Genomic DNA, 55,730 nt, shown 5'->3' with positions numbered 1-55,730 from the left:
GCATCGTGATGAAAAGTCGAGAAGTGGCTAAAAGGACAAGGCTTACCTTTGTGGCTGACAGAATTGTCGCCCTCTTCTATTTGAACCAACTCAAAACCGTTAAGCGTACATAGCGTCGCCCACACGCCCATGCTGTTACCATGAGCATTGATAACAGGCATCAGCGTCACTAGCACCCAACTGAGAGCACTAGCAAATAACATCGAGCGGTAAAAAGGAATTAATCTACGCATAACGGTGACTTAACAAATTTCACACAGCGTAACTAATTCTGAGTGGTAGCTCAAAAACAGGATCAATAAGTGGCTGCTACCTCACAGGTTTTCTTGAATACCTCGATTGACAGGCACAAAAAAGCCCGCCGAAGTGGCAGGCTGATGGACATTTCTTCAAGTTGGATAAACGGTTAGCTAAACAGTTTGCTCCAGATACTTGGGTTGCGTTTGTCGTGGTACTCTTCACGAAGGCTATCGATTTCACGCAGTTGGTCTTTCGCTTCTTCTAGCTTGCCTGCATCAAGATCCGCTTCAATCTTATCTAGCGTTACCGTCAGCTTGTTAAAGCCTTCTAGGTAGATATTGAACTTCTCTGGTGGGTAATTACCACGCTTAGATTGTTCAACGAGCGCTTGCAAGCTATCAATCGCAGATTTCATGGTTTCAACATCAGACGCTTCTGCCGCCTGTTTGAATTCCATCTTCATCTGCTTCATGTTTTGTTTTAAGTCGACGGCTTCTGCCATTGCGTACGTTGAGCCTAACGCAATTACACACCCCAACACTAAAGGACGTAACATCTTCACTTCTCCATTGAATGCCGAATTCTGAGTCGGCTTTTTAATGCGAGCAGTGTAAAGCAATCCCTTAACACTTGCATAACCAAAAATGTAATCAAGTTTATGCGTTGCGAATCTCGTCATACTCTGCAATTGGCATACGGCCACGCAGCTCTAAGAAGGCCAAGAATTGTTGTGCTGAGTGAGTAATAACCTTGCAGCTATCGATACCGACTCTATCCATTAACTCACCCACCAAGCTCAGGTTACCCACATCGTGACAGAAGTGCGCATCACTGCCTGTAGTGAAGAAGACACCGAGCTCTTTACCGATTTGTGCAATTTCATGGCAACGGTCTACGCTACCGACACGGCTGTTGCCTTTCAATGTGGTGTTATTGATTTCAATCGCGACATTGTGCTCTTTAGCGCACTTCAATACGGCTTCAAAATCGAAGTCAAAGTTGGGGTTACCCAAATGGCCTAGCGCGTCAACACGACCATTCTTGATGATGTTCAACAGCGCTTCAGTGTGCGTAGCACTATCTGCTGGGCGGAACACAGGCTCATGAAAGCTAGCAATCACCCAATCCAAGTTGCGATCAACGCTATCTGGAATATCGATCTCACCCTTGGTGTTCATGATGTTAGATTCAACGCCACGAATAATCGCAACGCCTTCAAGAAAGCGCGGAAGAATTTTCTGGTTAGAGAAGAACCAGTAATGAGGCGCACCCGGCATTGATTCAGCGTGATCGGTCGTGCAGAACATATCCAGCCCGTTCTCTTTTGCCGATTTCGCGTTTTCAATCAACGTACTATAAGCGTGGCCGCTGGCGTACGTATGCGTGTGGGTATCAACCTTAAATTCCATCATCAACTCTCTTGGTGCGCAAATTGGCGGCTATTGTATACCTTCAGGCAACGCATCGTCAGCCCAAGATAAGCAAGAACCCTAAGCTTGCTCTTCACTAATGGCTTTTATCAAGGGTAAGGCTTTTTCCCATCCGTGATTAAACATAGAAACAAAGTCGTTGTGAGTATGAATGGTAACATTGAGTAGTAAACGATCGTTGTTGGTATCGATCTGGTAGATCTCTCGCGATCCGATCCACCTAGATGCTAGGTCAGCATCGAGTTGTTGACGATTATCCGGATTAAAAATGGCAACATGATGAAATTCAAGTTTTTGAAGCGGTAGCACCGTATCTATGATCGCCCTTGTCCCGCCCATATCTGGATCAAAAAAAGTGATGCCACCTCCTTCTTCCCAAGCTCCTTCAAATTGAGACTGCGGTGAAAAGGCTTGTGCCCAACGTTTATACAACTCAACATCGGTTAGCACTTCCCACACTCGTTGCGGTGTCGCCGAAATTTCGACGTAATAATTTAGCGTAAGCATGATTTCTCTCCCTGAACCTTTCTTGACGCTAGCCCATACTCAGGAAAAATCAAAGCACACGACCAATTTATCTACCTGCCCCCTTCATTTTCCGACAGACTAAGAAGTTCTCGCTTGTAAACCGCCACTGCGATGCGCCGTAAAACGAACCCAACATGTGTTCAGTATGATTGCGAGCACTATTAAACTCATCCCAACAATTTGACTTTGACTCATTCGGTCTTCAAAAAACAGGCTCTGCCAAACCGCAGTGAACAATAAGTTAGTAAAAATGAGTGGCGAAAGTTGAGAGCCACTGCTTGCCAGTTTATATGCTTTGGAGCGAAAAACTTGGGTGTTAATGATCATCAGAGACATCATACCGATCCACAGCGTATTTGAAGAAATCTCAGGCGCCATAACACTCATATTAAGTAACGCGTCGAAGTCATTAAACAAAGTTAGCGGCAACAGAAATACGGCAGCAAAACCAAACGCCCAAAAGTTGATTTCTAGCGGCGACATATTTGTTTTACTCACTTTATATAACGTAAGCTGAGAACCAGAATTGAAGAGTCCACCAGCCAAGCCGAGCAATAAATCCGCTCGCCATGTAATCTCACTTCCACCGCCCGCCAACATAACCACACCAGTGAACGCCATTGCTAAAGCCGCCAATGTTGAAACACGAATGCGCCCCCTCATGAACAGCTTTTCAACCAAGGGAATAAATAATGGGCCAGTAGCAAACAAAACGACCCCTTCAACGAGCGTTAACGTTTGTAATGACGCGATAAAGCAAAGTTGTGACAAACCGATACAAAAAGCTCGCAATAAAATAGGCTTTAGCGTGCCCGCTTTAGGAAAGGTAAGGTTTTTCACACGAAGTAAGATAAGCAAGATAAGCGCAGGCACCAAAAAACGTAAGAAGCTAAATAGTGTGACGGAAAGTTCGCCTGACAACTGCTTTGCTAACAGTCCAGTAACAGATAAGCTTAACGTAGACATCAACATGAAAAGGATAGATTTATTTACAGCATTCATTCAATACTCCTTAATATATGGAGCATTTTAAAAGGCATCACTCATCGCAAATAGCGAGTAATATTAACCATTGATGTAAGAAAAACTTACAGTTTAACTTATCTATCACCAGCTACGGTTTTTAAATTATGCGGAAACTAGTCCCCTTAAAGTCCATCTACGCATTTGTTGCAGTAGCTGAGTCTGGCAGCATGACAGAAGCAGCACAGATATTAAGTGTGAGCCACTCAGCCGTAAGTCAGGCGATTAAATCGCTGGAGAGTCAAGTCAACAAGCCTCTGTTTGATCGCATAGGCAGACAAGTTCAACTCAATGCGGACGGTAAAAAGTATTACAGAAAGGTGGCACCCGCTTTAGAGCAAATTGTCGATGCAACGGAAGCACTCATCCAAGATCAGAACTTGCAACGTGTTACGCTCAATATGGTGAACTCATTGGCTCTTCACTGGTGGATTCCTCGAATGTCAGATTTACAAGGGTTTGCTCCTCAATTAGACGTTCGTTTATCAAACCTGTCTGGCAGATTCAATTTAGAACAAGAAGGTATCGACGCGGCCTTGGTGCATGGAAATCCCGAAGAATGGCAGGATTACTACTGCGAAAAGCTCAGTGAAGATGAACTGGTTTTGGTGTGCAGTCCTGAATTGATAGCGAAGACAAAGGACTCAAACATCACTCAACTCTTAAAGCAGTATCCCATCATTGAAGTTACTAACGAACGAAGAAAAAATGACTGGAACGTGTGGCTGGACGCGACGAGTATCCAGCGACCTAAAAATAAAAAACCAATCACTTTTAACATGTCGATACAAGCCGTCCAGGCCACAACTCGTCGTTTGGGGTTATTGGTCACTCATCGCTTGTTTGTGAAGGATGACATCAAATATGGTCAGCTAATCGAGCTGGGTGAACCCGTCATTAATCCTCATCAACAGCTTTACTTTGTATGCCCGCCACACAAGCTAAAGCTTGAATCGTTTCATCTGTTGCGATCTTGGCTACAACAATCATTCAACTATTAGAAACTTTTGTTAAGCACATTCACTGAAAAACTAGTATAAAGTTAGAGGAGCACTTTTCATCCAAGGATGGTTTATGAAGCAGTATCAAATATGGCTAAGCGCACTCTGTTTTGCAGTATCTTTGAGTGCGACCGCAGAAGCAGAAAATGATAACCGCCTTTCAGAACAAGGGATCTCCACGGCAATTATTGGAGGGCAGCAGGCGACCCAAAACCAACTTCCTTTTTTTGCACGTCTTATTCTACATAAAACTGGCGCTAATCAGTTTGCCAATATTTGTGGGGGAACCATTGTAAACGACCGTTTCATTTTAACTGCGGCTCACTGCGTAGAACCAAGCGTTTTCACTGACGGGTGGACAATCAACGATCTACGAGTGCTAGTCAAAAACCCTACGATGAATGACGTGTTTGTTGAAGAATTCAAAGATGTTCGCTCTATCACGATTCATCCTGATTATGTGCCTAGCGATTTATGGATTAATGACATCGCTGTCCTTGAATTGACTCGCCCTATTACCGATAACGTTCAATCCATCACTTTACCGCAAGACTTTGGAGACTACAGCAGCAAGACGGTTTATCAGATATTCGGTTTAGGTCAGACCTCGACTAGTGATGAAAACGGGCCAAACTATTTACGCTGGGCAGAAGTAAAACCCCTTACCGACACCCAATGCGCTTCGCTGGTAACAGGGTTTAATGCTCAGGAAAGTTTATGTGCGAATGGATTTCCTGAGCGAAGCTACACTGGTATCTGCCGCGGTGACTCAGGCGGTCCTCTCACTTATCAAGACAATAATGGCATGTATCAGCAAATCGGTATTGTTAGCTATGGTTCTTCTGTTTGTGAATCTGCTGCGATTCCGAGTGTGTTTACTGAGGTTCTAAATTATACAACGTGGATTGAAGCCCAAACCAGTTCGGGAGTGAAAACTCGTTATAACGCCCTCTTAGCAAGTACAGAAGATTATCATAGTGAAGGCGATTCCGGCTTTGAACCAGAAGATACTAACACGTCGGGCTTTGACGATAACGGCAGCGGCGGCGGCGGTGCTCTCGGATCAGGGTTGATCATGCTTGGAGGCTGGTTTGGTTGGCTAAGACACCGCAGAAATGATTCGCGCTCCTAGTTGCGTCAACAAGACATCATAATATCTTGCGCTTAACGCGAGAGTTAATGATGTCTTCAATCATCTTTTGCTCTTTTTTCGCTTTTTCATAGTTCTGCTTAGTACGCCAACGTTCAAGCACTTTTTCTAACCCTTGAACGCGTGCGTGCTTGTGTTCTAGTGTTTTCTGTACAGATGCACATTCCGCTTGCATAACGGCTTGCTCTTGCTCGTGGTGACGAAGCATTCTTTGTAGCATTTGGTCAACACGATTAAAGTTCATCAAAGCCGCGCTCGTCAGCGTCGGGCCGGTTCGGGTTGATTGTCCAGCGTGGCCTTTCAACGCCGATAACTGTTCCAATTGCATTGAAAGATGGGAGTGACGCTGACGCATGGCATCAAGTTGTTGACCCACACGATCACGCTGTTTTTCTTCCATTTGCTGTAACTTGCCTACGGCTTTTAACTTGGATTTCATTTCAGCCTTGTCACTCCCATTTGATTAAGCACTTTGAAAAAGCTGCGCGAGCTCGGTCAAACTGGTTGGGTAATCTACAGACTCATTGGCAGCTTGTTGTAGATATGCACGCAAGTTTGGATACATAGCAACAGATTGATCTAACTCAGGATCTTGTCCTGGTTGATACCCCCCTAATGGCAGTAACTCTTTAACCTGAAGGTAGTTGGAGTACATTTGACGGAAGTTATTCGCAATCGTGCTGTGTGCGTCCTGCGTACAAGTATTCATACAACGGCTAATAGACGCGTTGATATCTATCGCGGGATAATGCCCTTGCTCAGCCAGTTGACGCGATAAAACGACATGCCCATCTAAGATGGCGCGCGCGGAATCCACAACAGGATCTTGTTGGTCGTCTCCTTCTGCCAATACGGTGTAAATTGCCGTTAAGCTACCATGTTGATTTTCACTGTTACCCGCTCGCTCTAGGAGTTGAGGTAACACGCTGAAGACTGAGGGCGGATAACCACGAGAAGCTGGAGGCTCTCCGAGCGAAAGAGCGATTTCGCGCTGTGCCATGGCGTATCGGGTTAGAGAGTCCATCAGAAGTAGAACGTCTTTGCCTTGGTCTCGGAAATACTCTGAAACGCGATGACAAAGTAGTGTCGCTCTTAACCTCATTAGCGGGGATTCATCAGCAGGAGCCGCGATAATGATCGCTTTCTTGCGCGCTTCTGGGGTTAAGTTTCTCTCGATGAACTCACGTACTTCTCTGCCTCGCTCACCAATAAGCCCGACCACAATTACATCGGCCTCCGTGTTTTTGGTGATCATCCCCATTAACACACTTTTACCGACGCCACTGCCAGCCATCAAACCAATACGTTGGCCTTTGCCTACCGTCAATAGTCCATTAATCGCTCGCACGCCTACGTTGAGTGGTGTATCAACTGGGCGTCGCTTCAGTGGGTTAATCGGTTTTGGTTCAAGTGAAACTCGATCTCCCCCCTTAAGCGGTGCCCCGTCATCTAACGGCTCACCTAAACCATTCAGTACGCGTCCTAACCACTGAGAGCTTAGCTGCACGGTACTGTCACCATCAAGAGGGATGACTTTTGCACCTGCAAACAGACCGCCTAAACGGCGGATAGGCATGAGGTAAGCAATAGTGTGTTCAAAGCCCACAACTTGCGCTTCGATCATATCGCCTTCCGCGGTTTCTACGAGACAACGCTGCTCAAGCTTAAACCGACACCCTACGGCTTGTAACATTAAGCCGTTTACTTTTATCAATCGCCCTGTTACGCGAGCAACAGGGATTGAATCGAGCGAAGCCAAGGCTTCGCTCAAACGCTCACTTAATAGTTCATTGCTTAGGGTATTACTCATGCTCAGACTCTACCTGTGGAATACTGACTTCATCCAAAAGGTGTTGCTTTACATTGTCCATACAGGCTTCCAAACGAGAGTCGCAGCTCGCATCCGCTTCTGCGTCATCAGTCACTAACTGACAGCCACCAATAGGAAGCTCCGTATTAGGGACCAGTTTCCAAGATTGCGGCAAATCAGCATTGATGTGAGTAATGCGCTCTAAATCTTGCGGATTTAAATGCACAGTTACTGTTTCCGCTTTACCAGGCATGGCAGACAATGTCTCGTCCACCAAAGCTAGGATCTGCTGAGGCATTAAAGTGAGCTCGGCACGAATCACTTGCTGAGCTACCTTTTGTACCAGTTCACAAATCATATGGCGTTGTTGCTGTTCTTTTTCATCTTGCCAACGAGAAAGGGCGTGAAAAAGTTCATTGACAGGCTTCGCCGCCTCCAAAAAGCCTTGCTTTCCAGACTGTTCACCGGAAACAAAGCCTTTTTGGAAACCTTCTTTTTGGCCTTCCAACAGACCTTGTTGCTTGCCCTGTTCGATACCTTGGCGTAAGCCTTCCTCATGTCCTTGTTGCAAACCTTGTTGAAAACCTTCTTCAAGTTGCTGTTGGATATCTATTTGAGGTTCTTGCCAGCCTTGGTTATCTAGCCCGAATTCGTCTTCGATAGTCTTAGGTTGCGCTAAAGGCGGAAAACGGTGTAAACGATACCCGCTCGGAGGCAATCGCATAGTACTTGATTTTGTCTCTAGCATGACCTTACTCCACCGTTGGCTCTTCATAGAGAAGCAGCTGAACTTCACCAGATTCATCCAGCTCACGTACCATTTGCATGATGTCTTGACGTGCTTTTTGAACTCGACTTAACGCAACAGCGCCGCGTGCGTCCATGTCATCTTCTAGCGCTTTCACCATACGTTGCGGCATTGAACGCTTAATAGCTTGTTGTAAGGTAATATCGGAACCTTTTAGCGCGACTGCCCACAACTCTAGCGGAATCTGCTGCACCAACATGTCCATGGTTTCTTCGCGTTGTCGGCCAAGAACCATAAAGTCGAACATGTTTTCTTCAATTGCATTAACAACATCTTCATCATGCAACTTCAGCATTTCCATCAATGAACCACGGTCACCTTCAAAGCGGTTAATGATATCTGCTGCTTGCTTAACACCTGATAACGGCGTGCTTTGACTTGCGGATACTTTTTCGATGCAACGCTCAACGAGTTCATGCAAATCAACGGCAACTTGATGATCGATATCTTGCAATTGAGCAATACGGAACAAGATTTCGTCATGGTAATCTTGTGGCAAGTGCTTCAATACCGCTGAAGAGCTGTCTGCTGGCAAATACGCTAGAAAAATTGCTTGCATTTGTGGGTGCTCGTTCACAATGAAACGAGCGAGAGTTTCTGCTTCCACCCACTGTAAGCGCTGCATATTGTTGCGAATTTCATCGCCATATAAGGTATTTAATAACCCTTTTGCCAAATCGTTACCCAATGCTTTACGCAATGTATTAGATAGGTATTCCTTAGAGGCTCCTCGAATACCGCTGTGCTCACGGAAATCTTCAAAAAAAGTTTGAATAACACCACGAGCAGAATCGCTCTTAATGCCATTTAACTTCGCCATTGCACGAGTCACACGCTGGGTTTCATCACGGCTAAAGTGTTGCAAAACCTTCGCTGCGGCATCCTCGCCCATGCCTAATAGCACGAGCGCGGTTTGTTCAACATAACTAAGCGTCTGCTTTGATAGAACTGTGTTCATTGATGTTTACCCATTGTTTCAGTATTTCGGCTACGCGCTCTGGCTCTTCATTAGCAATAAGCTGTAGGTGTTTCAATTGAATTTCTAATGGCGAACCTGCTGGTGGTAGCATGTCGCTGTTTACATCTAAACCTGAAGAGGCTGAGATGCCTTTTTCAGATAGGCGGCGATCAAGTACTTCTTCATGCTCGCGCTCTTCACGCGTTTGCAAGTTTTCGTAGTCAGGTTCTTCCTGAGGCTCAGCAAAATTTAGCTCAGGCACAGGTTTATCAACGCCAGTTAGGTGCATGATTAATGGACGCAGTACGAAGAAGATCATCGCCAAGCCTAACAAGCCACCAATAACGTAGCGTATTGGCTGCTGTACTGTAGGGTCTTGCCACCACGGCAGTGCAGGAGGAGCATCAATTTCAATTGGGGTGAAGTTGAAACTCATTAAACTTAAGCTGTCACCACGTGTGGCAGAGATACCAACAGCATCCATGATCATGTTTGAGATTTGCTCTTTATCGGCTTCACTCCACGCCACACCATCTGGCGAAGCTTTGGAGTTCAACAGAACCGATACACTAAGCTTTTCTATTTGGCCTTGTTGGTATTGAGTACGACGAACACTGCTCCCTACAGCGTATTGACGATTCACTTCAGATCGCGCATTCGTGTTTTGGCTATCGTTCGTTTCCACTTCACCAGATCCTGTCACTGGCGGTTGGTTACTTAGAGAACCAGGAACACCCAACGCAATTTGATCAACCGAGTTGTTATGAATGGTGTGCTCATTACGCACAACCGGTGCGTTATCCAAAATTTCTTGTGTTTCTTCAACTTGGCTAAAGTCCAGATCGGCAGCGACTTGTACGCGGAAGTTACTCGGCCCCACAATCGGCGTAAGCATGTCTGCTGCGCGTTGGATGATCTGTTTTTCAACACTCTTCTGGTATTCAAGATATTTCGCGTTTACTTTACCGGCTTCCGCAGAAGCGACATCCGCACTAAGAAGACGGCCATACTGGTCAATGACAGAAACAAATTCTGGCTTCATTGCCGTGACACTGCCGACCACTAGGTTAATGATCGCTTCAACTTGTTCAGGCTTTAAGTCTTCACCAGGTTTGAGCTCAAGCATGACAGATGCTGAAGGATTCTCACTGTTTTGGCGGACGAATAGAGTTTGACGAGGTATTGCTAAATGAACACGCGCGTTCGCTACTGAGTTCAAAGACATGATAGTACGTACTAACTCACCTTCTAAACCATGACGATAACGCGCCGTTTCCATAAATTGGCTCGTACCAAGAGAGCTATCTTCCTTGAGCGAATCCAAACCTGTCGGCAGCTTAGCTTTAACACCTTTTGATGCAAGCAACATGCGTACCTTCGCAACCTCACCTTCTGGTACAAGAACTTGTCCATTTTGCTCTTGCATGCGGTAGCTTACGCCTTCGCTTTCTAATACCGACACAATTTCGCCGATATCAAAACGCTCTTGCTGGCTATATAGCGGACGAAAGCTCTGCGAGGAACTCCATAGTGCAACCACAATAATCGCTGCAACAATCGCAGCTAACACCGCAGATAGCACTAAGTTTCTCTGACTGCTAGACCAGATTTGCTTCAGCTTCGTTGTCACATCGTCCATGCCGTTGGCAGTAGAAAATGTCTGTGCTGTGCCGGTAGCCATAGCTGTGTTTCCGGCGACTTGGGGGGTTAGTTCTGACATGAATTACACCGGCATCTTCATAATATCTTCAAATGAGGTCACGACTTTGTTGCGCACTTGCATCAAAGCATTAAAGGACAAGCTGGCTTTTTGGCTCGCGACCATTGCACCAACTAGGTCATCACTTTTTCCTGTTTCTACGGCCGTCATTTTTTGACTAGCCACTGATTGATGTTGATTCACTGTATCCAACACATTTGTCATCGCTTGTGAGAACGATAAAGGTGCGTTTAGTGATTGTTGATCTAAAGGATTTGCACTCACGATAAACTCTGGCGGCTGCACTTGTGCCTGCATCGCCTGCATTTTTGACAACATAAGTTGCTCTGCCGAGACCGCATGAGTAGGTTGACTTGCCATCTATTTTTTCTCCTATTAGGCAGCCGAGCCTAGTGCCGACTGTAAATCAATACCATGTTCTCGCATTGCTGCGAGCTTGTAGCGTAGCGCTCGAGTAGAGACTCCAAGCGCGTTTGCGGTTTTCGTTCGGTTTCCACCAAACTGACGTAACTTTTCCAAAATAAACTGATATTCAGCTTGCTTCTTCGCTTCTACATGACCAAAACTTGAAGTTGGCTCTGCTGTAGGAACTGACGCGACAAGCTCAATAGGCAGCATCAGGTCATGGGCTGTAATGTAATCACCATGACGCATGACCAAAGCGCGTTGAATGACATTTTCCAACTCACGAATATTGCCCGGCCAGTGATACTGACTCAGCGCACTAATCGCATCTTGGGATAGGTGACAGCGGCTGCTATCTTGATACTTTTCAATAAAGAATTGGCTAATCGGTAGAATGTCCTCTTTTCTTTCACGCAAAGGCGGCCAGTGCAGAGGCAGCACATCTAATCGATAATAAAGATCTTCACGGAACGTGCCTTTTTGAACTTCCTCACGTAAGTCTTTGTTGGTTGCCGCAATAACACGAATATCGAGCTGAACGGCTTTATGGCTACCAACACGTTCTACTTCACGCTCTTGAAGGACGCGTAACAATTTCGCTTGAACCGCAGGTGACATTTCACCAATCTCGTCAAGCAGAATCGTCCCGCCATTTGCTTCTTCAAACTTACCGCTTTGAGAATTTGTCGCTCCGGTGAACGCGCCTTTTACATGACCGAATAGCACAGCCTCTAACATTGACTCTGGAATGGCGGCACAGTTAACCGCCACAAATGGACCATTGATACGCGGAGAGTGCTCATGCACATATCGCGCCAGCACTTCTTTACCCGTTCCCGATTCACCTGTAATAAGCACACTCGCGTTAGTACATGCTGCACGATGCGCCAATTGCAGAACTTGTTTGCTTCTCCAAGACTCCGCAACAATGTTGGCCATTGGCTTACCTAACGCTTCAACACGTTTAAGCAGATTAACCAACTGATTAGATTCAAATGGGCGTAATAGATAATCAGTAGCGCCCGCTTTCATCGTCTCAGCAGCCAAGATGCCTTGTTCTTGGTCGACAATCGCAATAACAACACCCGAATTTCGCTGCTTTTGGTGACACGCGACAAACTCACGAACACACATATCCGGCAGCGTAGAGCTCACTAAAGTGATTTCTGCTCGCTCTTCAAGCAAAGCGCCTCGACCAGTACGAGTGTGTTTCGCGGTGTAACCTGCATTTTGCAACACATCCAATACTGGTTGAGCAAGAGCTTCATTTGGCTCAACCAACAAAATTTTCGTTTTCGTCATCATTGAACCTTAACTTTCGTTTGTTGATTTTGTGATTGTAGATCTGGGTGGTGTTTCGTAGCCGTATACTCGTTGTCCCTCACTAAACGCAGGGTGACACGTCGGTTTTTTGCTTGGCCATTAACCGAGTTATTGCTGGCAATTGGGTAACGTGAACCATGAGCTCGTGTTTCGATCATCGACTCGTCGACCCCAAGCTCAATCAAAGCATTGGTGACTTGCTCTGCTCGAGTACGTGACACAGAAAGGTTCGTTAAACTTGAACCAACGTTATCGGTGTGACCGTCGATGAGGATTTTGGTCACTCGATCATCCACAGATACATAGCTATACAGCGCTTCTAGTGTTGCTTTCTGTCCACGACTTAACGTCTTCTGACCAAACTCAAATGAGAGCGCCATATCCCTTGCCTCTGAAAAAGACAATTTAGGCAATCGCGCGCGACACGCATTAAATGATTTCAATGCGTTTTGAATTTGAAGAGTAGGAATCACAATCTCTGAAACAGAGGAAGCATTACTTCCTTTAAGTGACAGCGTCACCCAACTACCCGAAGCAATTGAATCCATGAATTCTTCAGCGCCTTTATTAAAGATGAAACGCTGAGACGGCTTAGTAAATTCAAGGGAACCAAATTCTTTTCTATAAAGCTCATCACCCCAAGGAGCATTTTGAGTTGTTAAAGCAATCGTTTTCCATTTATTGTTTTCATATTCTATATCGGAAATAAAATAGAATTTATTATTAGGTTCCGCTAGGAAATAAAACTTCCCATAGTCTTTATTTGATTGCAACAAGTTGCATTTGAATTTATTTCCCTCATATGTCCATTTAGAGAGGTCCATAGGGATTGTTAAGACTTCTTCTGAATATGACACTTTTGAAAAAATAAAACTGATAACAATAATTGTGTTACAAATTATCAAACGGACATGATTCATGTATATCTTACATTCCCATGACTTAAACCGTTTAATTAAATATGCCACCAAGCCGAGAGAACTGGCATAGCTAATCATTTTAATTACCTATTCTGAATATTAAAATTGGTTACAAAACGCTCAAGAGAGCACGCTTAGCCTCCAACGGAAGCTTTAAGCATAAAAAACAGTATCTTATAATTTATTTATTTGAAGTTGTTGTTACGCCATAAAGGCAATTTAAAAAATCCATAACAACTAAAACGCTCAACATTGTTATTTTATTTATTAAGCGATTTATAAAGAAAACTAACTCTTTTTAAATTTCATTAAAAGATTATGACTATATGAACAAAGCAACATGTGAACTAAAGTCACAATCTTAGAGTTTGGAGCTAAAAGATCATTAAAATTTCTGTGTAGACTACACGCCATTAAGTTAAAACACTTTCGATTGTTAACGCACGGTAAAATATAAATGGAAAATAGAGTTAGCGAGCCTATTTCTGATAGTCAACTACTTGATGTAGAATTATTAGGCAAACCTATTCATATCATTCGTGAGAAGCTCGATAATTTAATTTCAGAATCTTGCTCAAACCTTACGACTGAATTACAAAATTGGCTCAGCACAGGAAAAGTGGAAGCTAGCTTAACCTCAGTAGACTTGCACCGCTTTACATCGGTTGAGATGGACAAAGAGCAAACGTCGACCTATCAACATCAGGAAGGCGGCATGGTATTCATCCATGGTAACCCCCACACGCTAATAAAGTTGGCTGATAGATTTTATGGTGCAAGTGCAGAGCGCTCAGCCGCTACTCTGACGGCCAGTGACTTACGTTTACAAGAGCGCATCAGTCGAATCATCATCGGTTGGCTTGCTCCTGGTGAAATGTGGGACACGGGTGAGTATGAGACCCCTAGAGGTATTGGCATTAACGTTCAATTAAACATTGCGTTTGACGATCATCAAGGCTCAATTCATCTCAAGCTAGATGGTCATCTTATTCAAACGCTAATCGAGCAGCTTGAACTGCAGCCTGATACCGATTTGTTTCAACCTTTCTGTCGTTCTTTAGAGACGACCCCCGTTCGACTGAACGTTGTTCTAAGTAAAAAGAAGATGCCTTTAAGTGATGTGGTTGGCTTACAACCCAACGATATTTTACCTATTGAGCTTCTTAACACGGTTCCAGTAAGCATTGGCAACCAATCTCTATTTACAGGTCGTATTGCCGAGCAAGACGGCCAACTTGTTTTGATCTTTAACCCTGATAAGGAACCGCAGCGATGAGCGAAGCGCTAGAAACTAATGCATTCGACGCAGAAGAACTGAACTTTGATGATTTTCAATTAGAGGACTTTGAAGCCGAAGATACGCTCCAACAAGAACCAGCCACTGCGGAACGTGACCTTAGCTTTTTCAAAAGCATTCCTGTCACAGTCACGCTGGAAGTTGCGAGTAAGGAGATCCCACTTGGGGACTTAATGAAAGCGGGTGAAGGCACGGTTATCGAGTTGGAAAAGCTCAATGGCGAGCCTTTAGACGTGAAAGTAAACGGTTCTCTTATGGGCCACGCTGAAGTTGTCGTTGTCAATGATAAGTATGGACTTCGTCTGATCGATGTACATGACTCTGCATTGAGTGGCGTTGGTCAATAATCTTAGGTAGGCATCACAATGAAAAATCTGAGCGCTTGGCACCGTTGGTTACCTCTTTTGGTATTGGTGTCACTTTTGTTTGCTTTCCCAACAATGGCGGCTGACAACGGCTTAACTATCTTGTCCGTTTCTGATGGCGACACACAACAAGAATACAGCGTTAAACTGCAAATTCTGTTGTTGATGACGGCGCTCAGTTTTCTTCCAGCATTTATTTTGATGGCGACGAGCTTTACTCGAATTGTCGTTGTCCTTGCGATTTTGCGCCAAGCTCTTGGTCTTCAACAAAGCCCACCTAACAGAGTGTTGGTCGGGATCGCTCTCGCATTGACGTTACTGATTATGCGCCCTGTCTGGAGCGATATTTATGAAAATGCGTTTCAGCCATACGACAACGGCGAAATCACGCTAATACAGGCTTTTTCTGTTGCAGAGAAACCAGTGAGAGAGTTCATGTTGGCACAGACGCACCAAAGCTCTCTTGAACAAATGTTACGTATTGCCAATGAGCCTCTCGACCAAAACGTTGAGGATATTTCATTTGCCGTTGTCTTGCCTGCATTTGTCATTAGTGAACTAAAAACCGCCTTCCAAATTGGTTTTATGCTTTTCATCCCGTTTTTGGTCATCGACTTGGTTGTCGCCAGTGTCCTGATGGCAATGGGTATGATGATGCTATCACCTTTAATTGTCTCACTTCCCTTTAAGTTGGTGGTATTTGTACTCGTGGATGGTTGGGCAATGACAGTTGGCACCTTATCTGCCAGCTTCGGTTAACGAGGAGCAGTTATGACCCCAGAACTAACCGTAACGTTATTTTCCGATGCAGTATGGCTGATCATTTTGATGGTTGCCGTATTGGTTGTTCCAGGCTTAATTGTCGGTTTGTGTATCGCCGTATTTCAGGCTGCCACACAAATCAACGAGCAAACACTCAGCTTTTTGCCACGTTTGCTCGTTACCTTATTAATGGTGATTTTTGCAGGTCACTGGATGCTCCGTAAGATCATGGAACTGTTTGATTTCTTGTTCCACAACATACCAGGGATGATTGGCTAATGGCCATCACATTTGCAGAGCTCTCGGCGATACTCGGTCAACTCTGGTGGCCGTTTTTTCGTGTGGGAGCCGTATTTATTTCAATGCCTTTCTTTGGTGATGCGATTATTCCTGTTTGGGTTCGTACTTTACTGGCCCTCTCGATCGTTGTCATTACTGGACCGTTAATGCCACCCATGCCACAAGTCGAGTTATTCTCTATGACTTCCCTGTTCCTTGCTTTTGAGCAAGCTATTTGGGGAGTAATGTTTGGGTTAATTTTGCACATGCTCTTTAACGTTTTCACCATGCTTGGCCAGGTGATTTCTCTGCAAATGGGCTTAGGTATGGCGATGATGAATGATCCTATTAACGGGCTTTCTGTCGCCATTTTGGGACGCATATTTCTGATTTTCTCAACCTTGTTGTTCCTCGCGCTAGAAGGACACTTACTCGTCATAGATATCGTGATTCAAAGCTTTGTTGTTTGGCCGGTCGGATCTGGTATCACATCGCTTTCTCTGCAAGGTGTTGTCAATATTTTCGGTTGGATGTTTGCCTCTTCACTCGCTTTGGCTTTGCCCGCTATTGTTTCCATGCTTCTAGCCAACATCAGTTTTGGTGTAATGAACCGAGCCGCACCATCACTTAATGTCTATGCGTTAGGTTTTCCTATGACGATGCTGCTGGGTCTATTCAGCGTATTAATCTCAGTTTCTGGTGTTCCTGGTCGCTACACGGCGCTCGTTCACGACACCATTAGACACTTGAGTAACTTTATGTTGGGGGGAGCATGAGCGATCAATCTTCTCAAGACAAAACTGAAAAAGCCTCACCGCAGAAGGTAAAGAAAGCCCGCCAGGAAGGACAAATTCCTCGCGCGAAAGAGTTTACTACTGCGGTAATATTTCTAGCGGTGGCGCTCTACTTTTACTCTCAGCTTAATAGTATTTGGGAAAGCATGTCGGGGATCTTTCGCTACAACATGATGCTGACGCGAGCCGACCTAGAAAATCCTAAACAACTTGTCGAGCAATTGGGACAAAGTTTAGCGGTCATCATCGACATGCTATTACCATTGTTTACCGTCATTATTATCGTGACCTGTGGTAGTAGCCTTGTGCTAGGCGGTTGGATGTTCCGTCCCGCGAACGTGATGCCAAAGCTGAGCAAAATTAATCCTTTGAGCGGGATAAAGCGCATTTTTTCGACCCGCTCAGTGGTTGAGCTCTTAAAGTCGACGTTCAAAGTAGCCGTGATCTTCGGCATCTTATATGGCTATTTAGACAACCACTTACAGCCATTACTTGGCATGCAAAATCTCCCGCTCAGCCAAGGTTTTTCTCTAGTAATGTCAATTCTGTTTGAAGGCTTACTCTTGATGGGCTTCGCCTTGTTGTTATTTGGGGTTATCGACATTCCTTATCAGCGTTGGGAACACCTAAAAGAACTCCGCATGACGAAACAAGAATTGAAAGAGGAATTTAAAAATAATGAAGGTCGTCCGGAAGTAAAACAACGTATTCGTCAAATACAGCAACAGTTTGCGCGCCGTAAGATCGATAAAATGGTGCCGACGGCTGACGTGATCATCACAAACCCAACGCACTACGCAGTCGCACTGAAATACGAGCCTTCGCTTTCTGACGCGCCCTTTGTCGTCGCAAAAGGCGTAGACGAAACCGCTATGCACATTCAACGTATCGCCCGAGAAAACAAAGTGGAAATCATTAACTCCCCGCCACTTACCCGTTCGATTTATCACACGACGGCGATTGAACAAGCAATCCCAAGCCAACTGTACATCGCAGTGGCACATATTCTTACTTACGTTTTGCAATTGAAAGCCTTTCGTAAAGGTGAGGGAAAAGAGCCAATTCCTTTACCTCATTTTTCGATTCCAAAACATTTGCAGCACTGATTAACCCGCGTTTATCCAAGGACACGAAAGTATGCTTAACCGGTTAAAACAACTTCAAACATCAACCAAAGGCTACGTTGGCATTCCAATCGTCTTGCTAATGATATTAGCAATGGTGATTCTTCCTTTGCCTCCTCTGCTACTGGATGCGCTGTTTACCTTTAATATCGTCTTAGCAATCCTAGTATTGCTGGTCAGCACAACCGCAAAGCGACCATTAGATTTCTCTGTTTTTCCAACTATTTTGCTGGTCGCAACATTATTACGTCTCACATTGAACGTGGCTTCTACGCGAATTGTACTCCTAGAAGGACATAATGGTGGTGACGCAGCGGGTAAGGTCATTCAAGCATTCGGTGAAGTCGTCATTGGCGGTAACTACGTCGTTGGTATGGTGGTTTTCGTCATCTTGATGATCATCAACTTCGTCGTAATCACCAAAGGTGGTGAACGTATTTCTGAGGTTTCAGCCCGCTTTACGTTGGATGCTTTACCAGGCAAACAAATGGCAATTGATGCCGACTTAAACGCTGGCCTTATCGATCAGGAAACGGCTCGCTTACGCCGTAAAGAAGTCGCCAACGAAGCCGATTTTCATGGTTCGATGGATGGTGCATCAAAGTTTGTGCGTGGCGATGCCATCGCAGGTTTGTTGATTCTGTTTATCAATATCATTGGTGGTATCAGTATTGGTGTCTTCGAGCATGGACTCGCTGCGTCTGACGCCTTTAAAACTTATGCCCTACTCACAATCGGTGATGGTCTAGTTGCTCAAATTCCTTCACTACTATTGGCAACGGCTGCCGCGATTATCGTTACGCGAATTAATGATAGCGATAATGGCATGTCGGAAACCATGCAAAAGCAATTACTGGCAACTCCTGCAACGCTATTTACTGTCGCAGGTATTATGGCGGTAATCGGTATGGTACCGGGTATGCCACACCTAGCCTTTTTTGCGTTTGCTGGCGCATTAGCGTTCGCAGGGTGGCGTCAAACCAAGAAGCCAGTGCAAGACTCCCAGATTGAAGAGGTCGAAGCACTTTCACAAGCAATGCAAGACGATGATACACCGCTGACATGGGATGATATTCCTCACGTCCAAACATTATCACTTGCGCTTGGTTACCGACTCGTCCATCTAGTCAACAAAGAACAAGGGGCTCCTTTATCACAACGTATCCGCGGTGTGCGTCGAAACCTTTCTGAACAAGTTGGCTTTTTATTACCTGAAGTTCGTATTCGTGACAATCTGAGCCTCAAGCCAAACCAATACACAATTTCTCTAAATGGCGAAGTCATTGAGCAAGGTTTTATTGAACCAGAGCGTTTAATGGCGATAGCGGTTGGCGAAACTTACGGTGAGGTAGATGGCATTTTGGGTAGCGATCCTGCTTATCAGTTGCCAGCTGTGTGGATTGAGCATCAAGATAAAGCAAAAGCACTTAATATGGGTTACCAAGTTGTCGATGATGGCACTGTTATTGCCACTCATATTAGTAAAATCATGAAGACAAACCTTGCAGAATTGTTTACGCACGACGATGTGGAAGCAATAACCCAGCGTTTGACACAACAAGCCCCGAAACTAGCAGAAGCATTAGCAGCAGCACTTAATCCAGCGCAGCAGCTGAAAGTATATCGTCAGCTTTTATTGGACCAAGTGCCACTAAAAGATATTCGCACGATTGCCAACACAATGTTGGAATCCGCGGAAAATACAAAGGACCCGATCCTACTTGCATCTGATGTACGCTGTGCACTAAAGCGTACGCTTGTTAACTTAATTGCAGGACAAAAGAACGAATTAAATGTCTACGCACTGTCTGATGAGTTAGAACAAATGCTACTAACTTCACTGCAACAAGCACAATCTTCTGGTACGGTAACACTAGATAGCTTCCCAATTGAGCCAAACATTCTTGGTCAGTTCCAACAAAACTTGCCATTGATCAGACAACAGCTTAAACAACAGGGGCTACCTCCGATCCTTCTCGTTATGCCACAGCTGCGCCCTCTTCTAGCGCGTTACGCTCGCACATTTACACAAGGGCTGGCAGTATTGTCTTACAACGAAATCCCAGAAAACAAACAAATCAATGTGGTAGGAAACCTTGGTTAATCTTATTTCAACACATGCGATGTACGAACATTTGGTTGGTCTCGCAGTACAACACATCGTCACGGATGACGATCAATTAGTCTTTGATGCTTTAAAACACAATGATGTCCAACACGCATGCCAAGCAATTAGGGAAGCTCAATCAGGGGAAGTAGAATTCCAACACCTGACGTTGAGATTTGGTATGCGTGGAGAACAAAGTGTCTATCAATTCAAACTCTCTGAACAAATGCAGTACTGCCTGGATTTGTTCAGTCTTTACCTTGCACTAAGACAAACACAATTTCAGTTAGAAGCCTTTCATCACGACTTGATTAGTAATGTTGTCGTGCCGATTCGCGTGGATGCATTACTTTGGGAGCCTGGGGTTTATTTTCTCGAACAGACGATTCAATTCCACTCTTCTGCTTTTCAACATGTGATTCCTTCTCTTCAAGCTGATGAAACGTTATGTGATAGTGATAAAGTCGCCACACTCACCAAAAAGTTAAAAGAGAATGCATATTCACTTTGGTTTGAAGTCGCGACATCGCAAGTGAACTTCGAGCGCGTCGCAGACTTTAGTCCCGATATGATCAAATTGTCAGTCACACTAGAGGATAAAGAAGAAAGACACGCTTTCCTACCTATTGCTAAGTTCTTAAGAAAGCATAAATATACTTGGGTTGCCGGACGTGTAGCGAGTCAAACGGAACTTAACCGCTATCGTTTATTGGGTGCCAGTTATTATTTTGGTTATTTCAGCGATATCCCAACCTCTCTCTCCTTTCAGTCTTTTGATGAGGAATAGTTGAAACTCAACCATTTATATTTAAAACAGCACGATTTATTCGTGCTGTTTTTTTATTTATAACGGATAACCACAAGATCATTGGGCAATAGTTTCTTTAACTTAACTAAAAAATTTAGGCTTATATGATGATTTTCCCGGTTTTCATGGAATACAAATCACTAAAAATCATCAATTTTTATCTTTTTTAGAAATTTTTTAATTTTCAAATTAATCATTAAAGCCGACCGACCGCCTCTAGTTAGTGACAAGGGAATATCCCGAGGCCTGAAAGATATAGTGACTAACTAAGGAGACTAAGATGGCTTTATCAATGCACACTAACTACGCTTCGCTTGTAACTCAAAACACAATGAACACAACAAGCGGACTTCTAAACACAGCAATGGAACGTCTAAGCACAGGCTACCGTGTGAACTCAGCTGCTGATGACGCTGCTGGTCTTCAAATTGCTAACCGTCTAGAAGCGCAAACACGCGGCATGTCAGTAGCAATGCGTAACGCACAAGACGGCATCTCTATGATGCAAACTGCTGAAGGTGCGATGGATGAAATGACAAACATCGTTTACCGTATGAACGACCTTGCTACACAATCGTTGAACGGTTCAAACAGTGCAACAGACCGTGCGTCTCTTAACAAAGAGTTCACACAGCTTACTGCAGAACTAAACAACATCGTAGACAACACTAAGTTCGGTGGTCAAAACCTTCTTAAAGGCGGCGGCTTCGGTGCAGGTGACGTAACATTCCAAATCGGTGCATCTTCTGCTGAAACATTGACTGTAAGCGCAAGCGCAGGTATCGGTGAAATCACTACTATCCTTGCTGATGCAGCAATTACAGATGGTATCGATGACGCGACTAAAGCAAAAGCAGCACTAGACAAAATCAGCGGCGCTGACGGTCTAGTAGAAAAAATTGGTAGCTCTCGTGCAGACTTCGGTGCGAACATCAACCGTCTTGAGCACACTATGGCTAACCTTGGTAACATGGTAGAAAACGTTACAGCATCTAAAGGTCGTATCATGGATACAGACTTTGCAGTAGAGTCTTCAAACATGACTAAGAACCAAATGTTGATGCAAGCAGGTACCACTGTTCTGTCTCAAACTAACCAGCTTCCAAGCATGGCAATGTCACTACTACGCTAATTACTTAGTTAATAGTGCGCTTAATTTAAATCGTCTTAATTATAAAGCCTTCCTATGGAAGGCTTTATTTTTATCTACGAATATAAATAGAGCTCGTATTATCTTTGTGAGATTCAGACACTCTGAATCCGAATTTCAACATAATATTAAATAAAACCTTATTAAACAGTTCTAATTCTATCGTCTCTAATTTGCTTCCTATTTTACTATCTCTAAGTTCAGGAAAATTGAACTTAGCTTCCTTTAAGATACTAGCTATCTCATCAGAATTGATGCTCTGTTTACTTAATAGTTTTTTGTTAATGAACTCTTCATATGCACGAGCACATTTCATCAATCGCAACGCAAATTCATTCATAACTGACATTCTTTGAAACGTAAAAAATTTAATTTTTAGTGAGAACACTTGCACTTCGCACTATCAAAAATAATATCAGAACGCAATTAATGCACTCTGTAAGAATTATCTGAATCAAGCTGAAGTAAAGGCTGAATATAACGTCTAATTAAAACATCTCTCCTAATTAGAACCGTCAATACAATTAAATATTTTCTTTGTTTAGGTCGCCTTTTCTTATAAGGAAATTACTTTTTCCATGGAGGAAGGCGGAACAAACAAGGTGGAAACACCACTTCCTCCCAAGAAAACAAAATAGCTTTAAACCTTTGTTTTAATTGAATTTAATATACGGCACGTATCTTGCCACTGATAATTAAACTAAGGCGTAGCATTCAAAGTATTCAAGCCAATAAGAGATGAGAGGAGCACACCTCATGAGTTCTTTAGACCCAGTAAAAATGGCAACCCAATTCGCACAATTGGACACAAACCCATTCAAAAACCGTTACCAAGCGCAAGCTAATGTGTACCAGTCACAACTGTCAGCTTTTAATAAAGTTGAAAGCGCACTACGTGATTTTCGTACTGCAATGAAAGAGATGAATAACAGCACAAACAGCATCATCAAAAACAGTGCGACACTCTCTCAAGAAGGTAACTTTACTGCAAACGCGGATGCTAAAGCGCTAACGGGTAACTATCAGATTTTTGTAGAAAAAGTGGCAACGGCGCATCAAGTATCTACAGGAATGCCGGCAGACCTTGAGGCAACGACAGAAGTACCAACAACTGGATCTTTAGAATTCACCATCAACGGTGAAACAATGACTCTAGACTTGTCCTCCGTTGATGTTAATGGTGACGGCACTGCAACGATCAGTGATTTAGCAAGCGCGATTAACAATCACACGGATAACCCTGGCGTTAACGCCACTCTAGTTCGCTCGAATGGTCAAACACACTTTATGCTATCGAGCACTGAGACTGGTGTCGAGAATAAGATCAACGTATCTGCATCGGGTACTGGCCAAGCGTGGTTTGAAGACGCCTTCACCAACCTCAAGCAAATTAACGCTCCGCAAGATGCGGTTATGTGGCTAGGTGCAAAAGACTCAGGCCTGAAACTAACCAACGCAAGTAATACTTTTGAAGGTGTCATCGACGGTGTTGACATTACCGTATCTAAACCGCAAGCCGCGGGAGATTCGCCAATCGGTTTAAAAATTGGAGCTGATAGCGAAGGCACTAAAGAACAACTAGATAAGTTTGTGGAAACCTACAATGCCCTTGTTTCGACTATCGATCAGTACACCCAAATTGGCGGTGAAGATCAGAAACGCGGCGTGCTCGCTAGCGACTCGACATTGCGTTCTATTGAGAGTCAGTTAACGGGGTTAATCCGAGGTGAACACAATGGTATGCGCCTAAGCGAAATCGGCGTGAGCCTAGACCGCAACAGTAAAATGAAAGTTGATCAAGAAAAGTTCAAAGAAGCTCAACAAACAAACAGCGCAGGCTTAGAGGCGTTGTTTAATGGGGATGACGCTTTGCTAGATTCTCTTGACGCAATGGTAGAGCCTTTCTTGAAGTTCTCATCAGGTACCTTCAGCACGCGTAAAGACGCAATACAGTCAAGCTTAGACCGAATCAAAGATAAACAAACCAATTTAGAGCGTAAGTACGAAATGTCGTACAACCGCTACCTCAAACAATTCACTCAAATGAATTCAATTATGACCCAAATGAACCAAACCATGTCCATGTTTAAAGCTCAAAAATAAGACATTTGGTTCCAAATTTAGGAGAAATATTCATGCTTATGGATTCTGGTTACGATTCGTACCAACAAGTCGATCTCGACGCTCAAGCGGCAGCAGCAAATCCACACCAATTGGTCATCATGTTAATCGATGGCCTACTCGATGAAGTTGAACGTATTCGCGGCCACCTAGCCGCAAATCGTTTGGCCGAGAAAGGGAATGGAATCAACAAATGCATGAACATCTTGATTGGACTAACAAGTGCTCTAGATGATGAAAACGGCGGTGAAATTGCGGAAAACCTACGCCAGCTGTATGACTTCTGCCAAGTCGAACTTTATTACGCTAGCGTGCAAAACGATGCAAATCGCTTGGTTAACGTTGAGCGTGTAATGGGTAACATTCGTGAAGGTTGGATGAATTTTGGACAACAAGCATAAAGTATCGCCAGAGCGATTCCGTCATTTATCTCAGCTCATCCAGTTCGCCGCAAAAACGGCCGATTGGCATGCGCTCAAGCGGTACGACTTGCAGTTGCGAGAGCTTTTGATCAGTCACAAGCCTTTTTTGAAAGATCCTAAGCTTGCACCTGAAATCCAGCGAGCGAAAACAGTGCACGCTAATGCCTTCGCAGTATTAGAGAAGTCGACCAACGAGTTGAAAAAAGAGATGAACATGGTCAATGACCATCAAGAACGCGCTATGGCCTATCAATTAGCAATGACCATGGAGCTAACTCAATGATCATACCTTCTTCAACTCAGCACTCAGTTAATTCGCCAGCTAACAATGAGGGTCACATCAAGCAAGCGAACTCGGTACACGGCTTTTCTCATGGTTTTAAATCAGGGAACAAGCAGAATGGTGAGCAAGACTTTAACTCTGCGTCAGCGGTACCGAGTTTTCACCTTACGGCCTCTACTTTGAACAACGCAAACAAAGTACAAAGTCATGGTTTTGATACTGATGACCGCTCAGCTTCAGATCCGGATGCCAACTTGACCAGTACACCAGGGTTAACAGAATCGACTGATCTTGCAGCGCAAGCTCAAGCTTTAACCCAGGGTATGATTACCATGGCAGAGAAGCAGGCTGAGAAACTAGGAAAAGCGTCATCTTTAATGACTGCGAGCGAAGTTAAGTCTGTTACCCAAGATTCGTCTAACGCTATGTTAAACACATCATCAAAACAAGATGTGAAGCAAAGTCTGCCGACTTCATCGAGTTCGCGTTTGCCTATATCCGGTGCTGAGTTTCAAACTCTTTTGAATCAACCTGTTCAAGGGCAACCAACCGCCTCACTACTTCAAGCACAAGCTCCTACAACACAACCTGCACATTCACCGGTTGCGACGAGTCATGTTCAAGCTCAAGGCTCTGAGTGGGCAGCGGTGCGTGTTGATACCACTGCCGGAAAGTGGGGGGAGCAAATGATGCAAGTATTACATGATCGCGTGACGCTCCAAGCTCAACAAAATGTACAAGAAGCAAAAATCCGCCTAGACCCACCAGACTTAGGGAAATTGGATTTACTTGTACGTGTTGAAGGTGACCGATTGAGTGTCCACATCAACGCCAATGCCGCAGCAACACGAGAAGCTTTAATGCAAGTTTCGGAACGATTGCGTACTGAGTTACAAGAGCAAAACTTCGTTCATGTCGATGTCAATGTTGGCTCTGATCAAAACCAAGGTCGAAATGACCCACATGCAAACGAAGAAGACGCCAATATTTTCGCCGCACGAGAATCTGGTGCATTCCAAACCACGACAACAACTAACTATTCAGAACACTGGCTAAGCACTCAAGCTTAGTGAATCTTCGAGGAAAAAGGTTATGACCAAACAACAAATGATCGCCCTGTTTATCGCCATGATCATCACCAGTGCCCTCGTTTCGGCCGTCACAATTATGGGCGGAATCTGGTACTTAAACAAACACGCTCAAGAGTCACCTGACTCTGGTTCACTGATCGAAGACTCTCCACTGTCTTTTTTGGTCACAGAACAACCGACAAGTAAAGGTCCTAGCTTCCATCCTTTGGACAAAGTCGTTTTGACCGTTAAAGGCAAGAAACAGACTCACTTTGTGATGCTAGAACTGGCAATTGAGACACGCCGTCCAGAGCGTATCAAAGAGATCGATGAATACATGCCTATGGTACAAAACTCTCTATTAAAACTGTTTAGCGACAAAACGTTTGATCAGTTACAGCAAGCGGGTGCCATCGATATTCTGCAAGACGAAGTAAAGCAAACGCTTCTACTCGCTTTTGCTAAAACAGACATCGTCCGAGAAATCGACGATGTTTTGTTGACTAAATATGTTGTGCAATAACGGAGCACAACCATGTTAGACATGAATGTACAAGACACTTACACCACAGAAGAGGAAGTGACAACACCGTCACGACCAATTGATGAAAACGCATTGCTACAACGTCATCAGGTCATGGTAAAACGCGTAGTTAACCAGCTGCGCGTTCATGCCACTTCTCACTGTAGTATTGAAGATATGCAGCAGATAGGCCTTATCGCTCTAGTCGAGGCTGGACGCCGATATGGCGATGTTGACGATCCTCACTTTCCTGCTTTCGCCGTTTGTCGAGTTCGGGGAGCTATTTTAGACGAATTACGCCGACTAGATTGGCGTTCACGTAAGACTCGTCAACAAGCCCACGAGCTCAACGACGTGACTCGAGATCTCACTCGAACGTTAGGTCGAATGCCAACGGATGCCGAAATCATCCAGGCTTTAGGGACGAATGAGCAAGATTATTACAACCGCCAAAATGCCGCTCTCGCAGGCGAGATGCAAAGCCTTGACCAACTGATGGAGAGCAGCGGTGATAGCTACATTGGCGGGCAATACGATGGCATGGAACATGAACATATTCGTCGTAGTTTAGACAGTGCTTTGGGTAAATTACCTAAGCGCGATCAACTGCTCCTGACTCTGTTCTATCAACATGAACTCAACTTACACGAAATAGCTCTGGTATTGGATCTGACACCACCTCGTATATGTCAGCTTCACAAACAAGCGCTGAAACAACTCAACCAATTAATGTCCTCTTAGGAGTCACAAGATGCAAAAGTTTTTTGGAGTGCTCACTATCCTGGTGTGCGTCTTCGGTGGATATATGTGGGCCGGTGGTAGCTTAGGTGCTATCTGGCAGCCAGCCGAATTCCTTATCATTATTGGCGCCGCTGCTGGTTCTTTGATCATCGGTAATCCGCCTCATGTACTGAAAGAAATGCGTCGCCAAGTGCCAGCGACCATTAAAGGTCCAACAGAAGAGCATGAGTACTACATGGAATTAATGGCACTACTCAACAACTTGCTAGAGACAGCGAGAAATCGCGGATACAAGTTTCTGGATTCTCATATTGAGGCTCCGGAGCAAAGCTCTATGTTCCTCGCTTACCCGACGATCGCAGAAGATCATCGCCTAATTTCTTTCATTACTGACAATTTACGTTTAATGGCAATGGGACAGATGTCGCCTCATGAATTAGAGGGACTGCTAGAGCAAGAAATCGAAGCAATACAGAACGAAATGCTTTTACCTTCACGCTCACTACAGCGTACAGCAGAAGCACTACCTGGCTTCGGTATTCTTGCAGCAGTTGGTGGCATCATTATCACCATGCAAGCTATTGATGGCTCAATCGCTATGATTGGTTATCACGTTGCGGCAGCTCTCGTTGGTACATTCATTGGTATTTTCGGTTGTTACTGTGGCTTAGATCCACTAAGTAACGCCATGGCTCAGCGAGTAAAACGTAACATGACTGCTTTTGAGTGCGTTCGTGCAACCTTGGTTGCCTACGTAGCGAAAAAGCCGACATTGCTCGCCATTGACGCTGGTCGTAAACATATTCAGCTAGACATCAAACCAACATTCAACCAAATGGAGAAGTGGTTAGCTGAACAGGAGGGATAATGCAAAAACAAGAGCATGTAGTGTTCAAACGTGCCAAAGTATACAGCCATGATGAGTCATCTCATGGCGGCGCGTGGAAAGTCGCGTTTGCTGACTTCATGATCGCCCTAATGGCGCTGTTTCTTGTACTTTGGGTTATGCAGGTGGTAGACAAAGAAGAGCGTAAAGCGATTGTTGCCCACTTGCATAGTTCAAGCGTATTCGACAAGAGTTACGGCAACCCATTTGATACGTCACAAAGTATTTCTCCTATCGACTTGGCACAGGATTCTTCTGTGCCAAGTAAACACAACTCCAACCATGTGGTAAGCTCTTACTTCAAAGGTGATGGGGATGGACCAGAAATTGATTCTTTGATTCCTGGTAACTTCGATACTCAAGAGCAACTTGCCGCACTAGCGAAAGTAATTGAGCAAATGACTGCCCAAATTAATGCGCAGGGAAATGTAAACGTCACGGTGACACCACAAGGTTTGCGTATCGTCCTTCAAGATGATTACAAACAGCATATGTTCAGCCGTGGTGGTGCAGAACTTACTCCTTTTTTTGAAGATTTACTGCTCGCACTAGCACCTGTATTTCATCGTGTTAACAACCCTCTGATCATCAGCGGACACACAGATGCAATTCCATTTAAAAAGCGTTTTGGTCGTCAATCTAACTGGGCGTTATCAGCCTCTCGAGCAGACGTAGCAAGAAATACGTTAGTAGAAGGCGGTATGCCGGATGATAGAGTAATGCAGGTAACGGGTATGTCAGATAGAGCGCTGCTTAATCCTGATGAGCCAGATTCTAGCGAAAACCGTCGTATTGAGCTGTTTGTTTTAACGACTCCTGCCGCTAAAGTGCTTGAGACCCTTTTTGGCAACCACCAAGAAAGCGAACTGCAAAAAGCAAAAGAGAAGGCTGAATTCAACCAACCAGTCATTCGTCAAGAAGTCATCAATTACTCCGGCGATACCGCCACCAGCGAAGTAAAAATTCAAGAATTATAATCTTAAAAGGTCACCACTCTGATGGTGACCTCTCTAACCAAAGCCTCTGTTACTGTGACTTTTTAGTTGAGTTCTATATGCACATAACATCATCCGAAAAAAGAAAAAGCGACTTACTAAAGAAAGCCTTTTTATGGCTCATTGTCTTCGATTACCTTTTATTGGCGTTTTTCTTAACTCAGCTATCAAGTATGACACTAAACAGCGGAACCATGATCAGCTTGTTACTTGTTGTTTATAACGTCTTACTTGTTTCGCTATGTTTTCAACGAACCAACAAGCAGGACTCTTACATTATCTACCCTGTTTTGTCCGCAACGTTATTAGCATTTGTCTGCTTTCTTTACTTCTTTTTTTTAATTTAGCTCCCCGACTCGACCATTGATTTTACTTTTACTGCTTTTTCGAAGTGGTCGAGCTGATGAGTCTGAATCCACCACGTAGCCGCTTCCATCAACAGCTCTGGGTCGTCATTTTTATTAGCGAAAAACGCATAAAATGAGAGACCAACCAATTCACCTTTACTCGCGATCTTTTTGTCACAGACCTCTATAATTTTGTCTCTCAGCGAAGCTCTCATTTCTAATCCCTTAACCTAGTACATACTCACTAACCATACGGTTGAAAGAAATCAAATCAAACGAGCCTTTAATTTCAAAACGCACTCTTCCCACCTCACTCATGAAGAACTCGATTTCACAATCCAAATCAAAAGTACCAGAGGTCTCGATAGAAAATGCATTGATCTTACTGTAAGGCAAAGAAGTGTAATCCACTTTTGAGCCGGTAATCCCTTGCACATTTGCCGCTATAACTCGCTTGTTCGTAAACACCACTTGGTCACGAACTGTTTTAAAAGCAGCGAAAATAGTCTCACCATCAATCAAGAACTTAAGGAAGTCTTCTCTGGCATTAGAAACGTCAATCGGCTTAAGCTTAAATACAGAGGAATTGTCGAAATCAATCATAATTAATCCTTTGAGTGGGCGTTAGAACGAATTATCAACGTATCAGATAGCACCACTTTTGCCTACTCGCAACGCACGTTTCTGCTTGATTCGCCCAACAACGAAGCGTCACTCACTTCCACCCTTGCATCCATTGCTCAGAGTCTTTTAGGTCTTGCCAGTTCATCTCTCGGTCGCGTTTACTCATGACTGCCTCGATGACACATCTCACAACGTTACCATCTTCATCTAGTTCCATTTCTGTCACGACAAAATGCTTCTCTTTGTTTTTAGGTGAAATTGCCGTCCATTTACTGTGCAATAGTTTCTTAGGGTGGATTCTGTTCATCGCATTGTACCAATTTAACTACCATGTTGATGTATACGACTGAATACCAAGAGAGAATCAGATTTTGTTTTTGCAAACCGACAAAAGATAAAACCGCAAAAGAGATCACTCCCTTTCGCGGCTCTAACTACAATCCGACTAGGTCTTCTGACCATTCAATCGAGGGTTTAAGTACTGACTTTGGAGCAACTGTAGCCCTTTACCGACCAGAACAATCACTACCGCGCCAATCAGGACAGGCGTGAAGAGAAAACTCCATCCCTGCCCAGACGCCATGATCAAAATTGGATTTGCCCCCGCAGGTGGATGAGTGGTCTTCGTAATCAGCATCGCAGACACACCTAGCCCCGTCGCAATCGCGAGCGTGACCGGCGTGACGTCAACATACTGGCTAAACGCAATACCGATAGATGCCGTGATGAAGTGACCAATGATCACGTTTTTTGGTTGAGCGAGAGGGCTGCTAGGCACCCCAAACACCAGTACTGCGGTAGCACCAAATGGTGCCATCAGGAGTACAACCTCCGTCAGTGATACCTCAGCGTAGGACAATACGCCAATAGCCAACGTAGCGCCAAGCCCGGCAACCAACGATAAAATTAAATTATTCATAAACACCTCAAAGTAGACCGAATTGTCTACAAAATAAAATAGACAAATCTGTCTACCTTTGTCAATATGTGTTTATGGAACTTTTTGAGGACATAGTTATGAACAAAAAGAAACAGTTATTGATCGACACAGCTTTGTCACTGTTTTATAAACAAGGCATCAACTCTATTGGCATCAATGAAGTCCTCAATGTTTCCGGCGTGGCTAAACGCACGCTATATAACCATTTTGAGAGCAAAGAAGCGCTTATCATCGCCGCATTAGAACAACGCCACCAAGTATTTATGGAATGGTTGGAGGAAAAGCTTTCTTCAGCACAAACGTGCGCGGAGGTGATCGATCAGTTATTTACAGCACTCAACGGCTGGTTTCATGGCTCTGAAGAAAAGCTGGGTGAGTTTCGCGGTTGCTTTTTCATCAATACGTCCGCGGAATTCAGTGACGACAGTGGCGAGATCGCAACGTATTGCCGCTACCATAAGCAGCAAGTCAGAGAGCTAATTCAACGCTATCTCAAATCAGACAACGCTTCATTACTCGATGCCATTTGCATCATGAAAGAGGGCGCGATCACTACCGCTTACATGACGAAAGAATACGACAACGTCACGAAGAAATGCGTGACCATTTTGCACAAGCTGTAATGCGGTCAGGTATAGTCATTCGCGAATTAAGTATTCAAACCAAAGGCACCAATCGGTGCCTTTTGTTTTACTTAGTGAGTGTACTTACAGCTCGTGCTCAGTACGTGCGATGATGTCATCTTGCGCATCTGGTGATAGCGCGGTGAAGAAGGCCGAGTAGCCTGCAACTCGCACAACAAGATCACGATATTGTTCAGGGTTCTTCTTCGCAGCTAGCAAGGTCTCACGAGAGACAATGTTATACTGCACGTGCCAACCTTTGTGGTGGTTGAAGAAGGTACGAATCAACATAGAAAGCTTGAGCTTATCCCCTTCAGACTCAACCGCTGCCGGGCTTAACTTCTGATTAAGCAGTACGCCACCAAGGATCTTATTTGCTTGGATCTTACCGACCGAATTGTACACAGCCGTTGGACCTAAACGGTCTGAGCCAGATGACGGGCTTGCACCTTCTGCCAATGGCGTTTTCGCTTTACGACCGTCTGGCGTTGCCATGGTTGAAGCACCGAATGGGACATTTGCCGAGATACTTGATGTACCTGCGTAGTAACCGCCGCCAATTGGACCACGCCCATGACGCGTATTAACGAACTGCTCTAGCTCATCAATGTACACTTGGTACGCGTCTGCGAGCAGTTGGTCTACCGCGTCATCATCGTTACCGTATTTTGGTGCAAAGTTGATAAGACGTTGGCGAAGCTGCTCGTTCTCCATGCCGTCGAAATCTTCTGCCAATGCTTTTGCTAGCTGTTGTTGTGAGATAAGGGGCTGAGTGATTTGCGCATCATCGAAAACAAGGTGCTTGATAGCTGCTAGGCTATTACCTAAGTTTGCGATACCGACTTGTAAGCCAGATACCCAATCGTATTTCGCGCCACCTTCTTTCACGGTTTTACCGCGAGCCAAACAGTCATCCACCAGCGTTGAACAGAAGATGTCTTGAGCTTGCTGTTCAAGTACGCTGTCGACTACTGTATCAATCTCAATCGATTTACGGGTGTAGTAGCGGATTTGCTCTGCCCAAGAAGCCGTCACTTGCTCAAAGTTCTCAAAGTTGCCTTTTGCTAATGACTTATCGTGCGGCAAGAAGGCTTTACCCGTTGTTGCATCCACACCTTCGTTCAATGAAGCGAGCAGGATACGAGCGAAGTTAATGAAGCTCATGCCCGTACAACGGTACCCCCATTTGCCCGGAACCGCCGTCTCGATACAGCCGATAGATGCGTAGTTGTAAGCGTCTTCTTTCTCTACGCCAAGCTTGATGAATTCAGGAATGACAATCTCATCGTTGTTGAACGCAGGCATACCGAAGCCGCACTTAATCACCTCGATACAGCCCATTAAGAACTCTTGGTTCAAACCTTCGTGGTAACGAACACTCAAGTTAGGTTGCGTCGAACGCAGCTGACCACAAGATTCCAGAATCGCCCAAGAAAGTGGATTCACTGCGTCTTCTGGATCACCCTTTTCATTCAACTTCTGACCGCCGATACACACGTTTTGATACAGCGGAGAACCTGCGGATGCTTTTGAGTGCGCACCAGAGCGAATCTTGTTTACTTCAAGTAACTTCAACCAGCAGCTTTGCAGCAGCTCTAATGCAAAGTCTTTTTCAATCGCGCCGTTTTCGATATCGCGAACATAAAATTCGTTTAGGAATTGGTCCATACGACCGAAAGAAACCGAGTGACCATTCGATTCGATTTGTAGCATCAACTGAACGAAATAGCTCAACTGCAGTGCTTGCCAGAAGTTTTCTGGTGCGTGGCTCGCGACATGACGACAGTTTGCCGCAATGCTTTCTAACTCAGCTTTGCGCAGCGGGCGTGTCTCTTCTAGCGCCATTTTTGACGCCAATTCAGCGTAGCTCACTATGTGATCTTGAATCGCAAGCAGTACGATTTCGACCGATTTGTAGAACTGCTCTTTCTTCATGCCTTCAAAGGTCGAAACATCATTGTTAGCACGGTGCTGACGAACATCCTCTAACAAACCGTTCATGCCTAGCTTCAAGATTTTCTCGTTGTCCACCGCAAGGTGCGCGTCACCCGAAGTCATGTTGCCTTCGGCTTTAATGATGGTGCTGGCTAAGATTTCTTGCTGCTCATCAGTGAACAAGCCATAACAACGGTCTTGAACGGTTTTACCGCGCCAGTACGGCGTGATACTGTGGATGCTTTGTTTATCTTCTTCGGTGACAGCAAAGCCAGCACCTGGTCGGTCGGCTAGCTCATCAATTTCCGCTTCAATCCAACGTACAGTGTATTCTGGGAACATAGGCGCAGCGCGCACTTTGCTCGCTTGGTTACCGACGATCAATTCATCGTGTTTAATCCAAATCGTACGAGTGCGTAAGTGCTCTTGCAGTGCTAGCGCACGTTGGACAATCACAGGTTTGTCTTCGTTTGCTTGATAAGCACGAGTGTATGCCTCTGCACGCTCGGTACAGACAGGTGGCGTTACGATATTTACCAGTGCCGATTTGTGCGCTTTGATACGCTCAGGAAGGTAATTCAGGTCCATAGTTAACCTCTTACAATCACGTTAAGTTGGGTGTTTTCGCTTGCGTATTGCATGGCGCTTTCTAGCAGTTCTGGTTTGTTTAATGGCTTGTCAGAACACTCGTAAGGCATATCGAGCAAGCGGTATTTATTGATGCCGAGCGTGTGGTACGGCAGCAAGTGAAGTTCTTGGCAGCTTTCTAGTGAAGCCGCAAAATCGATGATGTCTTTCAACTCTTCGATGGTGTCATTGAACCCCGGCACCACTGGAACGCGAATCACAATGCGTTTCGCGATAGGTGCCAGTTTTCGGAAATTGTCTTTGATGCGTTTTAGTGAACCTTTCGCCCAGCTAAGAAACTTTTCTTCATCGGTGTGTTTTAAATCCGCCAACCAACAATCGATATGCGGCGCGGCTTTTTCGACGTTCTTCCACGGCACATGCATGCACGATTCAATCGCAGTCGAGACTTGGTTGTCATGCAGACGCTGTGCGAGTTCTGCCACCAAATCCGCTTGCATGAGTGGCTCACCACCGGAGAATGTCACGCCACCTTGGCTTTGGTCATAGAAAGGTTTGTCTTTCATTAAGGTGTCGAACAACATGTCTGATTTCGCCTCTTCACCGCAGACAGTCAGTGCTTGCGTAGGACAGACGTCTCGCAGCGCGATCAGTTGGTCTTCTTTGATGGCTTTGCGATTGATGATGATCTGGTTGTCGATACGTTGAATACCATCACCCATCATTTCACTACCCGCTGTAGATTGAGTTGTGGCTTGATAAGCAGAAACGCACAGCTGGCAACCTTCCATACAACTTCGCTGATCAAATAAGAGTGAATGCTTTTCGCTGCGGCTTTCTGGGTTTTGACACCAAGGGCAAGACAAGCTGCATCCTTTAAGAAAAAGAATGGAACGAATGCCATCGCCATCATGGGTAGAGAATCGTTGGATATTGAAATACATCTCTGCTTGCCTCTTGGTTTGTGCTACTGCTGTGTACCTAATTCGTTTCTTTTGCTCGTTGAGTCTTATGAACAGCTTTTGTGTTTTCTAACTGAAAGCTTCATTTGAGCGTTTACAAGTTTCACTTGACTTTCATTTAATGAAATTATTATGGTTTCAAATGAAATTTCAATTGATCAAAATCAAGATCTCGTTCGATTGTCAGATCTATAGTGATCCCATCATCAAAACGAAGATTTTGTTTAAGGTAGAAACCATGATTGAACTTTATTTAGATACTGCTGATGTGGCAGAAGTAAAACGCTTTAACCAGTGCCTACCGCTAAAAGGCGTGACGACAAACCCAAGCATTTTGGCGAAGTCAAAGCAGGGACTGAATGAAACCCTCGCAGGTATGCAAGAAGCACTTGACGGGACACCTCGCTTTCATGCTCAAGTCGTGAGTTCAACCGTCGAAGGTATGCTGGCAGAAGCGCGCCAACTGAATGAATTGCCTTACGACATGGTGGTAAAAGTGCCAGCAACAGAAACCGGCTTAGCGGCAATTAAGCTAATGAAAAAAGAGGGAATTCAGGTTCTTGCCACCGCTATCTATTCAGCTCAACAAGGGTTCCTTGCAGCACTGTGCGGTGCAGACTACCTAGCACCTTACGTAAACCGCATTGATGCGATGAACGGCAACGGTGTTGAGGTGGTCGCGGATCTTCAATTGTTGCTCGATCAAAACCAACTACCAGCGAAGATTTTGGCAGCCAGCTTCAAGAACACTCAACAAGCGATGGAGGTGATGAAACTGGGCATCGAAGCCATTACATTGCCAACCGATGTGGCGGCACAAATGTTCACTCACCCAGCAGTAAAACCGGCGGTTGAGCAGTTCGATAAAGACTGGAAAGAGACGTTCGGCGAGAAACTTTCATTTGAAAGTTAACTAAAAGTAAGAACTCAATATCTTAGTCAATAATAAGGGAATCTTAACTCACCCTGTGCGCCGGTGAGTTAAGATTCCCTTTTTGTATTTCATATAAAGAGGCGAGGTTTACAGCAGTTCTCTATTGGTCAGTGACCAAAGGTACACGCGCTTGAGTAAACTGATTTTGAGCCTCTTACGAATACCTCGTTTGGAATGTCGAAGTCGGTCTGGCAGCACAATGGCTTTCATTTCGGTTTTCATTTCTTTTCCATCCACCAACACAGTAGACCTCCGATGCAGTAAGCCAGCAGATCTTTCCAATCAAATGTGGCGCCCAAAATTACAGCCAGAGGCGATGAAGATTCGATACCAAGCCAAACCGTAACCTGTAACAATTGCCCTAACTCAACAGCAAACGCAATCAACACCACCAGTGAAACCAGCCAGTTAACGGGCATGGAGAACAAGCTTGCAAGAAAGTAGTAGAGCCAAACCACAACGAGAACATCACCAAATGTCGGACGAATAAAGCTGTCTCGAACATAGAGCGCAATAACGACCAATGCGATAAAACACACCAAGCTTTTGAGTCCATTTTTTGCAGATAATCGCAGGTGGATAGCGGACGTCTCTTCCACCATATCGCTTGGCTGACCAGTGAGAGTTGCTCGCTTAAACGTCTTCATGATTCGCCTTTGCACTTTCTTCTGCTTTCTTATTTCGGGCGTACCAGTCGACGTTGCGTGTAATGACCATAGTGAAGCTCAAAATCGCAAAACACAGTAATGTCCCCATCACCAATGCGTAGCTTTCTGCTTGTAGCAAGCCAAACAGTAATCCGTAGAGAGTAAGTAAACACGCTCCGAATATCGCGCCGTGTTTGGTGTTGCTCAACATACCGCTCACGTACACACTTAAAAGCCCCGTCGATGCGACTGCTGACACTACATACGCCCAGTTAAAGCCGAGGTGTTCACTCATCGAAATCAGCAACAGATAGAAAAGCGCTAAAGCCAGACCAATAAAACCGTATTGTACTGGGTGAACCGGACGCGCCAGGAACAGCTCCAGCAAGAAGAAACTCGCGAATACTAATGTGATAACCAACAGTGAATAGTTCACAGCTCGGTGGGATTTCAAATAATGGTCCACGGGATCAATCAAATCTACGCCCATTTGTCGCTGTTCAAGCTCGTGACAAGCGTGATTCGATGACAAACAGCTTTGGAACAGCTGCGCGATATTGGTTGAGAAGTTGTTGCTCGCCCATTGCGCGTTAAATCCATCTTCAGATACCTCTGACGACACCGGTAAGTAATCACCAATAAAGCTTGGATGCGCCCATGCTGAAGAGAGCTCCACTGTTGTTTGACTGCCAATTGGTGTGACTTGAAGCTGTCCCATCCCTTGTAGCAAGAAGTTAAGATCGAATGCCAAAGGTTGTTTTGCGTTTAGGTCTGCGGGTGTTAGAACACTGTGGAAGCCTTGTGGTAACTGATCTAACCCTGTTCCCGGTGCGACTTCGATGTCAGCACTCGCCATAATCATGTCATCCAAACGAATCAATCCACGGCTGTCTTCAATGCCAACCACTAGGCTCATGTTTTCAATATCAAGCCCCTGCAACGCCGCGAGATCGTCTGCATCAAAAGTGCCTTTCAGTGCCACTTGTGCTTTGTATAAACGCGCACGGTAAATACCTCGGTACTTTTCAAAACTGTCCAGATTTGCGCTCATATCAAAAGTGCTAGGTAGGAGGAATTTACGACGCTCTTTAATCTGTACTTTGTCATCTCGGTAACTGGTTTCGGTGTAGTTAACCATGATGAATGGGCCAATGATGCGCTGTTCGCCGCTGCTGCTGCGTGCGATGTCGTTTCTGACTTCATCTTGGCGATATGAGCGTTCTGAGATCAGCCCTGTGACCATTGAAAGCGGGATTTGCAGTAAGACAAACAAAAACAGCACGAAGGCGAACTTCGTGCCGAGTTGGTTATTGAGGATCTTTTTCATGTTTCATTCTCCATTTGCTGATGGAAGTAATCTAAATCAGCAATTTGGAGAACGAATGGAGCTAATGTGGAGTTTCTATGGAGTTGGTAAAATCAGGGTCACTTTCACGCCAGAATCGACGTTTTCGACTTGTAACTGACCTTTGTGCAGCTTGATCACTTGCTCAACAAAATTCAGCCCGAGCCCAGTGCTCTTAACGCCATTTTCCCGAGCGAGGGAGTAGAAGCGTTCCGTCAAACGCGACATCGCGTAGTCTGGAATGTGAGGACCTGAATTGAAAATCGACAGGCACATTTTCTCTTTCGCGACCTCAGCTTTCCATTCAATGCATCCCTCCGAATCAACAAAATCCAGCGCATTGTCCATCAAGTTAAAAACGGCTTGTTTCAGTAAGAAGGCATCACCAAGCACGGCGAGATGGTCATCAATTTGGATGTTGGCAATCACCGACTTTGCACTCAAGCGCGCATCCGCCGATTCAACCACTTCATTGACCATTTGTTTTAGCGAGATAGCTTCGACTTGCTCTAGCTCGGGGCGCTTTTCAAGACGAGCCAGTTCGAGCAACTTATCAATCAATGACTGCATGCGGTCGCTTTCTCGCTCAATGTTGCCAGCAAAGCGCGTGACCTTTTCTGCAGGCAACGGCATTTGCAATATTTCACTCGCGCCTTTAATCGCTGATAACGGGCTTTTCAGCTCATGAGTCAGCGTCTGTACGTACTCTTCCACATATTGTTTACCATCGAGTTGATTGCGCATCTTCTCTAATGCGTCGCTTAGCGTGCCGTACTCATAAAAGATACGAAATGTCGGCTTAGAGACCTTTTCACCTTCACCCATTTTGGTCGCGTAGTCTTCTAGCTTGTTCAGTGCTGAGTGAATTCGCCAAGCAAACAATGCCCCTGCCAATAGCACTAAACCACTCATCCACACCATCCAAAACAGCACATTGCGTTTAGAAAGATCGATGAAGGGTTGTACTGAGCGATTGGATTTTGCCACCGTCACGCTGCCAATGATTTCACCTTTGTGGTAAATGGGCGCAGCCACGTGCATAACGGTTGAGAGCGGATCTTTCGGGTCTTCGATGGTACTGCGCGCGCCGTATTGACCACGCAACGTGAGATATACATCGTTCCATTGCGAGTAGTCTTTGCCTACGTCTTGCTGCCAAGAATCCGCAATCACAATGCCTTGTTTATCGGTAATGTAAATTCGATGGTTAATCGCTTTTTTGCCAATTTCCCAAATGCGCGCTTGAGGCTCTCGCTGCCCATAAGCCGCTAGTAGTTTGGAGAAGCGACTTTCAGACAACTTTCCGTTCGCAACATCTTCTTCTGCCAATACTGCAAGCAAGTTCGCCATATCCACCAGCGTCTCTTCGGTGGTTTGACGCACGGTTGGCTTAAGTTCTTGGACGACCGTTTTGCTCACCATGTAAGCCGTCATTCCGACTAAGATGAAGTAGAGAAAAAACAGTCTGAGTCCAAGAGGGATCTTCGGCCAGCGATTCATCATTCACCTTTAATGCAGTAAAAGTAACCAAAGCCACGCTTGGTACAGATGCGTTCAGACATCTCAAACGGCTTCAACTTATGGCGAATGGCTTTGATGTGGGTATCAATATTGCGCTCGTACGCAGCTTCCGGCGCCATGTCAGCAGCGACCATAATTTGCTCTCGGCTCAATACATTGGAAGAGACAGAAATCAGTTTATCGAGAATCTTAAATTCGACCGCAGTTAACCCAAGCATTTGCCCGCCAACACCGTAGTCGAAGTTCTGCGCAACTAAATCATGGTTCAAATGAGGTTGTTCTGGAACAGCTACAGGCTCTGGTTTGTCCTCCATCATTGGCGCTTTAGCTTTGATTCGAAGTTTAATGCGAGCCAACATTTCGCGCGGGCTAAATGGCTTAGTCACGTAATCATCCGCGCCAATTTCCAAACCGACTACGCGATCAATTTCATCGCTTCTTGCGGTGAGAAAGATTATGGGAATATCAGAAAACTCACGGATGGTTTTGCATAATTCAAAACCATTGCCATCCGGTAAGCCTACGTCTAAGACAAGTAACGCTGCGGAGTTGTGCTGCAAAAAAGCTAAGCCCTCTCCTGCTGTTGTAAACCACTCTGCGTGGTAGCCATCCATCTCTAATACATGAATCAGGTTCTCTGCGATAGCAGATTCATCCTCGATAATAAGGACGGTGGGTTGTTCGCTCAATGTCTTAGCCTCATTGACGGTGTTTATCTTTATGTTGGTATTATCACTTAATTTGGGGCCAAGGCTAGTGGATTGATGCAGCAAAGGCGCAGTTCGTGGATAATACTAATCAAACACACTTCTATTCAGCATAATAAATTTATCACTTAGATTAATGAGTCACCACAATTGTGAATACAATGATTTCAACCATTGATATGAACAGTGTTCATTTTAAACTCAAGTTATCAATTCGATTTTATTTAAAGGACAGTCACTGATGAAAAGAGCGCTAATCCCCCTGGCTTTACTGACTTTGCTCTCAGGTTGCGCCAGCATGTCTCCGGATGAGTGCAAAACGGCAAACTGGTACAACGTAGGTTATCAAGATGGCCGAGACGGCAACGATCCAAACATTATCAATAGCTATACCGAAGACTGTGGTGAAGCGGGTGTGACACCCGACCGAGCTAAATGGAAAGAAGGCTTTGATAAAGGCACTATCCAATATTGCTCACCAGACAATGGGTACACTGTCGGTATCGAAGGCAAAGAATATTACGGTGTATGCAGCAGCAAAGAGTTTATTGAGAACTACCAGTTAGGTCATCAAGAATATCAACGCCAGCAACGCATCCAACAAATCGATACTGAAATCTCGGTCATCGATAATCAGCTTGATGGCAATCCAGACAAAGATAATGCCAAGAGACTGAAAGAGAAGAGAAAGCGATTGGCTGACGAGCGTTCAAGCCTCTTGTCGCCAACCATCAACTTGAATCTGAATTTCTAAATCGATTGGATTTAGCTTCTAAAAATTCATGGCCCTAGCTCAGTTCTAGGGTCATGAATTGACTGTTCGGATCGAGTTCGTAATCCCCGAACGGCTCGCAGTACACAAAGCCATGCTTTTCATACAACAGGCGCGCTGGTTTAAAAAACTCCATCGAGCCCGTTTCTAAACTCAAGCGCTGCAAACCTTTTTGCTTCGCTTGCTCAATCACATGAATCAATAATTGAGATGCCACACCTTGGTTTCTTGCCGTAGGCGTGGTGCGCATGGATTTCAGCTCCGCGTGTTGGTCATCCAACTCTTTAATCGCCGCACACCCAAGCAGTTGCTCACCTTTCCATCCGGTCCAAAATGTCACTTCTGGCGCTTTGAGCTTATCTAAATCTAACGCATGCACGCTTTCTGGTGGTGACGTGGCGTACATGTCCTGTAAATGTCCTTCCAACAGCGCTATCACTTGCGACCGTTCTAAATTGTCGATTTCAATCCTCATCTTTCCATCCTTGGTTTTTCATAGCTAAAGCGGCTGTCTCATAATGTGCTGCGGTCCAACAGGGCCGCCGTGGTAAAGCTCATTGGTATCTTCAAACCCTGATTTTAAATAGCACTGATAAGCAGGTATGTTGCGGCAATTCACAGTGAGATAAAGCGCATCAAATTCGGGATAATGGCGTTTGGCGAAATTGGCAAACTGTTGAATTGCTCGCTTGGCGATGCCTTTGCCTTGATGACGGTGATCCACCAGCAAAGCACGCACGCCTAAACTGTTTTTCGGGCAAAAATCGTATTTCTCGCTGTAAGCTGCATCAAATAGAAAAAAGCCAACCACGTCATCGTCCGCCAGAATCAGATGCGGAAGCTCTGTGGGTTCAAGACGTGTAAGCATTTCACCCACATCCGCGACCGTAAACTGCGATTGCTCTTCTAGCACGCTAAGTTCGCAAGTTTGTTCATGTCGCTCAGGCGAATACTTTTCAATGGTAATCATAATCTTCCTTGTTGTTTTTATGCTCAATTCATACAGGGTATGTCGTAAATAGAAATACCTGGTGTCGTATTTCCCACTCGCAGGCAAACGTTTAGCACTCTATTATCCTCGCCATTCGATAGAGAGGTTTCCATGTCCCGTTTTTTACTTTGTAGTTTTGCACTCGTTTTACTCTACCCTACTGCCATTGATTTGTATCTTGTTGGTTTGCCTCAAATTGCGTCAGATCTCAACGCCAGTGAATCTCAGTTGCATGTTGCGTTTTCGATCTATTTAGCTGGCATGGCTACCACCATGTTATTCGCGGGGAAAATTGCAGACTCTGTGGGACGAAAGCCTGTTGCCGTCGTCGGCGCGATGATCTTCGTGCTCGCGTCTTTTCTCGGCGGGATGGCTAAGCAACCAAACACTTTCTTGATTGCTCGCTTTTGCCAAGGCATCGGGGCTGGATCTTGCTATGTCGTCGCATTCGCGATTTTACGCGACACGTTAGACGATGAACGCCGCGCGAAAGTATTGTCGATGCTCAATGGCATCACCTGTATCATTCCAGTGATCGCACCCGTGATTGGTCACTTGATTATGCTGAAATTTCCTTGGCCGAGTTTGTTTACCACGATGGCAGGAATGGGCATTCTCGTCAGTGTATTGGCCATTTTTGTTCTCAAGGAATCACTACCCAGCCAACAAGGTGAAGAACAGACAACGCCAGAGAGCCATCAAGAGACTTTCTTCGAGCGATTTTTTATCAGTAGGCTGATCATTACTGCGCTTGGAGTGACCACCATTCTGACTTTTGTGAACGCTTCACCAATTGTTGTGATGAGTATGCTTGGTTTTGATCGCGGTGGCTATTCTTCCATCATGGCGGGGACTGCGACGATCAGTATGTTGATTTCGTTCTCGGCGCCATTGGCATTGGGGATTTTCAAGCAGCGAACCTTAATGATGAGCTCCCAAGTATTGCTCGTTTGTTCAGCCATCGTGCTCAGTGCAGCCCATTTCCATGATGGACAACCTTTTTACTATGTGTTCGGACTTGGGCTGATTTGCGCAGGCTTCGCTTGTGGCTTTGGCGTGGCCATGAGCCAAGCGCTCAGCCCATTCTCTCAACAAGCTGGCATGGCAAGCTCGTTACTGGGCATTGCTCAAGTTTGTAGTTCCGCGTTCTATATTTGGTTTATGGGTTTCATCGGCGTTACTGCACTGAATATGTTGGTGTTTATCTTAGTGCTAGGTAGCGTAATCAGCCTTGCTCTAATACTATTGATTCCAAAGCCTGTTCACGATACCCATTATGAAGAAATCCCTAGCGCGACTTGATTTAAACTTACTGTTCACTCTGCAATTATTGTTGCAAGAGCAAAGCGTCTCGAAAACCTCGAAAAAGCTGAACGTTACGCCCTCTACCGTAAGTAAGTCGCTCAACAAACTTCGTCATTGGTTCGATGATCCTTTGTTTGTCAAAACACCTAAAGGTCTTGCGCCAACGCCTTTGGCGCAAAGCATGGAGCAAGATCTTGCAGAATGGCTGCAAATTGGCAGCCAGATTGCAGAAAAACGCAGCGATATTACGCCCAAAGGAGTGCGTTTTGATATCACGATTGAGTCGCCATTAGTGCTCACAGTGCTGGACAGACTCATCGTCGCTATCCACCAGCGATACCCTGAAGCGAAAGTAAAAACCAGTAACTGGGATTACGATTCACTCGACGCCATCATTCGAGGCGAGGCGGATATCGGTTTTACCGGCCGAGAAAGTCACCCTAGATCGAAAGAGTCGTTGGATCTTCTGCCTTATTTCTTGGATTTTGAGATTCTATTTTATGACCTGCCGATGGTGTATTTACATAAAGATCATCCGGCATTACAGCAAGAGTGGAATCTCGAGACCTTTCTGAGCTACCAACACATCAATATTGTTTGGGAAAAAAGTGAAACTTGGGCGTTGGATGAAGTATTAACGGAACTAGGGCTACAGCGCTCTATCGGGCTGACGATGTCCAACTTTGAGCAATCCCTTTTTATGGCAGCGCAGCCGACGCATGACATGATCACCACCGCGCCGCACTATTGCAAAAGTTACACAGAAAAGCTGCATCTCGATTTGGTGTGCTTGCCAATTCCGTTAGACCAAACTCAACAAGACAAGTTACTGATTCCATTTACCATGATTTGGCATAAACGAAATGCGTACAATCCAAAATTGCTATGGTTGAAAAACACCATTAAGTCATTGCACAAACAACCTTCCCAACCACAGTAACACTTGGGCTAAGGTCAGGTTTTCTCTGGTTATTTTTAATGACTTTCTTGCTCTGATAGCTATAACTAATCACTTTATCAACTAATAAAAATGTTCTTTTGGATCTACACTAGCTGTTCATTTACACGCTAAGGGCTAAGGATGTCGACCTTTTTACTCACTGCTATTGCAATGCTGGCGTTCGCCGCCAATTCATTATTGTGCCGACTTGCCTTGGCCGAAGGGTTAATTGATGCAGGAAGCTTCACTCTCGTTCGATTGATATCTGGCGCTGTTATCTTAATCGCATTGCTTGTCGTGAGAGGTCAGTGGAAAACCGATCGGCCAACTTCTCGCTTTCGCTTTTTTGCTGGCGTGGCGTTATTTGGTTACGCTGCCCTTTTCTCTTTCGCGTACTTACAACTGGCGACAGGAACCGGTGCTTTGCTTTTGTTTGGTGCCGTGCAACTGACGTTACTGGCAATCTATTGGTGGCAAGGTGAGCGCTTTCAGTTTCTCGAAATCATCGGTATCGGCCTTTCGATTGTTGGCTTTGTTTGGTTAATGTTGCCATCTGCCACGCGCCCCGATATTAGCTCTGCACTTCTCATGTTGATTTCTGGCGTTTGTTGGGCTGCGTTTACTGCGCTCGGTAAACAAGCGCCTTCTCCAAGTAGTGGAATCACGTGGGGATTCATCGCAGCATCAATAATTGGCGTGCTCCTTTCGCCATTAATCTTGTCCTCAATCCACCTTTCTTTGAGCGGAGTGTTGCTCGCTATCGCATCTGGTGCCATTGCCTCTGGCCTTGGTTATACACTTTGGTACCAAGTCGTACGTAAGCTCTCTTTGCTCCAAGCCGCCGTCAGCCAACTTTCCGTGCCAGCCATTGCTTTGCTACTCGGCAGCATCGTACTCCACGAGCCTCTTTCACTGCATACTCTTTCAACCAGCGGCATCATTCTTGGTGGGATCGCTTTAGTTTTTTTATCTCGATCCAAAAAAACAAACGAACAATCGGCAAGCCGATAAAAAGTAATAACTTTCCCTCTCAAGTACCCATTCATCATCTATGCTTTTTAAAGCAGTAAAGCTCATTGCAGATGGTACAAGTGGTCTGCTTTGGTACCAGGCGAAGAATATAAGGTGAGAATTGGCTCACACAATGCAGCGATTTTGTTTCAAAAGTGAGAATCGTCACAGATCGCGAATTTGCTCGTTTTAGGCGTTTCGCCAATAACGCCAAGGGCTAGCACGAGATCAAGCCAAATACGCACTTTTTGTTTTGACAAAGGGTTTACAAAGCACACTTTTTCACCCGCTATATTCCGCCCCCCGAATTTATTCAGAACAAGATTCTGATTATTCATATAAGAAATTCATCAACTTATAACGATAAGCCTGAGCAAACTTTGACACTATGAACGACAAAATAAAATTCGCTATTAAAGTATCGCTTAGCCTGACTCTGGCTTATCTGATCCCGTTTGCCATGGGTTGGCCGCAAGCATCGACGGCCGCAACTACTGTAATGCTGATTGCATCGACAGGCAGTCGTCGTGAATCACTCGCCAAAGGTACCTTACGCGTGTTAGGTACATTGGTTGGTGCCGTGGTTGGCTTGTTACTGGTGGGGTTGTTTGCTCAAGACCGCTTGCTGTACATGCTGAGCGTGTCGGTTGTGGTCTCATTCATTTTTTACTTCCGTAATGCCTATCAAAAAGATCCAACGCTACTCATGCTGACCGGCGTGATGACACTGATGATGTCCAATGGCGGTGACGCAGAAGGTGCGTTTCTTTATGGCGTTGACCGCGCCTACATGACGGTGTTTGGGGTGGTGGTTTACACACTCGTGGGGACTTTCTTATTCCCGACCAAAACAGAACAAAACCTAAGACAGCTCATCGAACAACTCAACCAAGCACAACGCGCGTTGTTCACCTCTATCTTGCAAAATTTCGAGCAAAAATCGGCAGGGCAAATCTCTCCTCAAGAAGGCGGAGAAGAAAATCCAGAAGCGGAAGAGCCACAACCTCCTAGCGTGGACACTCTCATCGAAGAGATGTTTGCCGCTCAAAATGCGCTCGAACAGCGTTTTGCCACGGTCAGTGTGGAATGCAGTGACGTGTCGGCCTACATGAAAGAGTGGCGCTTGGCAGTTCATTTGAACAAGCAGGTAACGCAACAATTGACCGTCGCGGCGCACAGCTACTTTAGCCACCAGCAAGACCGTGAAAGCATCAGCAACTTTGCTCAAGCCGTGGCGGAAATTGACGCGCTATTTGATACCTGCCAACAAGTCTGGGACGAAAAAGAGCCCGCTTTTCGTGCTCAAGAGTTCAAAGTCGAATACAACCAGGCGTTGCTTGAAGACGCGGCGCACCTAGAGAAAGGCTCTGCGCTTATGCTGGGGCACCTCTTGGGGCTCATGCATCAAAACTTGTCGCGTTTAGCGGAGAGCATTAGCTGCATTGACTCTGTGACGAACAATGTCTCCTTTGACGTGCCGCTGCCGAAACCGAAAGGCAAGTTTCTATGGTGGGACGCAGAAAACTTTAAAACCGCGGTCAAAACCTTTGTCACTTATTGGGTTGCAGGACTGATTTGGATTTATTTCAATCCACCAGGCGGCTACTCGTTCGTGGTCTTCTCGACCATGTTTATGTCTTTGCTGTCGTTCGTGCCTGTGCACCCGATTTTGTTGCTTGTGCTGTTCACTTTCGGCTTTTTGTTCGCGGTGCCTTCTTACGTCTTCATTCTTCCGCAATTGGATCTCGGGTTAGAACTTGGCCTATTCATCTTTATCTACACCTTTATCGGCTTTTATCTGTTTAACGGACCAGTGACGATTTTCTACATGGTGGGCTTGTTTGTTCTCGGTTTAGATAACAACATGTTCTATCACTTCGGGATCCTCATGACGATCATGCTGTTGTTTTACATGGTGGTGTTCATGATTATTTTCGCGCACTACTTCCCGTTTAGCTCACGACCAGAACACCTCTTTTTGACCATAAAAGAACGCTACTTCCGACATACCCGAGAGCTCTTCACTACCTATCAACAGCAGTCCAGCTCGGTTATTACGCCGCTCAAACGGGCCTTGCACTTGGTGACGCTCAATGTCTCATCGAAAAAGCTCAAAGTCTGGGGTTCGAAAATCAACCACAAACACTTTGATAAAACCACGCCAGAAGCGATTGGCGCGTTTAGCAAAGCGTGTGATGTACTCAGTAATCACATCAACATCTTAATGGCCGCCGAGAAAAAGTTGATGGCCAATCCGCTGATTACTCAGCTTCGTCAACAACACCGCGATTCCATCATTCCTTTGATGGCAGGCGCTTTAGCCAGCCATCAAGCAACACAAGAACTCGACTCCGTATTCGACCAATACAGTCAGGATTACCAAACATTCGAAGATAAACTGGAAGATTTTTTTAGTGAGTTGGATTTATCTGACTACGCTTATTCAGAGATAGCCGGTTTTTATATCTTGCTGAATTTAAAACGGAACGTGTTCGAAGCAATCAAGCATTGCAAGCAAACCTACGAGGATATCGATTGGGTGAACTTACAACAGAAGCGTTTTTAAAGGTGGGGATATGATGCTTCCAAAACTAACCAAACCAAGCCTCGCCATACTTTCTTTGCTCGGACTCAGTGCGTGTACCACGGTAGGACCAGATTATGTTCATCCAAAGCAGGCGCCACTGCCAAGTGACTGGTCGGTGCAAAAAGCAGCCAAAGATACGCAGCAATCAGAGCAACAGCTACAACAATGGTGGCAGCAATTTAATGACTCAACTCTTAATCAGCTGGTTGAGTTGGCGAGCAAACAAAACCTCGATTTAGAAGCCGCAGGGCTACGAATTGTCCAAGCACGTTCATTGCTTGGTATTTCGACTGGCTTGCAATACCCACAAGTTCAAACCGTGTCAGGAAACCTAGCGCGTGCCTACGTAAATGATCAGGGCGTGAATAACGCCACTTTGTCGTTTGATGCTGCTTGGGAAATGGATGTTTGGGGCAAGTATGCTCGCGGTATTGAGTCGGCAGAAGCGGGTTACTACGCATCCATCGCATCGTATCACGACATCATGGTCACCATAACCGCCGAAGTGGCGCGCAATTACATCAACTATCGCACATTCCAAGAACGTATTTTGCTGTCTCGCCGCAACATAGAGATTCAAGAGCGTGTCGTACGTATTACTCAGGTGCAGTTCGACTCTGGCAACGTTACAGAATTGGACGTTCAACAAGCTAAAAACCAACTCTACACCACCAAAGCAGCGTTACCGAGCCTCGAAGTGGCAATGAAGCAATCACGTACTGTGTTGGCTTTGCTACTGGGTCTGTTACCAGAAGAAGTAGATCGACTGCTACAGTCGGATGGGATGCACAAGCAAATCGCTGAGTACGAAGCCCAGTTCAAATCGACGGGCAGAAAATCGGCGCTATCGGGCACCGACGAGCGTTCCATTGTGCCACGTCCACCGCTTTTGGATACGCAAGTGGATGCTAACTTAGTGATGCGACGTCCGGATTTGCAAGTCTCTGAGATGCAAGCTCGCGCGCAAAGTGCGCAGATTGGCGTGGCAGAAACCGCTCTGTACCCAAGCTTTTCGTTGTTCGGTTCCATCGGTATCGACAGTACGGTTCCCGATGGCAGCAGTTTCAGTTTTAGCGATTCGCTCACCATGGTGGTTGGCCCAACGTTCAGTTGGAACATTTTCCAATACGGACGCGTGAAAAATAACATTCGTTTCGAAGATGCTCGCTTCCAAGAAACGCTGACGAACTACAACAAAAAGGTACTGCAAGCCGTTAATGAAGTCACCAATGCAATCGAAGCGTATGACCTGTATTTGCAACAAAAAGATTTACGCTTGCAATCGGTCAACTCTTCCATTCGTGCGTTCAACATATCCATGACACAGTACGAAAACGGACAAATTTCATTCGAACGTCTGCTTAACTCGGTTGAAAAAATGACCCGTGCGGAAGACAGCTACGCAACGATCAAAGGGAACGTGGCGAACCAAGTTGTCGCACTCTATAAAGCCCTCGGTGGAGGCTGGCAAACCCAAACAGGCAAACCCTTCCTCAGTGAATCTATTGCCAAGCAAATGACAGAACGAACTGACTGGGATGGTTATTTAAATGAAGAAAACCGCGTATTGCCGCCTTTGCGCCTCGAAACTCCGGCTGAGACCAGTGATGAAAACAAAACGGAGGATCTCTAATGCCTCATGAACTTTCTTGGGGAGACGTTTACTTTTCTCCCACGTTACTGGTGCTCTTTCTCGCCGTCACGGCCACGTGGATAACGGTGATGATATTGAACAAGACACGTTTGTCTCGCTTCATCGCTTTTCCGTCTCTGACGTTTATTGCCATCATGGTCGGTTATGTGGTGGCCATCGACAGCTTTTATATTCAATTTTAGGTGCCAAACAAGATGAAAAAACTATTCGTAATCGCACTCAATCTTGTCATTCTTGGTGGCGCAGCTTGGCTCGGCTATCAAAAGTTTGAGGAATACTTTAATAACCCATGGACACGAGATGGACAAGTGCGTGCCAACGTCATCAAAGTGGCTCCTCGCGTTTCAGGCCCAATTGTAAATGTCGCGGTGCAAGACAACCAAGAAGTAAAAACGGGGGATTTACTGTTTGAAATCGACCCTGCTACTTACCAGGTTGCGTTATCTCAAGCCGAAGTAGCACTGGAGCGCTCCATTGTTAGCTCTCGCGGTAAAAAAATCGAATATGACCGCCTAAAAGACATTCGTGCCAAAGACCGTGGCGCGGTTTCTCACAAGGATCTGATTCGTCGTGAAATCGCTTACGAAGAATCGCTACTGCAAATCAAATCTGCAGAAGAACAACTAAAATCAGCACGCCTAAACCTCAGCTTTACCAAAGTTTATGCGACCGTCGATGGTTTTGTATCTAACCTCGATATTAGAAACGGTACGCAAGCGGTCGCAAACCAACCACTGCTCGCACTGATCGACAAAAACAGCTTTTGGGTATTTGGTTTCTTCCGTGAAAACCAACTTGCGCAAATCGAACCTGGCAGCCAAGCGCGTGTCACTTTGATGTCTCACCCAGACACGCCAATTGACGCGACGGTTGACTCGATTGGTTGGGGTATTGCGCCCAAAGACGGCACGGTCGGCTACAACCTTCTTCCAAACGTAAACCCTGTTTTTCAGTGGATTCGCTTAGCACAACGTATTCCGGTGCGAATCTCCCTACAAGAACTTCCTGAAGATGTTGATCTTCGATTCGGGCTTTCTGCGTCCATCATGGTGATGAAAGAGTCATCCGCAGACAGTGAACAATAACTAAGTGAGAAGAGCCATGGTCATTGGTAAAAACCTCAAAAACATTAATGAAGAAAACAACTTCTTCTATCTAACCTTAGCGCTAGTGATTTTGTTGCTAGGGAGTGCGATGGCACAAGTCGTAGGTGAAGGGACGATTGAACACATACTTCAGGCTTTCACGGTTCTGACGTTTATCGTCTGTTTTGCGAGCCTTCGCTTTGACAAAACTTGGTCTCGTTTCCTCTACAGCCTGTTTGGTGTTTGGGTTCTTGTGATTGTGATCAAGACCGTTTTCGACATCAGAGAGATGAATGTGGTGATGCTTGCCCTCACCTTTACGTTCTTTTTCGGCACTTTTAAATCCATCGCAAGACAGATTCTTTTCACCGGCCATGTCAACAGCAACAAAGTCATTGGCTCGGTCGCGCTTTTCTTGCTGCTTGGTCTGATGTGGGCGATTGCCTACCTCATTCTGCTTGAGTTTTCGCCTGAAGCCTTTACCGGTATGGAAGCGATTTCTTGGGGGCAGAACTTCTCCAATGCAGCGTATTTCAGTTTCGTTACCTTAACCACGCTCGGTTATGGCGACATTAGTCCTCTAACACCACTGGCTCAAGTCGTGGTGTATTTAGAGGCCATCACAGGTGTTTTTTATATGGCGATTGTTGTTTCAAGTCTCGTCAGTTCTAACATTGATCATCAGGTAAACAAAAATGGATAAACAATCGGTAAAAATCGACAGTAAGCTTTTCATCAGTAATATGGTGGAATCGGCAATACGCATTGGCTTGATCTTTGTCTTGCTGATGTTTACGTACGACATCATCAAACCCTTCATCCTTCCGGTTATTTGGGGCGCTATTATAGCCGTCGCTTTAATGCCGCTTACCCAAAAATTGCAGCGTGTATATGGTGGTCGCAGAGGTCTGGCAGCCACAACCATTGCTTTACTTGGTATTGCCCTCCTTGTCACGCCACTTGTTATGGTATCAGGCTCCATTGTGGATGGTGCAACGCACGCGCTTGAAGTACTACAAAATGGACAAGTGAAAATACCAGGGCCAAAACCTTCCGTAGCGGATTGGCCTATCGTGGGTGATAAGCTCTACGAAGTGTGGACCCTATTCGCTACTAATCTTGAGCAAGCGATTCAAACCTTTATGCCACAAATAAAGGCAGGACTCACATCTTTACTGGGTACACTGGGGGGCGTATTGGGAAGTTTACTGCTTTCAATCTTGTCACTTGCGATTGCAGCAGGTTTCATGACGTACTCTGAATCTGCAGCATCAGGCTTAAGAACCATCGCGATTCGAACCGCTGGTGAAAACGCAAAAAGCTGGACCACGCTTATCGCTGCGACAATTAAAAGCGTACTGCTTGGCGTAGTCGGTGTAGCGGCGATTCAAGCACTGTTGATCGGTGCTGGTTTCTTCGTATTTGGCGTTCCGGCAGCAGGTTTACTCACACTGCTTCTAATGATTTTATGTATCGCTCAGCTCCCGGCGTTGCTCGCAGTGCTACCTGTGATTGGCTTCATGTACATGACCCAAGACACCTCAACAGCAACCATGTTTACTGTTTGGGTCGTAGTTGCGGCTCTTTCTGAAAACCTGTTCAAACCAATGTTAATGGGACGTGGCGTCGACGTGCCAATGCCTGTGATTCTGCTCGGTGCCATCGGTGGTATGCTTTTCTACGGCATCGTTGGTCTGTTCTTAGGTGCCGTTATCCTAGCAATTTGGTATGAGTTATTTGTTTGGTGGTTGAGCATTGAGAAAGCACAACAGCAAGAAGAAATGGCAGAACAACAAGACGCTTCTGATGACCAATCAGAACCTGGACACGGTGCTGGAATTTAATAAATCAATAAGTTAGAAAGAAATTTAATCTATAACTTATGATATCAAACCGCTGCATTTCAGCGGTTTGATTCTATTTGGATCACAGTTTCGTCGTAATAAATGCGATAAAAATGACGTTCTTGTTAAATTTTCATACTTATTACACTTGGGAGTTGCAATCGGGCAATGAACGATGCACTCTCGATGACCACTAATTTGCTTAGGATAAAAACAATGAAATTGATCAAGCCTTTAACTTGTGCGCTTGCTCTCGCAATGAGTGGCATGGCATTCGCAGATGTAACCGTGAGTGTTCCTGACAACGTTTCAGTATTAGCGGCTAACGGTGAAAAAGCAGATCTTTCGGGTGGTTTTTTCGCCTCTGAAAGAACACTGACGTTACCTGATGGCCTTAACCAAGTCGTATTTCGTTTCGCCCCTTACTTCAACCAAGGTAATGACCGTTTAAGTGTTGAAAGCGATGTTATCGTTACACGATTTGACGCGACCAATGCCGAACTCACTCTACAAATGCCAGAATACCGCAACCTACGTGATGCGGAAGAGAAGATCAAAGACTTAGATTGGAAACTGGTTGATGATTCTGGCAACGCAATCGCGGTTGACCAGGACAAGTTGCTCAAACCGGGTATGCAAATCGGTCGTGATTACGTACGTGAAATCGAAGATTATAACCAAGCTGGCGGTGCAGCAGCCGTGGCTTTTGCTGGCGCAGCAACCATGCAGCCAGTCACGCTTCCTGCAAAGGTTCCTGCGGATATGAAGCAAGTGAGAGCAACTGCGGTTAAAGCGGATTCGACAGCTGAAGAGATGCTGCACTTCTGGTACCAAAAAGCAGACGCAGAAACCAAAGCTCGCTTTAAGAAATATGTTAATCAACAGTAAATCTGGTTAACTTTATCGATATTAAAAAAGCCACTTCACGTGGCTTTTTTGATCAAAAATTAGGAAGCTTGGACAACTTTAGTATTGGCGATCAAGTCATGCAACAATCGTCGCTCCGGATGAAAGAACAACAATGCCAAATTTACCAACGGGATCCCCGGAATGAGCATCTCCAGCAAGTAGCTAATAACAAGCCTTAACCCTGCTGTAACTTTCGTTGCCTTACTATCATTTTTCATTACAACTTTAATACCAATCATGCGCATACCAATGGTTTGCCCATGACTCAATGCATTCCAGTTGATCATTAAAACCGTTGGTAAAGAAAGCAAGTAAAACGCCTGAGTTTCACGAACAAGCGTGAGGTTATCTGCTAAAGAGAGCTGAAAGTCGTTAAGAAAAGAGTTAATACTCAATGCGATGATTAACACGACCACCATCGCAAAGAGCAGGTCGATAAAACCAGCAATGATTCTCTGTTGCTTGCTCGCGATAAAAGCATACATGGACTTCAGTCACCTCAATGTAATTGGTTAAGCGAGAATGACTGAGTGTACAGACGCGCAATGGTGAGCGCAGTTTAGGTATTGCCAACATAATATTCAACTAAGAACATACTAAATCGCGATCGTATCTCAAAAGTAATCATTACATCTTGAGCATAACCGTATCAATTTAACAAAACGCTACCAGTAACGTTCGTAAATGATATTTCCCCCTGTTTGATGGCGATACTTTTCCAAGCCTAGCTCTTGTAAGACGGGCACGGTATCTTTGATCATTTGTGGATTCCCACACATCATGACAAAGCTACGCTGAGCTGAGAATGGCGCATCAGCGGCGTTGGACAGTAAACCCGATTCGATGAGTTCAGGAATTCGGCCTTGTAATTTACCATCAACCACTTCCCTGCTGACTATCGGTATATACTTTAATCTGCCTTCATATCGTTGCTGAAGCTGTTCAATTAGGTATTTATAAACCAGATCTTTTTCGAAACGAACGGCATGAACCAGAACAATGCGCTCATTGTGAGGCGGTAAGTTTATATCATCCAGCAGCGATAAAAACGGTCCAATCCCCGTACCTGTAGATAGCAGCCACAGGTCATGAGCCTGTTTAGGAATAGAATCATGGATTAAATCGCCATGTGCGGTGGCACCGACATAAATGCTATCACCAGATTTAAGCTTTTGGAGCCGTGGAGAAAGTTGTCCTTGAGGGTCGGCTACTATTAGAAACTCCAACCAATCGAATTGCTCGCTTGGCGCATTAACCACAGAGTAAGCGCGGCTGATCGGCTTACCTTCATCATCAAGCAAAGCAAGCTTGGTGAATTGGCCAGCTTTAAAGGAAAGAGGCGCGCCAGATATTCTCAAACTGAACAGCTCACCTGTCCAATCGATGCGTTTCTCAACTCTTGCGAGGTTGAAACCTTTGAGTTCAATCATGAGACACCTCCTATCTGGTTACTCTTAGTTAAACTTACGCCTTCAACTCAATTATGTAAAGTTTCTAGTTTACATAATCAAACCACTATTTCATTTCACATTTTAAAAACAATTTTATTACATATTAAATGATTACATCTAGAATAAATGCTCAAAGTGATAAGTCGCGTCGCAATTTGTGGCAAAGCAGATGAAAAAGGAGCAATAAAAATGGACACACTGTTAAAGGACTTTCCCGTTATCACAGAGATAAAAGTCGCATGGGGTGAAATGGATGCTCTGCAACACGTTAATAACGTGGTCTATTTTCGCTACTTCGAGACCGCACGTTTAGATTACTTCAACAAAATTAACCTGCTGGTCGACCTGCAGACCTCGCAAATTGGACCAGTACTGAGCGAGACTCAATGCCGCTACAAATTGCCTGTTACTTACCCAGACACGCTATTAGTCGGTTCTCGCGTAATCGACATGCAAGAAGATCGCATCACGATGGAGTACCAAGTGCTGAGTAAGAAGTGGGGTAAAATTGCGACCATCGCGACCGCCACTGGTGTGATGTTTGATTTTAAGAACAACGTTAAAGCTGCGATTCCAGATCACGTTCGCCAGTCGATTTTAGACTTGGAAGGAACCGTGGGTAGTACGCATCATTTGGAGTAGCAATAAACGAGAGATTAAAGGCGAGGTTCCCGACAGCGCTTCTTCATCGCTATCGGGAATGATGCTGAGGTACCATTCCAACTTACGCAATAAGAAAACTAGCGTCATTCTAATGAGCCTAAGTGAATCATTCGAAACCTCGCTAAACGTAACAGCAGCGCGACTCTTCCAGCCTACGCGATAAGAAAAGCTGCGTCATTCTAGCGAGACTAAGAATCTACTTGCCGCTTGCTGCAGACCATAGAACCATGAATAAACTCAATACAATCTGAGGGTAAATTCTGAATCACGCTCGTTCCTCTCGGTTCAGAATAACAGTTCGA

Annotated in this window: 63 protein-coding genes (1 of these 63 only partly in view); 34 read left to right on the top strand and 29 right to left on the bottom strand. The window is 45.1% G+C overall.

Translation table 11 applies throughout. The features are described 5' to 3' along the window. The 5 genes from R7Q47_RS01670 to R7Q47_RS01650 all read right to left on the bottom strand — a co-directional run. Positions 1–233, bottom strand: the 5' portion of a protein-coding gene (locus R7Q47_RS01670; RefSeq protein WP_318088565.1) for a hypothetical protein. The gene continues 127 nt to the left of window position 1, outside the view; 233 of the gene's 360 nt are visible here — the first part of the coding sequence; it begins with the start codon at positions 231–233; the stop codon falls past the left edge of the window. A 173-nt stretch (positions 234–406) separates the two neighbouring features. Further along, positions 407–796: a cytochrome b562 gene (locus tag R7Q47_RS01665; protein ID WP_248486149.1), complete on the bottom strand. Its 390-nt coding sequence runs from the start codon at positions 794–796 to the stop codon at positions 407–409. A 100-nt stretch (positions 797–896) separates the two neighbouring features. Beyond that, complete coding sequence (locus R7Q47_RS01660) at positions 897–1,649, bottom strand: phosphatase (protein WP_054824340.1); 753 nt, start codon at positions 1,647–1,649, stop codon at positions 897–899. 81 nt (positions 1,650–1,730) lie between these two features. Continuing rightward, the gene (locus tag R7Q47_RS01655; RefSeq protein WP_005375065.1) at positions 1,731–2,177 is read right to left on the bottom strand and encodes an SRPBCC family protein; all 447 of its coding nucleotides are present in this window, start codon (positions 2,175–2,177) and stop codon (positions 1,731–1,733) included. Between the two features lie 99 nt (positions 2,178–2,276). After that, complete coding sequence (locus tag R7Q47_RS01650) at positions 2,277–3,200, bottom strand: DMT family transporter (protein ID WP_213886451.1); 924 nt, start codon at positions 3,198–3,200, stop codon at positions 2,277–2,279. A 128-nt stretch (positions 3,201–3,328) separates the two neighbouring features. Here R7Q47_RS01650 and R7Q47_RS01645 point away from each other — a divergent pair, with 128 nt between their 5' ends. Together R7Q47_RS01645 and R7Q47_RS01640 are read left to right on the top strand one after the other, a co-directional pair. Next, positions 3,329–4,222 (top strand): LysR substrate-binding domain-containing protein, encoded by an 894-nt coding sequence (locus tag R7Q47_RS01645; protein ID WP_005384012.1) that lies wholly within the window; start codon positions 3,329–3,331, stop codon positions 4,220–4,222. Between the two features lie 73 nt (positions 4,223–4,295). Continuing rightward, a complete protein-coding gene (locus R7Q47_RS01640; protein WP_213867888.1) occupies positions 4,296–5,354 on the top strand; it encodes a S1 family peptidase in 1,059 nt (352 codons plus the stop codon). A gap of 16 nt (positions 5,355–5,370) precedes the next feature. Here R7Q47_RS01640 and fliJ read toward each other — a convergent pair whose 3' ends face one another. Genes fliJ through R7Q47_RS01600 form a run of 8 tightly spaced genes read right to left on the bottom strand, consistent with a single transcriptional unit; the run spans position 5,371 to position 13,394 of the window. Next, on the bottom strand, positions 5,371–5,811 hold the full coding sequence (fliJ, locus tag R7Q47_RS01635) for a flagellar export protein FliJ (RefSeq protein WP_005384016.1): 441 nt from the start codon (positions 5,809–5,811) through the stop codon (positions 5,371–5,373). A gap of 24 nt (positions 5,812–5,835) precedes the next feature. After that, a complete protein-coding gene (gene fliI, locus R7Q47_RS01630; RefSeq protein ID WP_213886450.1) occupies positions 5,836–7,182 on the bottom strand; it encodes a flagellar protein export ATPase FliI in 1,347 nt (448 codons plus the stop codon). Further along, a complete protein-coding gene (gene fliH, locus R7Q47_RS01625) occupies positions 7,175–7,930 on the bottom strand; it encodes a flagellar assembly protein FliH (protein WP_005375050.1) in 756 nt (251 codons plus the stop codon). Before fliH ends, fliI begins: the two co-directional genes overlap by 8 nt. Before the next feature lie 4 nt (positions 7,931–7,934). Beyond that, on the bottom strand, positions 7,935–8,948 hold the full coding sequence (locus R7Q47_RS01620) for a flagellar motor switch protein FliG (RefSeq protein WP_005375048.1): 1,014 nt from the start codon (positions 8,946–8,948) through the stop codon (positions 7,935–7,937). Then, positions 8,917–10,668 carry a flagellar basal-body MS-ring/collar protein FliF gene (gene fliF / locus R7Q47_RS01615; RefSeq protein WP_005384024.1) on the bottom strand — a complete coding sequence of 584 codons (1,752 nt, stop codon included), beginning with the start codon at positions 10,666–10,668 and terminating at the stop codon, positions 8,917–8,919. The genes R7Q47_RS01620 and fliF overlap by 32 nt, the downstream gene beginning before the upstream one ends. Before the next feature lie 3 nt (positions 10,669–10,671). Next, positions 10,672–11,028 carry a flagellar hook-basal body complex protein FliE gene (gene fliE, locus R7Q47_RS01610; RefSeq protein WP_005375045.1) on the bottom strand — a complete coding sequence of 119 codons (357 nt, stop codon included), beginning with the start codon at positions 11,026–11,028 and terminating at the stop codon, positions 10,672–10,674. Positions 11,029–11,043: 15 nt separating this feature from the next. Then, the gene (locus R7Q47_RS01605; protein ID WP_031778880.1) at positions 11,044–12,375 is read right to left on the bottom strand and encodes a sigma-54 interaction domain-containing protein; all 1,332 of its coding nucleotides are present in this window, start codon (positions 12,373–12,375) and stop codon (positions 11,044–11,046) included. Next, entirely contained in the window at positions 12,375–13,394 is a 1,020-nt protein-coding gene (locus tag R7Q47_RS01600) for an OmpA family protein (protein ID WP_021707593.1), read from the bottom strand. The genes R7Q47_RS01605 and R7Q47_RS01600 overlap by 1 nt, the downstream gene beginning before the upstream one ends. A gap of 379 nt (positions 13,395–13,773) precedes the next feature. Here R7Q47_RS01600 and R7Q47_RS01595 point away from each other — a divergent pair, with 379 nt between their 5' ends. The 9 genes from R7Q47_RS01595 (at position 13,774) to lafA (ending at position 21,984) form a co-directional block, all read left to right on the top strand. Continuing rightward, positions 13,774–14,592, top strand: a complete 819-nt coding sequence (locus tag R7Q47_RS01595) for a FliM/FliN family flagellar motor switch protein (RefSeq protein ID WP_005375039.1) — start codon at positions 13,774–13,776, stop codon at positions 14,590–14,592. After that, positions 14,589–14,960, top strand: coding sequence for a flagellar motor switch protein FliN (gene fliN / locus R7Q47_RS01590; RefSeq protein WP_005375038.1), 372 nt, complete (start codon positions 14,589–14,591; stop codon positions 14,958–14,960). The genes R7Q47_RS01595 and fliN overlap by 4 nt, the downstream gene beginning before the upstream one ends. 18 nt (positions 14,961–14,978) lie before the next feature. Then, positions 14,979–15,737 (top strand): flagellar type III secretion system pore protein FliP, encoded by a 759-nt coding sequence (gene fliP, locus R7Q47_RS01585; protein ID WP_005375037.1) that lies wholly within the window; start codon positions 14,979–14,981, stop codon positions 15,735–15,737. 12 nt (positions 15,738–15,749) lie between these two features. Beyond that, positions 15,750–16,019, top strand: a complete 270-nt coding sequence (gene fliQ / locus R7Q47_RS01580; protein ID WP_005375036.1) for a flagellar biosynthesis protein FliQ — start codon at positions 15,750–15,752, stop codon at positions 16,017–16,019. Continuing rightward, positions 16,019–16,795 (top strand): flagellar biosynthetic protein FliR, encoded by a 777-nt coding sequence (gene fliR / locus R7Q47_RS01575; RefSeq protein ID WP_005375027.1) that lies wholly within the window; start codon positions 16,019–16,021, stop codon positions 16,793–16,795. Before fliQ ends, fliR begins: the two co-directional genes overlap by 1 nt. Next, complete coding sequence (flhB, locus tag R7Q47_RS01570) at positions 16,792–17,919, top strand: flagellar biosynthesis protein FlhB (protein WP_005375025.1); 1,128 nt, start codon at positions 16,792–16,794, stop codon at positions 17,917–17,919. The genes fliR and flhB overlap by 4 nt, the downstream gene beginning before the upstream one ends. A gap of 31 nt (positions 17,920–17,950) precedes the next feature. After that, the gene (gene flhA / locus R7Q47_RS01565) at positions 17,951–20,041 is read left to right on the top strand and encodes a flagellar biosynthesis protein FlhA (protein WP_005375024.1); all 2,091 of its coding nucleotides are present in this window, start codon (positions 17,951–17,953) and stop codon (positions 20,039–20,041) included. A 19-nt stretch (positions 20,042–20,060) separates the two neighbouring features. Continuing rightward, on the top strand, positions 20,061–20,831 hold the full coding sequence (locus R7Q47_RS01560; RefSeq protein ID WP_017633491.1) for an EAL domain-containing protein: 771 nt from the start codon (positions 20,061–20,063) through the stop codon (positions 20,829–20,831). Positions 20,832–21,132: 301 nt separating this feature from the next. Continuing rightward, a complete protein-coding gene (gene lafA / locus R7Q47_RS01555) occupies positions 21,133–21,984 on the top strand; it encodes a lateral flagellin LafA (RefSeq protein ID WP_005375019.1) in 852 nt (283 codons plus the stop codon). Between the two features lie 70 nt (positions 21,985–22,054). Here lafA and R7Q47_RS01550 read toward each other — a convergent pair whose 3' ends face one another. Beyond that, positions 22,055–22,342 carry a hypothetical protein gene (locus R7Q47_RS01550; protein ID WP_318088564.1) on the bottom strand — a complete coding sequence of 96 codons (288 nt, stop codon included), beginning with the start codon at positions 22,340–22,342 and terminating at the stop codon, positions 22,055–22,057. A gap of 416 nt (positions 22,343–22,758) precedes the next feature. On the opposite strand from R7Q47_RS01550, the gene fliD reads away from it, so the two are divergent. The 9 genes from fliD (at position 22,759) to R7Q47_RS01505 (ending at position 29,390) form a co-directional block, all read left to right on the top strand. Further along, a complete protein-coding gene (gene fliD, locus R7Q47_RS01545; RefSeq protein ID WP_248486143.1) occupies positions 22,759–24,105 on the top strand; it encodes a flagellar filament capping protein FliD in 1,347 nt (448 codons plus the stop codon). 32 nt (positions 24,106–24,137) lie between these two features. Further along, entirely contained in the window at positions 24,138–24,524 is a 387-nt protein-coding gene (fliS, locus tag R7Q47_RS01540; protein ID WP_005375014.1) for a flagellar export chaperone FliS, read from the top strand. After that, on the top strand, positions 24,508–24,828 hold the full coding sequence (locus R7Q47_RS01535; RefSeq protein WP_005375013.1) for a hypothetical protein: 321 nt from the start codon (positions 24,508–24,510) through the stop codon (positions 24,826–24,828). Before fliS ends, R7Q47_RS01535 begins: the two co-directional genes overlap by 17 nt. After that, on the top strand, positions 24,825–25,898 hold the full coding sequence (locus R7Q47_RS01530; protein ID WP_213886449.1) for a flagellar hook-length control protein FliK: 1,074 nt from the start codon (positions 24,825–24,827) through the stop codon (positions 25,896–25,898). The genes R7Q47_RS01535 and R7Q47_RS01530 overlap by 4 nt, the downstream gene beginning before the upstream one ends. 22 nt (positions 25,899–25,920) lie before the next feature. After that, a complete protein-coding gene (gene fliL, locus R7Q47_RS01525) occupies positions 25,921–26,421 on the top strand; it encodes a flagellar basal body-associated protein FliL (RefSeq protein ID WP_005375011.1) in 501 nt (166 codons plus the stop codon). Between the two features lie 12 nt (positions 26,422–26,433). Further along, the gene (locus R7Q47_RS01520; protein WP_005375008.1) at positions 26,434–27,162 is read left to right on the top strand and encodes a FliA/WhiG family RNA polymerase sigma factor; all 729 of its coding nucleotides are present in this window, start codon (positions 26,434–26,436) and stop codon (positions 27,160–27,162) included. Positions 27,163–27,172: 10 nt separating this feature from the next. Then, positions 27,173–28,030: a flagellar motor stator protein MotA gene (gene motA / locus R7Q47_RS01515; protein WP_005375006.1), complete on the top strand. Its 858-nt coding sequence runs from the start codon at positions 27,173–27,175 to the stop codon at positions 28,028–28,030. Further along, positions 28,030–29,025, top strand: coding sequence for a flagellar motor protein MotB (locus R7Q47_RS01510; RefSeq protein WP_115386813.1), 996 nt, complete (start codon positions 28,030–28,032; stop codon positions 29,023–29,025). The genes motA and R7Q47_RS01510 overlap by 1 nt, the downstream gene beginning before the upstream one ends. 77 nt (positions 29,026–29,102) lie before the next feature. Next, positions 29,103–29,390, top strand: a complete 288-nt coding sequence (locus R7Q47_RS01505; RefSeq protein WP_005375002.1) for a hypothetical protein — start codon at positions 29,103–29,105, stop codon at positions 29,388–29,390. Here R7Q47_RS01505 and R7Q47_RS01500 read toward each other — a convergent pair. The 4 genes from R7Q47_RS01500 to R7Q47_RS01485 all read right to left on the bottom strand — a co-directional run bounded on the left by R7Q47_RS01500 (position 29,387) and on the right by R7Q47_RS01485 (position 30,933). Then, complete coding sequence (locus tag R7Q47_RS01500; RefSeq protein WP_005375001.1) at positions 29,387–29,605, bottom strand: DUF6500 family protein; 219 nt, start codon at positions 29,603–29,605, stop codon at positions 29,387–29,389. The genes R7Q47_RS01505 and R7Q47_RS01500 overlap by 4 nt on opposite strands. A gap of 10 nt (positions 29,606–29,615) precedes the next feature. After that, positions 29,616–29,993: a PH domain-containing protein gene (locus R7Q47_RS01495; RefSeq protein WP_005386881.1), complete on the bottom strand. Its 378-nt coding sequence runs from the start codon at positions 29,991–29,993 to the stop codon at positions 29,616–29,618. Positions 29,994–30,105: 112 nt separating this feature from the next. Next, entirely contained in the window at positions 30,106–30,321 is a 216-nt protein-coding gene (locus R7Q47_RS01490; RefSeq protein WP_005374999.1) for a TIGR02450 family Trp-rich protein, read from the bottom strand. 138 nt (positions 30,322–30,459) lie between these two features. After that, a complete protein-coding gene (locus R7Q47_RS01485; RefSeq protein WP_005374998.1) occupies positions 30,460–30,933 on the bottom strand; it encodes an HPP family protein in 474 nt (157 codons plus the stop codon). Between the two features lie 98 nt (positions 30,934–31,031). On the opposite strand from R7Q47_RS01485, the gene R7Q47_RS01480 reads away from it, so the two are divergent. Further along, positions 31,032–31,577, top strand: coding sequence for a TetR/AcrR family transcriptional regulator (locus R7Q47_RS01480; protein ID WP_054574902.1), 546 nt, complete (start codon positions 31,032–31,034; stop codon positions 31,575–31,577). Between the two features lie 84 nt (positions 31,578–31,661). On the opposite strand, the gene R7Q47_RS01475 is transcribed toward R7Q47_RS01480, so the two are convergent. Both R7Q47_RS01475 and R7Q47_RS01470 read right to left on the bottom strand, forming a co-directional pair. Then, a complete protein-coding gene (locus tag R7Q47_RS01475) occupies positions 31,662–34,100 on the bottom strand; it encodes a formate C-acetyltransferase/glycerol dehydratase family glycyl radical enzyme (protein WP_318088563.1) in 2,439 nt (812 codons plus the stop codon). Positions 34,101–34,102: 2 nt separating this feature from the next. After that, on the bottom strand, positions 34,103–35,044 hold the full coding sequence (locus R7Q47_RS01470; RefSeq protein WP_033906693.1) for a glycyl-radical enzyme activating protein: 942 nt from the start codon (positions 35,042–35,044) through the stop codon (positions 34,103–34,105). 256 nt (positions 35,045–35,300) lie between these two features. Here R7Q47_RS01470 and R7Q47_RS01465 point away from each other — a divergent pair, with 256 nt between their 5' ends. After that, on the top strand, positions 35,301–35,975 hold the full coding sequence (locus R7Q47_RS01465) for a fructose-6-phosphate aldolase (protein WP_248486139.1): 675 nt from the start codon (positions 35,301–35,303) through the stop codon (positions 35,973–35,975). 108 nt (positions 35,976–36,083) lie between these two features. Here the strand turns inward: R7Q47_RS01465 and R7Q47_RS01460 are convergent, their stop codons facing one another. The 5 genes from R7Q47_RS01460 to R7Q47_RS01440 all read right to left on the bottom strand — a co-directional run bounded on the left by R7Q47_RS01460 (position 36,084) and on the right by R7Q47_RS01440 (position 40,198). Then, a complete protein-coding gene (locus R7Q47_RS01460) occupies positions 36,084–36,218 on the bottom strand; it encodes a hypothetical protein (RefSeq protein ID WP_255201262.1) in 135 nt (44 codons plus the stop codon). Further along, the gene (locus R7Q47_RS01455; RefSeq protein WP_017634425.1) at positions 36,215–36,643 is read right to left on the bottom strand and encodes a DUF2809 domain-containing protein; all 429 of its coding nucleotides are present in this window, start codon (positions 36,641–36,643) and stop codon (positions 36,215–36,217) included. The genes R7Q47_RS01460 and R7Q47_RS01455 overlap by 4 nt, the downstream gene beginning before the upstream one ends. Then, positions 36,630–37,970, bottom strand: a complete 1,341-nt coding sequence (gene creD, locus R7Q47_RS01450; protein WP_176311342.1) for a cell envelope integrity protein CreD — start codon at positions 37,968–37,970, stop codon at positions 36,630–36,632. Before creD ends, R7Q47_RS01455 begins: the two co-directional genes overlap by 14 nt. A gap of 75 nt (positions 37,971–38,045) precedes the next feature. Further along, positions 38,046–39,488, bottom strand: a complete 1,443-nt coding sequence (gene creC / locus R7Q47_RS01445) for a two-component system sensor histidine kinase CreC (protein WP_104980176.1) — start codon at positions 39,486–39,488, stop codon at positions 38,046–38,048. Then, positions 39,488–40,198 (bottom strand): response regulator, encoded by a 711-nt coding sequence (locus tag R7Q47_RS01440; RefSeq protein WP_248486137.1) that lies wholly within the window; start codon positions 40,196–40,198, stop codon positions 39,488–39,490. The genes creC and R7Q47_RS01440 overlap by 1 nt, the downstream gene beginning before the upstream one ends. 259 nt (positions 40,199–40,457) lie before the next feature. On the opposite strand from R7Q47_RS01440, the gene R7Q47_RS01435 reads away from it, so the two are divergent. Further along, positions 40,458–40,970 (top strand): DUF2799 domain-containing protein, encoded by a 513-nt coding sequence (locus R7Q47_RS01435; RefSeq protein WP_005374970.1) that lies wholly within the window; start codon positions 40,458–40,460, stop codon positions 40,968–40,970. A gap of 34 nt (positions 40,971–41,004) precedes the next feature. Here the strand turns inward: R7Q47_RS01435 and R7Q47_RS01430 are convergent, their stop codons facing one another. Together R7Q47_RS01430 and R7Q47_RS01425 are read right to left on the bottom strand one after the other, a co-directional pair. Beyond that, on the bottom strand, positions 41,005–41,463 hold the full coding sequence (locus R7Q47_RS01430; protein WP_053303884.1) for a GNAT family N-acetyltransferase: 459 nt from the start codon (positions 41,461–41,463) through the stop codon (positions 41,005–41,007). A gap of 24 nt (positions 41,464–41,487) precedes the next feature. After that, positions 41,488–41,958, bottom strand: coding sequence for a GNAT family N-acetyltransferase (locus tag R7Q47_RS01425; protein WP_054579371.1), 471 nt, complete (start codon positions 41,956–41,958; stop codon positions 41,488–41,490). A 132-nt stretch (positions 41,959–42,090) separates the two neighbouring features. On the opposite strand from R7Q47_RS01425, the gene R7Q47_RS01420 reads away from it, so the two are divergent. From R7Q47_RS01420 to R7Q47_RS01375, 10 genes are all read left to right on the top strand, one after another. Next, positions 42,091–43,281, top strand: coding sequence for an MFS transporter (locus R7Q47_RS01420; protein WP_248486135.1), 1,191 nt, complete (start codon positions 42,091–42,093; stop codon positions 43,279–43,281). Continuing rightward, complete coding sequence (yidZ, locus tag R7Q47_RS01415) at positions 43,256–44,224, top strand: HTH-type transcriptional regulator YidZ (RefSeq protein ID WP_248486133.1); 969 nt, start codon at positions 43,256–43,258, stop codon at positions 44,222–44,224. The genes R7Q47_RS01420 and yidZ overlap by 26 nt, the downstream gene beginning before the upstream one ends. 141 nt (positions 44,225–44,365) lie before the next feature. Next, positions 44,366–45,235: a DMT family transporter gene (locus R7Q47_RS01410; RefSeq protein ID WP_248486131.1), complete on the top strand. Its 870-nt coding sequence runs from the start codon at positions 44,366–44,368 to the stop codon at positions 45,233–45,235. A gap of 388 nt (positions 45,236–45,623) precedes the next feature. Next, on the top strand, positions 45,624–47,801 hold the full coding sequence (locus tag R7Q47_RS01405) for an FUSC family protein (protein WP_248486129.1): 2,178 nt from the start codon (positions 45,624–45,626) through the stop codon (positions 47,799–47,801). Between the two features lie 10 nt (positions 47,802–47,811). Further along, positions 47,812–49,455 (top strand): TolC family protein, encoded by a 1,644-nt coding sequence (locus R7Q47_RS01400; RefSeq protein WP_171345526.1) that lies wholly within the window; start codon positions 47,812–47,814, stop codon positions 49,453–49,455. Then, a complete protein-coding gene (locus tag R7Q47_RS01395; RefSeq protein WP_005374946.1) occupies positions 49,455–49,658 on the top strand; it encodes a DUF1656 domain-containing protein in 204 nt (67 codons plus the stop codon). The genes R7Q47_RS01400 and R7Q47_RS01395 overlap by 1 nt, the downstream gene beginning before the upstream one ends. 12 nt (positions 49,659–49,670) lie before the next feature. Next, positions 49,671–50,561, top strand: coding sequence for an HlyD family secretion protein (locus R7Q47_RS01390; RefSeq protein WP_047102391.1), 891 nt, complete (start codon positions 49,671–49,673; stop codon positions 50,559–50,561). A gap of 16 nt (positions 50,562–50,577) precedes the next feature. Continuing rightward, positions 50,578–51,264 (top strand): potassium channel family protein, encoded by a 687-nt coding sequence (locus R7Q47_RS01385; protein WP_005386935.1) that lies wholly within the window; start codon positions 50,578–50,580, stop codon positions 51,262–51,264. Continuing rightward, positions 51,257–52,405 (top strand): AI-2E family transporter, encoded by a 1,149-nt coding sequence (locus R7Q47_RS01380; RefSeq protein ID WP_005386936.1) that lies wholly within the window; start codon positions 51,257–51,259, stop codon positions 52,403–52,405. Before R7Q47_RS01385 ends, R7Q47_RS01380 begins: the two co-directional genes overlap by 8 nt. A gap of 216 nt (positions 52,406–52,621) precedes the next feature. After that, positions 52,622–53,293, top strand: coding sequence for a DUF2057 domain-containing protein (locus tag R7Q47_RS01375; protein ID WP_017634411.1), 672 nt, complete (start codon positions 52,622–52,624; stop codon positions 53,291–53,293). A 59-nt stretch (positions 53,294–53,352) separates the two neighbouring features. Here R7Q47_RS01375 and R7Q47_RS01370 read toward each other — a convergent pair whose 3' ends face one another. Both R7Q47_RS01370 and R7Q47_RS01365 read right to left on the bottom strand, forming a co-directional pair. Further along, positions 53,353–53,799, bottom strand: a complete 447-nt coding sequence (locus R7Q47_RS01370) for an RDD family protein (RefSeq protein WP_005374936.1) — start codon at positions 53,797–53,799, stop codon at positions 53,353–53,355. A 180-nt stretch (positions 53,800–53,979) separates the two neighbouring features. Further along, on the bottom strand, positions 53,980–54,744 hold the full coding sequence (locus tag R7Q47_RS01365; protein WP_005374935.1) for a ferredoxin--NADP reductase: 765 nt from the start codon (positions 54,742–54,744) through the stop codon (positions 53,980–53,982). A 210-nt stretch (positions 54,745–54,954) separates the two neighbouring features. Between R7Q47_RS01365 and R7Q47_RS01360 the strand changes: the two genes are divergently transcribed. Next, positions 54,955–55,407: an acyl-CoA thioesterase gene (locus R7Q47_RS01360; RefSeq protein WP_005374933.1), complete on the top strand. Its 453-nt coding sequence runs from the start codon at positions 54,955–54,957 to the stop codon at positions 55,405–55,407. The last annotated feature ends 323 nt before the right edge of the window (positions 55,408–55,730 follow it).

It is taken from the genome of Vibrio sp. Vb0349 (genome assembly GCF_033338975.1).
The sequence above is the reverse complement of the archived record's forward strand: the minus strand, read 5'-3'. Positions and strand labels throughout refer to the sequence as shown.

What these genes read in the sequence shown, in the direction of transcription:
- flhB (WP_005375025.1), top strand. Translation starts at nt 16,792, where the DNA reads ATGAGCGATCAATCTTCTCAAGACAAAACTGAAAAAGCCTCACCGCAG.
- motA (WP_005375006.1), top strand. Translation starts at nt 27,173, where the DNA reads ATGCAAAAGTTTTTTGGAGTGCTCACTATCCTGGTGTGCGTCTTCGGT.
- R7Q47_RS01500 (WP_005375001.1), bottom strand. Translation starts at nt 29,605, where the DNA reads ATGAGAGCTTCGCTGAGAGACAAAATTATAGAGGTCTGTGACAAAAAG.
- R7Q47_RS01370 (WP_005374936.1), bottom strand. Translation starts at nt 53,799, where the DNA reads ATGTATGCTTTTATCGCGAGCAAGCAACAGAGAATCATTGCTGGTTTT.
- R7Q47_RS01605 (WP_031778880.1), bottom strand. Translation starts at nt 12,375, where the DNA reads ATGACGAAAACGAAAATTTTGTTGGTTGAGCCAAATGAAGCTCTTGCT.
- fliS (WP_005375014.1), top strand. Translation starts at nt 24,138, where the DNA reads ATGCTTATGGATTCTGGTTACGATTCGTACCAACAAGTCGATCTCGAC.
- R7Q47_RS01655 (WP_005375065.1), bottom strand. Translation starts at nt 2,177, where the DNA reads ATGCTTACGCTAAATTATTACGTCGAAATTTCGGCGACACCGCAACGA.
- fliF (WP_005384024.1), bottom strand. Translation starts at nt 10,668, where the DNA reads ATGTCAGAACTAACCCCCCAAGTCGCCGGAAACACAGCTATGGCTACC.
- R7Q47_RS01420 (WP_248486135.1), top strand. Translation starts at nt 42,091, where the DNA reads ATGTCCCGTTTTTTACTTTGTAGTTTTGCACTCGTTTTACTCTACCCT.
- creD (WP_176311342.1), bottom strand. Translation starts at nt 37,970, where the DNA reads ATGAAAAAGATCCTCAATAACCAACTCGGCACGAAGTTCGCCTTCGTG.
- R7Q47_RS01425 (WP_054579371.1), bottom strand. Translation starts at nt 41,958, where the DNA reads ATGATTACCATTGAAAAGTATTCGCCTGAGCGACATGAACAAACTTGC.
- R7Q47_RS01380 (WP_005386936.1), top strand. Translation starts at nt 51,257, where the DNA reads ATGGATAAACAATCGGTAAAAATCGACAGTAAGCTTTTCATCAGTAAT.
- R7Q47_RS01650 (WP_213886451.1), bottom strand. Translation starts at nt 3,200, where the DNA reads ATGAATGCTGTAAATAAATCTATCCTTTTCATGTTGATGTCTACGTTA.
- R7Q47_RS01560 (WP_017633491.1), top strand. Translation starts at nt 20,061, where the DNA reads ATGTACGAACATTTGGTTGGTCTCGCAGTACAACACATCGTCACGGAT.
- fliD (WP_248486143.1), top strand. Translation starts at nt 22,759, where the DNA reads ATGAGTTCTTTAGACCCAGTAAAAATGGCAACCCAATTCGCACAATTG.
- R7Q47_RS01595 (WP_005375039.1), top strand. Translation starts at nt 13,774, where the DNA reads ATGGAAAATAGAGTTAGCGAGCCTATTTCTGATAGTCAACTACTTGAT.
- R7Q47_RS01530 (WP_213886449.1), top strand. Translation starts at nt 24,825, where the DNA reads ATGATCATACCTTCTTCAACTCAGCACTCAGTTAATTCGCCAGCTAAC.
- R7Q47_RS01460 (WP_255201262.1), bottom strand. Translation starts at nt 36,218, where the DNA reads ATGAAAACCGAAATGAAAGCCATTGTGCTGCCAGACCGACTTCGACAT.
- R7Q47_RS01465 (WP_248486139.1), top strand. Translation starts at nt 35,301, where the DNA reads ATGATTGAACTTTATTTAGATACTGCTGATGTGGCAGAAGTAAAACGC.
- R7Q47_RS01475 (WP_318088563.1), bottom strand. Translation starts at nt 34,100, where the DNA reads ATGGACCTGAATTACCTTCCTGAGCGTATCAAAGCGCACAAATCGGCA.
- R7Q47_RS01645 (WP_005384012.1), top strand. Translation starts at nt 3,329, where the DNA reads ATGCGGAAACTAGTCCCCTTAAAGTCCATCTACGCATTTGTTGCAGTA.
- fliJ (WP_005384016.1), bottom strand. Translation starts at nt 5,811, where the DNA reads ATGAAATCCAAGTTAAAAGCCGTAGGCAAGTTACAGCAAATGGAAGAA.
- fliL (WP_005375011.1), top strand. Translation starts at nt 25,921, where the DNA reads ATGACCAAACAACAAATGATCGCCCTGTTTATCGCCATGATCATCACC.
- R7Q47_RS01485 (WP_005374998.1), bottom strand. Translation starts at nt 30,933, where the DNA reads ATGAATAATTTAATTTTATCGTTGGTTGCCGGGCTTGGCGCTACGTTG.
- flhA (WP_005375024.1), top strand. Translation starts at nt 17,951, where the DNA reads ATGCTTAACCGGTTAAAACAACTTCAAACATCAACCAAAGGCTACGTT.
- R7Q47_RS01455 (WP_017634425.1), bottom strand. Translation starts at nt 36,643, where the DNA reads ATGAAGACGTTTAAGCGAGCAACTCTCACTGGTCAGCCAAGCGATATG.
- R7Q47_RS01435 (WP_005374970.1), top strand. Translation starts at nt 40,458, where the DNA reads ATGAAAAGAGCGCTAATCCCCCTGGCTTTACTGACTTTGCTCTCAGGT.
- R7Q47_RS01480 (WP_054574902.1), top strand. Translation starts at nt 31,032, where the DNA reads ATGAACAAAAAGAAACAGTTATTGATCGACACAGCTTTGTCACTGTTT.
- R7Q47_RS01495 (WP_005386881.1), bottom strand. Translation starts at nt 29,993, where the DNA reads ATGATTGATTTCGACAATTCCTCTGTATTTAAGCTTAAGCCGATTGAC.
- fliH (WP_005375050.1), bottom strand. Translation starts at nt 7,930, where the DNA reads ATGCTAGAGACAAAATCAAGTACTATGCGATTGCCTCCGAGCGGGTAT.
- R7Q47_RS01620 (WP_005375048.1), bottom strand. Translation starts at nt 8,948, where the DNA reads ATGAACACAGTTCTATCAAAGCAGACGCTTAGTTATGTTGAACAAACC.
- R7Q47_RS01490 (WP_005374999.1), bottom strand. Translation starts at nt 30,321, where the DNA reads ATGAACAGAATCCACCCTAAGAAACTATTGCACAGTAAATGGACGGCA.
- creC (WP_104980176.1), bottom strand. Translation starts at nt 39,488, where the DNA reads ATGAATCGCTGGCCGAAGATCCCTCTTGGACTCAGACTGTTTTTTCTC.
- R7Q47_RS01665 (WP_248486149.1), bottom strand. Translation starts at nt 796, where the DNA reads ATGTTACGTCCTTTAGTGTTGGGGTGTGTAATTGCGTTAGGCTCAACG.
- R7Q47_RS01505 (WP_005375002.1), top strand. Translation starts at nt 29,103, where the DNA reads ATGCACATAACATCATCCGAAAAAAGAAAAAGCGACTTACTAAAGAAA.
- fliR (WP_005375027.1), top strand. Translation starts at nt 16,019, where the DNA reads ATGGCCATCACATTTGCAGAGCTCTCGGCGATACTCGGTCAACTCTGG.
- fliP (WP_005375037.1), top strand. Translation starts at nt 14,979, where the DNA reads ATGAAAAATCTGAGCGCTTGGCACCGTTGGTTACCTCTTTTGGTATTG.
- R7Q47_RS01360 (WP_005374933.1), top strand. Translation starts at nt 54,955, where the DNA reads ATGGACACACTGTTAAAGGACTTTCCCGTTATCACAGAGATAAAAGTC.
- fliQ (WP_005375036.1), top strand. Translation starts at nt 15,750, where the DNA reads ATGACCCCAGAACTAACCGTAACGTTATTTTCCGATGCAGTATGGCTG.
- fliN (WP_005375038.1), top strand. Translation starts at nt 14,589, where the DNA reads ATGAGCGAAGCGCTAGAAACTAATGCATTCGACGCAGAAGAACTGAAC.
- lafA (WP_005375019.1), top strand. Translation starts at nt 21,133, where the DNA reads ATGGCTTTATCAATGCACACTAACTACGCTTCGCTTGTAACTCAAAAC.
- R7Q47_RS01385 (WP_005386935.1), top strand. Translation starts at nt 50,578, where the DNA reads ATGGTCATTGGTAAAAACCTCAAAAACATTAATGAAGAAAACAACTTC.
- R7Q47_RS01375 (WP_017634411.1), top strand. Translation starts at nt 52,622, where the DNA reads ATGAAATTGATCAAGCCTTTAACTTGTGCGCTTGCTCTCGCAATGAGT.
- R7Q47_RS01550 (WP_318088564.1), bottom strand. Translation starts at nt 22,342, where the DNA reads ATGAATGAATTTGCGTTGCGATTGATGAAATGTGCTCGTGCATATGAA.
- R7Q47_RS01390 (WP_047102391.1), top strand. Translation starts at nt 49,671, where the DNA reads ATGAAAAAACTATTCGTAATCGCACTCAATCTTGTCATTCTTGGTGGC.
- fliE (WP_005375045.1), bottom strand. Translation starts at nt 11,028, where the DNA reads ATGGCAAGTCAACCTACTCATGCGGTCTCGGCAGAGCAACTTATGTTG.
- R7Q47_RS01365 (WP_005374935.1), bottom strand. Translation starts at nt 54,744, where the DNA reads ATGATTGAACTCAAAGGTTTCAACCTCGCAAGAGTTGAGAAACGCATC.
- fliI (WP_213886450.1), bottom strand. Translation starts at nt 7,182, where the DNA reads ATGAGTAATACCCTAAGCAATGAACTATTAAGTGAGCGTTTGAGCGAA.
- R7Q47_RS01395 (WP_005374946.1), top strand. Translation starts at nt 49,455, where the DNA reads ATGCCTCATGAACTTTCTTGGGGAGACGTTTACTTTTCTCCCACGTTA.
- yidZ (WP_248486133.1), top strand. Translation starts at nt 43,256, where the DNA reads ATGAAGAAATCCCTAGCGCGACTTGATTTAAACTTACTGTTCACTCTG.
- R7Q47_RS01510 (WP_115386813.1), top strand. Translation starts at nt 28,030, where the DNA reads ATGCAAAAACAAGAGCATGTAGTGTTCAAACGTGCCAAAGTATACAGC.
- R7Q47_RS01660 (WP_054824340.1), bottom strand. Translation starts at nt 1,649, where the DNA reads ATGGAATTTAAGGTTGATACCCACACGCATACGTACGCCAGCGGCCAC.
- R7Q47_RS01430 (WP_053303884.1), bottom strand. Translation starts at nt 41,463, where the DNA reads ATGAGGATTGAAATCGACAATTTAGAACGGTCGCAAGTGATAGCGCTG.
- R7Q47_RS01520 (WP_005375008.1), top strand. Translation starts at nt 26,434, where the DNA reads ATGTTAGACATGAATGTACAAGACACTTACACCACAGAAGAGGAAGTG.
- R7Q47_RS01470 (WP_033906693.1), bottom strand. Translation starts at nt 35,044, where the DNA reads ATGTATTTCAATATCCAACGATTCTCTACCCATGATGGCGATGGCATT.
- R7Q47_RS01640 (WP_213867888.1), top strand. Translation starts at nt 4,296, where the DNA reads ATGAAGCAGTATCAAATATGGCTAAGCGCACTCTGTTTTGCAGTATCT.
- R7Q47_RS01400 (WP_171345526.1), top strand. Translation starts at nt 47,812, where the DNA reads ATGATGCTTCCAAAACTAACCAAACCAAGCCTCGCCATACTTTCTTTG.
- R7Q47_RS01410 (WP_248486131.1), top strand. Translation starts at nt 44,366, where the DNA reads ATGTCGACCTTTTTACTCACTGCTATTGCAATGCTGGCGTTCGCCGCC.
- R7Q47_RS01600 (WP_021707593.1), bottom strand. Translation starts at nt 13,394, where the DNA reads ATGATTAGCTATGCCAGTTCTCTCGGCTTGGTGGCATATTTAATTAAA.
- R7Q47_RS01405 (WP_248486129.1), top strand. Translation starts at nt 45,624, where the DNA reads ATGAACGACAAAATAAAATTCGCTATTAAAGTATCGCTTAGCCTGACT.